Origin of the sequence: Comamonas antarctica (assembly GCF_013363755.1) — a bacterium.
In the GTDB taxonomy this organism is placed as follows: Bacteria; Pseudomonadota; Gammaproteobacteria; order Burkholderiales; family Burkholderiaceae_C; genus Comamonas; species Comamonas antarctica.
In genome coordinates this window covers 3859096-3912259 of the sequence record NZ_CP054840.1, presented here as the reverse complement: position 1 = coordinate 3912259, position 53164 = coordinate 3859096, and the positions used below count along the sequence as shown (strand labels likewise).

Below are 53164 nucleotides of genomic sequence, written 5' to 3'. Positions count from 1 at the left end.
AGCGATCGTCATGGCGGCGGGCTCGGTCACTGCGGACCCCAGCAAGGGCACGGCTGCCAATCCCAGCCAGACCATCGCCACGCAGGTCCTGACCGGTGCCAGCTGCGCCAGCTTGCGGGTGGCTGCCGTGACGGTCCAAAGCACGGGTCGGGAGGCGGCGATCACCATCACTACGAAGACGAACAGCGGTTCGGTGTAGTTGCGTGATTCCGCGTATTCCAGCGCTGCCAGCCCACCCATGAAGAAGGCCATGAAGATGACCAGGATGATGGCCCAGAAGCCAAAGACCACCTCGACCTCGCCCAGCAGATGAAAAAAGCCTGCATGGCGCGGAAAGCGGTGGGAGAGTCTTTCAAGCTGCTTGGCAGCGAAGGTGTGTGCAAGGGCCAGGGCGAACAAAGCCGCGGCTATCCATTGGATAGGATTGTCGGTCATCGATACAGAGTCGGTTGAGCCGCGAGGCGGCCCGACCTTCGCTGTACCTGGCATTCCCACATGGCATACCACCCACTGCCGAGTCTAGTGGAATAACGAAAGGCATATCGTTGCCGTTCGGTAATCTCCCTGAGCTGGCGTGCCGGGAGGCGGCGCCAGATGACCCGCCCTGGCGCCGCGCCCGCTGCGCCCAAGCCCCGGCAGCCTGCTGCGCAGGGGCGGTTCGAAACGCAAAGGGCGATCAGGCGCCCAGCTTCAGCGCGCCCTTCATGATGCCGGCGTGGCCGGGGAAGGAGCAGAAGAAGCTGTAGTCGGTGCCGGCCTTGATCTTGGCCACGGGGAATTCCACGGTGGTGCTTTCGCCGCCGCCGATGACCTTGGTGTGGGCGATCACGCGCGCGTCGTCCTTCTTCACGAAGTCGGCCGCAGCGCCGGCCTTCATGCCGTCGGCGTTGACGGCCTGCATGTCGGCGGCCGTGGTCACGACCAGGTTGTGGCCCATGGCGGTCTTGGGCATCTTGCCGGTGTGCTTCAGCGTGACCGTGAAGTTCTTGCATTCCTTGGGCACGGTGATGCTCTTGGTGTTGAACTGCATCATGTCGTTGGCTTCAACGGTGGTGGCGCAGTCGGCGGCAAAGGCGGGAGCAGCAGCGCAAGCGGACAGAGCCAGGGTAGCGAGAATTTTCTTCATGATCAGGTTCCAGAGTGAATGTCGAAGTCCTAATACCGCCGCCATTGCGGTTCGATAAAACCGAACATGCTGAACGCATTTTGCGCAATGGAATTAGGTAATAACCCTAGTTTAGACATAAGCTAATTCCCGCCACTTGAGCCACCGCAAAAGGCCCGCCCGGGATGGCGGTTTTGTGTCAGATACAAGACTCAATGGCGCGGTAGCCCTTGCCTCAAAGCGTGAATTCGTAATCCACCGTGATCGGCGCGTGGTCCGAGAACTTCACGTCCTTGTAGATGTGCTCGGCGCGCGCCAGCGCCGCCGTGGCGGGCGTGGCCAGGTGGTAGTCGAGGCGCCAGCCGACGTTCTTGGCATAGGCCTGGCCGCGGTTGCTCCACCAGGTGTAGCACGCGTCGGTGGTGTCGGGGCACAGGTGGCGGTAGACGTCGATCAGCCCGCCCGTGGGCTCGGTGGTGTGCAGCAGGGCCGTCATCCAGGCGCGTTCCTCGGGCGTGAAGCCGCTGTTCTTCTGGTTGCTGCGCCAGTTCTTCAGGTCGTTGTTCTGGTGCGCGATGTTGATGTCGCCGCAGAGCACGAATTCGCGTTCGCCCTTCATGCGCATCAGGTGGGTGTGCATCTCGGCCAGGAAGCGGAATTTCGCGCTCTGGCGCAACTCGCCCGACGAGCCGCTGGGGAAGTAGGAGCTGATGATCGACAGCTTGCGCGCGGGCGTGTCGAAGCGCGCCTCGACATAGCGGCCCTCGGCGTCGAACTCGTGCGAGCCGAAGCCGACGACCACATCGCTGGGTTCGTGCCGGCTGTAGATGCCGACGCCCGAGTAGCCCTTCTTCTCGGCGAAATGGAAGTGTCCGCGCAGTTCGGCGAGCACTTCGAAGCGCCCGGCAATATCAGCGGCCTGGGCCTTGACTTCCTGCACGCAAATACAATCCGGCGCAGTGGCCGCGATCCAGGACTCGACGCCCTTGGTGGTGGCGGAGCGGATGCCGTTGAGGTTGAGGCTGGTTAATTTGAACAAGGATGGTTCCCATGGTGATAGGTGACGCGCGTCAGGACGACAAGAATCTTCTGGCGCTGGAATTTGTGCGGTTTGCCGTCGACGCAGGCGTGCTGCGCTTTGGCGAATTCAAGACCAAGGCCGGGCGCATGAGCCCGTATTTCTTCAATGCGGGCCTGTTCGACGACGGCGCCAAGATGGGCCGGCTCGCAGAATTCTATGCAAAAGCGATCCTCGCCAGCGGCATGGAGTTCGACATGGTGTTCGGCCCGGCCTACAAGGGCATTCCGCTGGCCGCCACGGTCGCCGTGGAACTCGCGCGCCAGGGCCGCAATGTGCCGTTTGCCTACAACCGCAAGGAAGCCAAGGACCATGGCGAAGGCGGCAGCCTGGTCGGCGCACCGCTCCAGGGCCGGGTGCTGATCATCGACGACGTGATGTCGGCGGGCACGGCGGCGCGCGAGTCGATTGCGCTGATCAAGGCCGCGGGCGCGGTGCCGCATGCCGTGGCGATTGCCCTCGACCGCCAGGAAATGGCCACCGAGAACGGCCAGGACGTGCCGCACAGCGCAGTGCAGTATGTGCGCCACCAGCTGGGCATGCAGGTCTGCACGATTGCCAACCTGGCCGACCTGCTGTTTTATCTGGACCAAGGCACGCCGGATGCCGGACAATCCATGCAGGAACACCATGCCCGCGTGCTGGCCTATCGCCAGCGTTACGGAGTCAACGACAAGGGGTAATCCGGTACATGCAGTGGATGCCGATCATCGCCAGGGTTTCGGGGTCGGCAGCCGCTGCCATCGCATGCGCCGTGGCGCCGGCCATGGCCCAGCCTCGAACCGAGGCCGGCATCTACAGCTGTACTGATTCCCAGGGCCGGCGCATCACCGCCGACCGCCCGATTGCCGCCTGCCTCGACCGTGAACAGCGTGTGTACGGCCCCTCGGGCGTGGAACGCGCGCGCGTCGGCCCGACCCTGACCGAGGTGGAGCGCGAGGCGCTGGCGGCGCAGCGCCGCCAGCAGCAACTCGCCGAGCAGCGCGCGCGCGAGGAAGAGCGGCGCCTGCGCGCGCTGGTCTACCGTTACCCCGACAAGGCGGCGCATGATACCGAACGCGCCGCGGCCATTGCCCAGATCGACGACCTGGCGGCGCTGGCGCAGCGCCGCGTCGCCGACCTGCGCACCGAGCGCCGCAAGCTCGATGCCGAAATGGAGTTCTACGCCAAGGACCCGGCGCGCGCGCCCGCGGCGCTGCGCCGCCAGGTCGCCCAGAACGACGACGCAATGGCCGAGCAGGCGCGCTATCTTGCCGCCCAGGAGCAGGAGAAGCGGCGCATCCACCAGCGCTTCGATGCCGAACTGGCGCAGTTGCGCGCGTTGTGGACCACGCCGCCCTGAAGCGTCAGCCGCGCCTTTGCTGCTCGTTGCGCAGCAGGCGCAGCACCAGCTGCAGCATGAAGGCCCCGCCCCAGGCAATCGCGCCAATGAACAGCGCCAGCGACACCAGCGTATCGGTGCTCATCAGCTGCGCCAGTGCCGCATCGGTGAGAAAGCGCCCGTAGCCGGTATAGGCGGCATAGCCCCACCAGGCCAGCGCGCCCAAAGCAAAAGCCCAGGCAAGGCGGCGGGCGGTGCGCCCCTGGGAGGAATCCGCCGCCACGGCGCGGGCCGCGCGCCGCACGCGCCAGACCGCGGCCAGCGTGATGAACAGCGCCGCCAGCACCGACGTGTAAAGCCGGGCAAAAGGGTATTCGGACCAATCCATGTCAGTGCGCGGGGGCCGTGTCTTGCGGTGCCGCCAGCCAGCGTTCGAAGGCCTGGCGCATGTCGGCGCCCAGCAGGTGCTGGAAGCTGCGCTTGTCGCTGAGATACATGCAGTGCCGGATCACCTCGTACGGGCTCATGGTGTCGCCCGCATGCTGCTGCTCGAAATGCTTCTTGTAGTCCTTGACGGTGCTGACATGCGTGCGCATGCTCTGGTTGAAGCCGGTGCGCGTCAGGCCCGGGCGGAAGCTGTTGATCTCCTGCGTGAAGCTGTCGACCTTGTGCGGCGTGAACTCGAAGCCGTTGAAGAAATGGTTGGCAATGCGCAGGAAGCCAAAGGCATCGAGCTGGTGGCCGCGCGCGGCCGCGGCCGTGGCCGCCAGCGCCGAGTCGGCATGGGCCTTGTCGCTGGCCGCGGCACTCGCGTGCGGTGGCGGGCTGCCAGGCTGCTCCTCGGCTTCGAGTTCCTGATAGGCGTTCGGGCTTTCGGCCTCGGCCAGTTCCTGGGCCGTGGCATCGCGGATCTCGCGGAACTCGCGGTCCGCCAGCTCGAACAGCGCGGCCAGCGTGTTGATGCGGCGCTTGAGGCTGCCGGGAATCGATTTCTTGTACTTGATCTGGTGATCGAGCACGCTCCACGAATCCTGGATGATGGTGCGGATCTGCACCTCCACGCGCGCGTCGGCATAGGCCGCGTATTCGGGCAGGCCGCGCCGCGCCGCGCCCAGGCGCAGGTCCAGGTGCAGGCCCTTGTAGCCGAATTCGCCTTCGGTGCTTTCCAGCGACGCCGACTTGTCGGTGGTATCGATGACCTCGAAATGCTCGGACAGCACCTTCTTGATGCGGTGCACTTCGTCCTCGTAGAGGCACACGATGCGCAGGCCGATCAGGTCGGTCACATGCTCCTCGATGGAATACGGCTGCTGCGCGCTTTCGAGCTGCAGCAGGTATTTGCTCTGGAACTTGTGGATGCATTCCTCGCGGTCCTTGACGCGCGCCTCGATCTTCGAGAGCTGCAGCCCGGGCACCTGCTTGAGCAGCGAGCGCGCGAGCGCCGCAAAAGTCTCCTTGGCCTCCTCCAGCGCATCGAGGTGCTGGTCGTAGAACTGGCGGAAGTGCTTTTTTTCAAGCTTGAAATCCAGGGAGGGCATGGGCAGGAAGGAAACCGGAAGTGAAAGGTCAGGGGTTAGTTGAGCGGCAGGCGCAAAAGTTCAGCCGCGCGCCAGCGCAATGGAAAAGACCCGCGCGATGGCGGCGCGGGTGCGGCCGCCGGCCGTGTTCAGACCGTGCGCCAGACGGTGGCGGCGCCGCTGCCCTGGGCCGGCAGGGCCTGGATGCCCAGCACCGGCGCGTGGCGCTGGAGCTGTTCCTCTATCTGAGCCACCTCTTCATCGGAGGCCGTGCCCTGGCTGTATTCGCTGGCGATACCCGCAGCGGTGAACGACGAGGCATCGAACTTCTGCACGATGTGGCGGAGCTTGTCGAGATCGAGCTGGGCAATGGTGGTACTCATGGCTGTGTCCCTTTCTGTCGTCGCAATCGAACCCGTGGCGGCCTGGTGCGTGCGGCCGCTTCATGGGCATAGTGTAGGTGACTGCGGGCAGGCTGGGGCGCCGGCATGGCCTGGGCCGCGCCGGGGCTGAAGGCGCGCAAAGCCGCAAGCGCATAGAGGTTAATTCCCGGGCATGGCCGGGACGCGCCGCGCGCTCAGTCGTTGCGTGCCAGTTCGTCCAGCAGCGCTTCGCGCACCAGCGCCGCGATGCGGCTTGCCAGTTCGCCGCTGACATGCCACTCGCCATGGTTGAGTGACACCACGAAACCCCGCGCCATGCCGGGCACATGGCGGCTCAGTGCATAGGCAATGGCCTGCTCGCGCAATCCCGCCTGGCAGGCTTCGGGCACGAAGGCCGGGCCTTCATAGACATCCGAGCCCATGGCGGGCGGCCACAGGTCGGGTGGGGTGCGGCGGATGAAGTCGAAGTGGGCGGACATACAGATCGTGCTCCTGGTGTCTGAACCTGAACGGAGTGCGAAGCGCAAGCTCCGTGTTCCGGCATGCGTCCAGTTCCGCAACATCCATGCCATCCGATTTAGGTGCGTTTCCGTGCCGCAGCAGTTTGCCAAGTCATTGATTTCATTGATGTAGACCGTTTTCTCGAAGCAGGGCGGGCGGCCACGTTACGCTGCTTGTCACGTAACCCCGGGGGTAACGTCACGGCCCGACCTAGCGCAGCGCCAGCAGCGCGCGGATCACATCGGTGCGCGTGATCAGGCCCGCGAGCTGCGTGCCGCGCAGCACCGGAATGAAGGGCACGGTGTGCTGGGCCAGCGCGCCCAGCAGTTCGCCCAGCGGCGTGGCTTCCTGCACGCACAGCTCGGGCGCGCGCATCAGCCGCTCGACCGTGGTCACCGGCAGGCGCGGGCGCAGCAGCGCGCGCCAGCGGCTGCGGCGGTGGCCTTCCCAAAGCCAGTCGAACAGGTCCGAGCGCAGCAGCAGGCCGCGCAGCTCGCCCTGCGCGCCCAGCACGGGCAGGCTCTTGACCGGATGGCGGTGGAACAGGTCGGCAACGGTTTCCAGCGTGTCCGCGGGCGTGGCCGTGAGCAGCCTGGCCGACATGACCTCGCCGCAGGTCACCGCGGCAAAGCGCTTCTGGATGGCCTGTTCCTCGGCCGCCGCGAGCAGTTCGCCCAGGTCTTCGGGGCTGAGGTTGTAGGACTGGTCGAAGCGCGTGAGCAGGGCCGTCAGGTCCGCGTTGCTCAGCGCGAGCCGGCCGGCGCTGGGCTGGCGCGCCTGGGCCGGCGCGGCATGGCGCAGCGGGTAGCTGCGGCGCGTCGCGCGGTGGTAGAACACGCCCGCGAGCACCAGGGCCAGCGTCAACAGGAACACCGTGGCAATCAGGTGCCAGCCCAGCGGCACCAGCTTCGGCGCGGTCAGCGCCACCAGCAGCGCCATCGCGCCGCCCGGCGGATGCAGCGCGCGGCACAGCAGCATCACGGCAATCGCGCCGCCAACGGCAAACGCCTCGGGCCAGGGGCTGGGCAAATGGGGCAGGGCGCTCAGCAGCAGCAGCGCCCAGAGCGCCGACAGCGTATTGCCCATGATCGCCGGCCAGGGCTGGGCCAGCGGGCTGTTGGGCACCGCAAACACCAGCACCGCGCTCGCGCCCAGCGGGGCAAACAGGAACAGCAGGCCGTCGGCCGCGCCCAGCCAGACCAGCAGCCCGGACAGCGCCAGGCCCAGTGCCGCGCCGAGCGAGCTGTGCAGCAGTTCGCCGCCGGAAGGGCGCTGGGCCAGAGGGCCCCAGCTGCCGAGGAGTCGCGTGAGAGATTGCATGCAGTTTCAGCTTTGGCGTAGTTCGCGGCCTAGGAAACTGGCGTGGCTCAGCAAGGAGGCAGCGAGGAAGGGCCGCCCCTAGGCGGGCCCCCCGCACCGAGGCTGCCGTCCCTGAGCGGGCCTCCCCCTCCACCGAAGGATGAGAGGGGGAAGCGTCGAAGACGCTCAGGGGGCGAGTTTCAATTTCAGGAGCTCGTTGACCTGGCCGGGATTGGCCTTGCCCTTGGAGGCCTTCATCACCTGGCCGACCAGCGCGTTGAAGGCCTTGTCCTTGCCCGCGCGGTACTGCTCCACGTTGCCGGGGTTGGCGGCAATGACTTCATCGATGATGGCTTCGAGCGCGCCGCTGTCGTTCATCTGCTTGAGGCCCTTGGCCTCGATGAGCGCGTCGACGCTGGTCAGGTCATCGCCGGCCTCGCCGGCCCACAGCGCCTCGAACACCTGGCGCGCGGCGTTGTTGCTGATCGTGCCATCGGAGATGCGGCCTATCAGCTGCGCCAGCTGGGCGCTGCCGACCTTGGCCTGGTCGATGCCGATTTCCTCGGTGTTGAGGCGGCGCGAGATCTCGCCCATGATCCAGTTCGACGCCAGCTTGGGCTGGTTGCAGGCCTGGGCCACGGCTTCGAAGTAGCTGGCCATGTCCTGGCTCTGCGTCAGCGTCGTCGCGTCGTACTCGGGCAGGCCGTAGTCGGCCACGAAGCGCGCGGCGCGCTGGCGCGGCAGCTCGGGCATCGCGCCGCGCACCTGCTCGACCCAGCTCTCGGCCACCACCAGCGGCGGCAGGTCCGGGTCGGGGAAGTAGCGGTAGTCGGCCGCGTCTTCCTTGGTGCGCATGGCGCGCGTCTCGCCGGTGTCGGGATTGAACAGCACCGTCGCCTGCTGGATCTGGCGGCCGTCCTCGAGCTCCTCGATCTGCCAGCGGATCTCGTAGTCGATCGCCTGCTGCATGTTCTTGAAGCTGTTGAGGTTCTTGATCTCGCGGCGCGTGCCCAGCGGGCCGCCGGGCTTGCGCACCGAGACGTTGGCGTCGCAGCGAAAGCTCCCTTCCTGCATGTTGCCATCGCAGATGCCGATCCAGGTCACGATCTTGTGCAGCTCGCGCGCATAGGCCACGGCCTCCTCGGACGAACGCATGTCGGGTTCGGTGACGATCTCCAGCAGCGGCGTGCCGGCGCGGTTCAGGTCGATGCCCGACTGGCCGATGAAGTCCTCGTGCAGCGACTTGCCCGCGTCTTCTTCCAAATGGGCGCGCACCAGGCGCACGGTTTTCTTTTCCTCGCCCAGGAAGAACGACACTTCGCCGCCCTGCACGACGGGAATCTCGAACTGGCTGATCTGGTAGCCCTTGGGCAGGTCGGGATAGAAGTAGTTCTTGCGCGCGAAGATGCTGCGCGGCGCGATGTGCGAGCCCAGCGCCAGGCCGAGCTTGATGGCGCACTCGACGGCCTTGCGGTTCATGACCGGCAGCGTGCCGGGCAGCGCCATGTCGACGGCGCAGGCCTGGGTGTTGGGCTCGGCGCCGAAGGCCGTGGCCGCGCGGCTGAAGATCTTCGACTGGGTCGCGAGCTGGGTGTGGGTTTCGAAGCCGATGACGACTTCGTAGCCGTGGATGAGTTTGGCAGTCATGGGGTAACGGTGCTCCTGCGTGATCACAAGGCCAGGGGGCGGCGCAGGTGGAAGTCGGTGGCTTGCTGGAAGCGGTGCGCGGCGCCCAGCAGCTGGCTTTCGCGGAAGTAGTTGCCGATCAGCTGCAGGCCCACGGGCATGCCGCCGGCGCCGAAGCCCGCGGGCAGGCTCATGCCGGGCAGGCCGGCCAGCGATGCGGGCAGCGTGTAGATGTCGGCGAGGTAGTTCGCCAGCGGGTCGCTCTTGGCGCCCAGTTCCCAGGCCACCGTGGGCGCGGCCGGGCCGGCGATCACGTCGCAGTGCTGGAACGCGGCCTGGAAGTCGTCGGCAATCATGCGGCGGATCTTCTGCGCCTGCAGGTAGTAGGCATCGTAGTAGCCTTCGCTGAGCACATAGGCGCCGATCATGATGCGGCGCTTGACCTCGTCGCCAAAGCCTTCGGCGCGCGTCTTCTTGTACATGTCGACCAGGTCGGTGTAGTGCTTGGCGCGGTGGCCGAACTTCACGCCGTCGAAGCGCGACAGGTTGGACGACGCCTCGGCCGGCGCCAGGATGTAATAGACCGGAATCGACAGCTCGGTGCGCGGCAGGTGGATGGGCACCAGCTTGGCGCCCAGCTTCACGTATTCCTGCAGCGCGGCATCGACCGCGGCGCGCACGTCGGCCGACAGGCCGTCGCCGAAGAATTCCTCGGGCACGCCGATGCGCAGGCCGGCAATGTCGTTGCCCAGCGTCGCGCCGAAGTTTTCCACAGGACGGTCGAGCGAGGTCGAGTCGCGGTCGAGGTCGGGTCCGCACATGGCGCTCAGCAGCAGTGCGCAGTCCTCGGCGCTGCGCGCCATCGGGCCGGCCTGGTCCAGGCTCGATGCAAAAGCAATCATGCCGTAGCGCGAGGCGCGGCCATAGGTCGGCTTGATGCCCGTGACGCCGCAAAACGAGGCCGGCTGGCGGATCGAGCCGCCGGTGTCGGTGCCGGTCACGGCCGGCGCGAGGCGCGCGGCCACGGCCACGGCCGAGCCGCCCGACGAGCCGCCCGGCACGCGCGACAGGTCCCAGGGGTTGCGCACCGGCGCGGGCGCGTCGAAGCCCACGGGGGCGACGGCCGAGTTCTCGTTGGCCGAACCCATCGCGAACTCGTCGCAGTTGAGCTTGCCCAGCGTCACGGCGCCGGCTTCGGCCAGGCGCGTGACCACGGTCGCGTCAAACGGCGAGAGGTAGCCGTCCAGTATCTTCGAGCCGGCGGTGGTGGGGAAGTCGCGCGTGACGAAGATGTCCTTGTGCGCAATCGGCACGCCGGTCAGCGTGCCGGCGTTGCCGGTCGCCAGCAGCGCATCGGCGGCGCGCGCCTGGGCCAGCGTGGCTTCTTCATTGAGCGCCACATAGGCGCCCAGGTTCTGCTGCGCCTTGGCGCGGTCCAGGAAGTGCTGGGCGGTTTCAACGGCCGACACCTGGCGCGTGCGCAGTTGTTCGGCGAGCGCGGTCACGCTCAGATCGTGCAGATCGGTGGAATGCGAAGTCATGCGGGAAGCCTTACTCAATCACTTTGGGAACCAGGAACAGGCCGCGCTCGACGGCCGGCGCGTTGCGCTGGTTGGCTTCGCGGTTGTTGGGTTCGCTGGCAATGTCGTCACGCAGGCGCAATTGCACGTCCTCGATGGCCGCCACGGGATGGGACAGCGGCGCAATGCCCGAAGTATCCACGGCCTGCATCTTCTCGACGATGCCGAAGAAGCCGTTGAGCTGGGCAAGCATGCGCTCACTTTCGGCGGGGGATAGTTCAAGCCGCGCCAGATTGGCGATGCGCCCGATGTCGTGAGAGGTCAGTGCCATAGGGGGTTTTGGAAAGAGGAAACCAGAAGTAAAGCTGTGATCCGGGTCAAGCCGGCAGGGGTTGTTCACAGGGGATACGGTATTATCTCGGCTTTGCCGCTCTACCATCTTTTCCAGGCGGTATTTGCGGCATTGGACCTAATTGCACTCCCATCCCCCCCCTGACACCTGGTGATGACCGGCCGACGCGCCTGCCATGCCTGAGAGGACTGTTGAATGTTCGGAGCTTTTCGTCGGTATTTCTCCACCGACCTGGCCATTGACCTTGGCACAGCAAACACGCTTATTTTCGCCCGTGACAAAGGCATTGTCCTGGATGAACCCTCGGTTGTCGCGATCCGCCACGAAGGCGGCCCGCATGGCAAGAAGGTGATCCAGGCCGTCGGCAGCGAGGCCAAGGCCATGCTCGGCAAGGTGCCCGGCAACATCGAAGCCATCCGCCCGATGAAGGACGGCGTCATTGCCGACTTCGTCATCACCGAGCAGATGATCAAGCAGTTTATCAAGATGGTGCATCCCCGGACGCTGTTGTCGCCCAGCCCGCGCATCATCATCTGCGTGCCCTGCGGCTCGACCCAGGTCGAGCGCCGCGCCATCAAGGACGCGGCCGAGGCCGCGGGCGCGCGCACCGTGCACCTGATCGAGGAACCGATGGCCGCCGGCATCGGCGCCGGCTTGCCGGTGTCCGAAGCCTCGGGCTCGATGGTTGTCGACATCGGCGGCGGCACGACCGAAGTCGGCGTGATCTCGCTGGGCGGCATGGTCTACAAGGGCTCGGTGCGCGTCGGCGGCGACAAGTTCGACGAAAGCATCATCAGCTACATCCGCCGCAACTACGGCATGCTGATCGGCGAGCCCACCGCGGAACTGATCAAGAAGCAGATCGGCTCGGCCTTCCCCGGCTCCGAAGTGCGCGAGATCGAAGTCAAGGGCCGCAACCTGTCCGAAGGCGTGCCGCGCAGCTTCACGATCTCGAGCAACGAAGTGCTCGAAGCGCTGACCGAACCGCTGAACCAGATCGTCTCGGCCGTGAAGAACGCGCTCGAACAGACCCCGCCCGAACTCGGCGCCGACATCGCCGAACGCGGCATGATGCTGACCGGTGGCGGCGCGCTGCTGCGCGATCTCGACCGCCTGCTGGCCGAGGAAACCGGCCTGCCGGTGCTGGTCGCCGAAGAGCCGCTGACCTGCGTGGTGCGCGGCTGCGGCATGGCGCTGGAAACCCTCGACCGCCAGGGCAACATCTTCACCAGCGAGTGAGCGCCAGGCTGCACGGACTGCGGTAGGCGGCGAGATTTGACACACATGGCTGCGCAAGATTTTCGACTGCCGGCGGCAACGCCGTCAGCGCCGGGGCACGCCTGATGCCCGCGGGAACCCTCGACCGGCGCGTGCCCTCGCTGTTCCGCCAGGGGCCGTCGGCGCTGTCGCAGCTGGCCTGCTACAGCGCGCTGGCGCTGTTCCTGATGGTGGCCGACGCGCGCTTCAAGCTCACCGAACCCGTGCGCAAGGCCGTGGCCAGCGTGCTGTATCCAGTGCAATGGCTCATGGTGCAGCCCGTGGCCCTGGTCAACGAAGGCATGAACTACCTGCAGACGCTGGAGCAGGCCCAGGCCGAGGCGCGCGCCGCCGACCAGCGGCTGGTGCAGGTCGCGCAGAGCGCGCACCTCGCCGAGCAGCTGCTTGACGAGAACCTGCATCTGCGCGCCCTGCTGGCACTGCGCGAGCACCTCGCCAGCCCGGGCCAGGCCGCCGAAGTGGTCCATGACACGCCCGACCCGTATACGCGCCGCGTCGTCATCGACCGCGGCGAGACCTCGGGCATCGTGCTCGGCTCGCCGGTGCTCGACGCCAATGGCGTGCTGGGCCAGGTGACGCGCGTCTATCCGCGGCGCGCCGAAGTCACGCTGCTGATCGACCGCGACCAAGCCATTCCCGTCTTCAATCCGCGCACCGGCGCGCGCAGCGTGGCCTATGGCGACCCGGCGCCCGGCGGCGGCGGCAGCATCGAGCTGCGCTTCGTGCCCAGCAATGCCGATGTGGTCGAAGGCGACCTGCTGACCACCAGCGGCGTCGACGGTGTCTATCCTGCGGGCATTCCGGTGGCGCGCGTGCTGCGGGTCGAACACCGCGCCGATTCGGCGTTCTCGCGCATCTATTGCGAGCCCATGGCCCGCGTCCAGCAGGCGCGCCATGTGCTGGTGCTGCCGCCGCTGGCGCTGGTGGCCGCGGACGACGCGCCGCCGGCGCAAGCCCCCGCGGCCGCTGCTGCCAAGGCGCCCGCCCCGCCGGCCAAGGCAACTGCGGCGGCCGCACCCGCGGCTGCTGCTGCACCCGCGGCGCGCGCGCGCCAGGAGACTTCGCGATGATCATGCCGCGCGGCCAGCCGCTGCTGCTGCCGGTCAATCCGGTATTCATGGGCGCCAGCCTGATTGCGGCCCTGGCCATCAACATGCTGCCGCTGGGCCGCGTGGTCTGGCTGCCCGATCTGATGATGCTGCTGCTGGCCTTCTGGAGCGTGCACCAGCCGCAGCGCGTGGGCATGGGCCTGGCCTTCATCTTCGGGCTCTGCATGGATGTGCAGCACAGCGCGCTGCTGGGCCAGCATGCGCTGGTCTACTGCCTGCTGCTGTTCGGCACCAACCTGGTGCGCCGGCGCCTGCTGTGGTTCAGCCTGCCGGTGCAGGCGCTGCAGATGCTGCCGCTGTTCTTCCTGGCGCATGCCGTGGCGCTGGTCGTGCGCCTGATCGGCGGCGATGACTTCCCGGGCTGGACCATGGCCATCGCGCCTTTGGTCGAAGCGCTGCTGTGGCCCTTGATCAGCGGCTTGCTGCTCGCGCCGCAGCGGCGCGCGCCCGACGCCGACGAAAACCGGCCGCTGTGAGCAGGGGGAGGGTGGCCGCATGATGGAAGTCCTGGACTCCGAAGCCGAACAGTCGCGCTTTCGCCTGCGTGTCTGGGTGATCGCGGCCGTGGTGCTGCTGGCGTTCTGCGTGCTGGTCTGGCGCCTGCTGGTGCTGCAGGTGGTGCGCCACGAAGACCTGGCCGAGCGCGCCGAAAGCAACCGCACGGCGGTCGTGCCCATCGTGCCCAACCGCGGCCAGATCCTCGACCGCAATGGCGTGGTGCTGGCCACCAACTATGCGGCCTATACGCTGGAGATCACGCGCTCCAAGGTCAAGGACCTCGAAGCCACGATCGACGAACTCGCCACCCTGGTCGAGATCACGCCGCGCGACCGGCGCAAGTTCAAGCGCCTGGTCGAGGACTCGAAGAATTTCGAGTCGCTGCCGATCCGCACGCGCCTGAGCGACGAGGAAGTCGCGCATTTCGCCGCCCAGCGTTACCGCTTCCCCGGTGTCGACATCAAGGCCCGGCTGTTCCGCTCCTATCCGCTCGAGGACACCGCCAGCCATGTGATCGGCTACATCGGCCGCATCAACCAGCGCGAGAAGGAAGTGATCGAGGACTCGGAGGACGCAGCCAACTACCGCGGCACCGAGGTCATCGGCAAGCTGGGCATCGAGCAAAGCTACGAAAAGGACCTGCACGGCCTCACCGGCTGGGAGCAGCTCGAGACCTCGGCCGGCGGCTACGCCGTGCGCAAGCTCGGCAGCCGTGCCGCGACGCCCGGCGACAGCCTGGTGCTGTCGCTCGACATCCGGCTGCAGCGCATGGTCGAGCAGCTCTATGGCAACCGCCGCGGCGCGCTGGTGGCCATCGATCCGCGCAACGGCGAGGTGCTGGCCATGGTCAGCCGCCCGACCTTCGACCTGAACCTGTTCGTCGACGGCATCGACCAGGAAAGCTGGTCGCAGCTCAACGAATCCATCGACCGGCCCATGCTCAACCGTGCGCTGCGCGGCACCTATCCGCCGGGCTCGACCTACAAGCCGTTCATGGCGCTGGGCGCGCTCGAGCTGGGCGCGCGCCGCACCGACACCATCGTGCAGGACAACGGCAGCTGGACCTTCGGCGGCCACACCTTCCGCAGCGGCCATCCCAACGGCGCGATCGACATGCACCGCGCGATCGTCAAGTCGAGCAACGTGTACTTCTACCAGCTGGCCAATGACATGGGCGTCGACACCATGCACGACTTCATGAAGCCGCTGGGCTTCGGCCAGCTCACCGGGCTCGATGTGCGCGGCGAGGCCCGCGGCGTGCTGCCCAGCCAGGAGTGGAAGCGCAACACCTACAAGCGCCCCGAGCAGAAGAAATGGTATGCGGGCGAGACCATCTCGCTGGGCATTGGCCAGGGCTACAACAACTTCACGCTGCTGCAGCTCGCGCATGCGATGGCCACGCTGGCCAACAATGGCGTGAAGCACCAGCCGCACCTGGGCCTGGGCAAGGTCGACGCGCTGACGCGGCGCTACGAGCCGCTGCCCCAGCCCGCAGGCATCGACCTGGGCTACAAGCCGCAGAACGTCGCGGCGGTGCGGCGCGCGGTCGCGGCCGTCACGGTCGAGGGCACGGCGCGCGGCATTTTCATGGGCGCGCCCTATACCTCGGCCGGCAAGACCGGCACGGCCCAGGCCGTGAGCGTGGGCCAGAAGGAAAAATACAATGCCGCCCGGCTCAGCGAGTACCAGCGCGACCACTCGCTCTACATGGCGTACGCGCCTGCCGACAATCCGACGATCGCCCTGGCGCTGATCGTCGAGAACGCCGGCTTTGGCGCGGTGGCGGCCGGGCCGATCGCGCGCCGGGTATTCGACTACTGGCTGCTGGGCCAGTATCCCAGCGAAGAAGACATGGCCTCGGTGCGCTCGGGCCAGGCGCGCACGCCCATGGGCCAGCCGCGCCGCGCCAACGACATCACCCTGCCCGCCGACAGCGTCGCGCTCGAAGGCCTGCCGCGCAAGGTCCTGCCTGATCCCTACCCGCCGGCCGCACCCGCCGAGGCCGGCGCCAAGAACAGTGCGTCCGGAGCCAAGCCCGCCACGCCCGCGCTGCGGCCGCCGACCCAGGCGGCAATGGCTGCAGCGGCGGCCGCCAGCGCGGCCTGGGTGCCCGAGGACTGAAGGCCGGGGCGCGTCAGCCGCCCATGCGGCCGATGAAGGCGCGGATGCGCTCGCTCGCCGGCTGGCCGAAGAACTCGGCCGGCGGCGCCTCATGCGCGATGCGGCCCTGGTCGAAGAACAGCACGCGGTCGGCCACCTCGCGCGCAAAGCCCATCTCGTGGGTGACGATGACCATGGTCATGCCGGCGCGCGCGAGTTCGCGCATCACGTCCAGCACCTCCTGCACCATTTCCGGGTCAAGCGCCGAGGTCGGCTCGTCGAACAGCATCACCTGGGGGCGCATGGCCAGCGCGCGCGCGATGGCCACGCGCTGCTGCTGCCCGCCCGACAGCTGCCAGGGATACCGGGCGGCGTGTTCCTGCAGGCCGACGCGCCGCAGCAGCGCCATGGCCTGGACGTTGGCCTCGCCCCGCGGCGTCTTGTGGATGCGCCGCGGCGCGAGCGTGAGGTTGTCCAGCACCGTCATGTGGCCAAACAGGTTGAACTGCTGGAACACCATGCCGACGGCGATGCGCTGGCGTTGCAGCGTGGCCTCGTCGGATCCCACGGGTACGCCATCAATCGTGATGCTGCCGCTGTCATGCGGCTCGAGCCGGTTGATCGCGCGCAGCAGCGTGGACTTGCCCGAGCCCGACGCGCCGATGATCACGCTGACCTCGCCGGTGCGAAACTGCGTCGAGACCTCGCGCAGCACCGGCTGCGGCCCGAACGACTTGCAGACCCGGTCGACCACGATATAGGGCCTGCCTTTCATTGCGCCCGGCCTTCGATGTCGAAGCGGTATTCGATGGCCTGTGTAGCCTGGGTCACGAGCGTGGTCAGCAGCAGATAGGTCAGGGCCACGGTACTGAGCGTGGCAATCGGCTGGAAGGTCTGCGCCTGCAGGCGATTGCCGACATTGGTCAGCTCGACCACGCCGATGGCATAGGCCAGCGACGAATCCTTGAGCAGCGCGACGAAGTTGCTGACCAGCGGCGGCAGCGCCATCTTGAATGCCTGCGGCATGACCACATCGAGAAACACATGGCGCCGGCCCAGGCCCAGCGCGCGCGCGGCCTCGGTCTGGCCCTGCGGCACGGCCAGCAGCCCGGCGCGGATGGCTTCGCTGTTGTAGGCGCCGGCGTTGAGGCCCAGCGCCACCACGGCGGCCGTGAATTCCGGCAGCCGCAGGCTGGGCACCAGCACCGGCAGTGCGAAATACACGAACAGGATCTGCACCAGCAGCGGCGTGCCGCGGACCACCCACAGATAGAAGCGCGCGGCCCAGCGCAGCACGACCCAGCGCGAGGTGCGTGCCAGCGCCGTGGCCGTGCCCAGCGCCAGCCCGACCGCGCCGCTGACCAGCGTCAGCCACAGCGTGGTGCGCGTGCCTTGCGCAAAAGCCCGGGCACTCGAGCCTATGGGTTCGGGCAGCCAGGAAAACAGCCAGCCCAGCGCGGCCATGAACAGCACCAGCAGCAGCAGCGCCGCGACCAGCGTGGCGTTGCTGCGTTGCAGGCGCGTCCAGCGCGCGGGCCACGGGGCAAGGGACATGGTGCAAAGGCCTGGCGCGCCGATGGATCAGGGCCGGGCCGGGCAGCGCACGTCTTCCTGGAAGTACTTCTGCGACAGCTGCGCATAGCTGCCATCGGCCAGCGCTTCCCGCAGCGCCTGCGACCAGGCATCAGCCAGGCCCGTGTTGCCCCGGGCGACTGCCGCGGCAATGCGCTCGGTGGTGACGCGGTCGCCGACATGGAAGCCGGCCTGCGGCGACTTGCGCAGCAGTTCCTTGGCGACGAAGCGGTCGGTGACCATCGCATCGACGCGCCGCGAAGCCAGCGCGTTGCGCGCATCGGCGTCGCCGGGAAAGTTCTTGACCGCTTTGACGCCGGGCAGGCGCCCGACCTCGGCGGCATAGGTGGTGCCGGTCTGCACTGCGACGACCTTGCCCGCGAGATCCCTGGCGCTGCGCAGCGATGGGGACAGCGAGACGATGGTGCCGCCCGAGCAGTAATGCGGCGCGGCGAAGCTCACGGCCCGGGCGCGCTCGTCGGTGATCGCATGCGAGGCAATCACCACATCCCAGCGGTCTTGCTGCAAGCCCGTGAGCAGCGCATCGAAGCCCAGCGTCTTCCACTGCGGCTTGAGCCCCATCTTGCGCGCCACGAGTTCGGCCACTTCGACTTCGAAGCCCGTGAGTTGCTGGCCCTGGAAATAGTTGAACGGCGCATACTGGCCCTCGGTGGCGATCAGCAGCGTGCCGTCCTTGCGCACCGCCTCCAGCGTCCGCGCCTGCAGTGCGGCTGCGGGCAGGCACAGCGCCACCGCAAGAAGAAAGGTCTGCAGAATGTTCATGCGCATCTCCTGAGGGCAGGGCACAGGCCCTGCGGCCATCATGGGACGCGTGCAGCATGCGGCGCACCAGACCAACCCCCAGTTGCCTTGCCAGACAGGATCCGCCAGGTATGCAGGCGCTTACTTGCTTGCAGGGTGTCGCGGCGTCAGCGCAGGAAGGCGTCGTAGCCGGTCTTGAGGATCAGCGCGCTGACCACCAGGATGAAGATGCCGCGCACGAAGCCCGTGCCGTGGCGCAGGGCCATGTGCGTGCCCAGCAGGCTGCCGATCACGTTGGCTGCGGCCAGCGGCAGCGCGAAGTGCCACCAGACATGGCCCTTCATCGCAAACAGCATGATGGCCGCGAGGTTGGTGGCAATGTTCAGCAGCTTGGCCGACACCGAGGCGTTGAGGAAGTCATAGCCCAGCAGGCGCACGAACAGGAACACGAAGAAGCTGCCCGTGCCCGGGCCGAAGAAGCCGTCGTAGAAACCGATCACCAGGCCGATGGCGCAGGCCATCAGCGTCTGCGCGCGGCCCGCATAGCGCGGCGCATGGTGGCGGCCCATGTCCTTCTTGAGCAGCGTGTAGATCAGCACCAGCACCAGGATCACCGGCAGCAGCTTGCGCAGGAAATCCGAGGAAATGACCGTGACCGCCCAGGCGCCCGCAAACGAGCCGGCAAAGCTGATGGCGATGGCCGGGGTCAGTGCGGCCCAGGGAATGTCGACGCGGCGGCTGTACTTCCAGGCCGAGATGGCCGTGCCCCAGACGGATGCGCTCTTGTTGGTGCCCAGCAGCGTGGCTGGCGGTGCATGCGGAAACGCCGCGAAGATCGCCGGCACCAGGATCAGCCCGCCACCGCCCACGATTGCATCGATAAACCCGGCCAGCAGTGACGCCAGCGAAACAAAGAGCCATTCCATATGGACCGGGATTGTCGCACCGCCGCGGTGCCGGGCGGCGGGGGACGGCCAATAAAAAAGCGCCGGACTGGCCGGCGCTTTAGAAGGCATCTCACTGTATGCTTTTTGAAATTGGTCTATTTGTGTGTCGAGTCGTCTCCTCGGCCCCTCTTCGTCGCACCGAGGTGCACTTGAGTGGAGCGACTTTAACGCTTGCACCCCCATGGTGCATTGGGGGTTTCCCGAAGTACGTAGAAATTCGGCAGGGTTTCTTTGTGTCAGGCGTGTGACCGGCTGCCGTCCAGCGTTCAGGCCTCGGCAGGGACACGCGGCAATTCGGCGCTGGCCTGGCGCGCCCCCGAGGTCGCGACCGGGCCCTGGCCCTTGCGTATCCATTCGGCGACCTTCTCGGCCATCATCAGCGTCGGCGAGTTGGTGTTGCCGCTGGTGATGGTCGGCATCGCGCCCGCATCGACCACGCGCAGGCCGTCGATGCCGCGCACGCGCAACTGGCTGTCCAGCACTGCCAGCGGGTCGTCGGCGCGCCCCATTCGGGTCGTGCCCACGGGATGGAAGATGGTGGTGGCGATGTCGCCCGCCAGGCGCGCGAGCTCCTCGTCGGTCTGGAACTGCACGCCGGGCTTGAACTCCTCGGGCGCGTAGCGCGCCAGCGCCGGCTGGGCCACGATGCGCCGCGTGAGGCGCAGGCTGTCGGCGGCGACCTGGCGGTCCTCCTCGGTGCTGAGATAGTTGGGCGCGATGGCCGGGGCCTGGCGGAAATCCGCGCTGCGGATCTGCACCGTGCCGCGGCTTGTCGGGTTGAGGTTGCAGACGCTGGCGGTGAATGCCGGGAACGCATGCAGCGGCTCGCCGAACGCATCGAGCGACAGCGGCTGCACGTGGTATTCGAGGTTGGGGTGGGGCAGGTCGGGGCGGCTGCGCGTGAAGGCGCCGAGCTGCGAGGGCGCCATGCTCATCGGGCCCGTGCGCTTGAGCGCATATTCCATGCCGATGCGCGCCTTGCCCAGCAGGCTGGAGGCCAGCACGTTGAGCGTGGGCGCACCCTGCACCTTGAACACCGTGCGGATCTGCAGGTGGTCCTGCAGGTTGGCGCCCACGCCGGGCAGGTCCTGCACCACCGGGATGCCATGCCTTTGCAGCAGCGCCGCCGGGCCGATGCCCGACAGCTGCAGCAGCTGCGGCGAGTTGATCGCGCCCGCGCAGACCAGCACTTCGGCCGTGGCATGCACGGTCTCGATGCCGTCGCCGGTCGCCACCTCGACGCCGGTGCAGCGCCGGCGGCCGTCGGGCTGGGTCTCCACGATCAGTTTCGTGGCCTGGGCCATGGTCCACATCTCGAAGTTGGCACGGCCGTAGCAGGCCGGGCGCAGAAAGGCCTTGGCCGTGTTCCAGCGCCAGCCGGCCTTCTGGTTGACTTCGAAGTAGCCCACGCCCTCGTTGTCGCCGCCGTTGAAGTCGTCGCTGGCGGGAATGCCGGCTTGCTGCGCGGCCTGGGAAAACGCATCGAGGATGTCCCAGCGCAGGCGCTGCTTCTCGACGCGCCATTCGCCGGTGCTGCCCGTGGCCTTGTTGCCATGCAGGCCCTTGAAGCGCGCGTCGGCATTGCCGCCCGCGTCGAGCCGCCAGTGGTCCTCGTGGCGCATGAAGTTCGGCAGGCAGTTGTCCCAGCGCCAGGCCGTGTCGCCGGTGATGTCGGCCCACTGGTCGTAGTCGCGCGCCTGGCCGCGCATGTAGATCATGCCGTTGATGCTGCTGCACCCGCCCAGCGTCTTGCCGCGCGGATAGCGCAGGCTGCGGCCGTTGAGGCCGGCTTCGGCTTCGGTCTGGTAGAGCCAGTCGGTGCGCGGATTGCCAATGCAGTAGAGATAGCCGACAGGGATGTGGATCCAGTGGTAGTCGTCCTTGCGCCCGGCCTCGATCAGCAGCACGCGCTTGCTGCGGTCGGCGCTCAGCCGGTTGCACAGCAGCGCTCCGGCCGTGCCGCCGCCAATGATGATGTAGTCGAAAGTGGTGTCGCTCATGGTGCGGATCGCTGCGCGGCGGCGCGCGGGGTGATGGGTCTGGACCCATTGTGCGGACCGCTCGCTCGGCGGTCGATAGGGAAAGCGCGCGGGCGTGCGCCTGCGGGTTGGCATTTTTTGCGTGGCATCGCGGTCGCTTGCGCTAGAGTGCAGGACGAGGTCGCGTCCTGCGCGCAGCGGCCGGTCAACTATGCAAAACTGGATGCCGGCCCGAGCTTCGGGACCGGGTCGTTTCACGCCGCCACTGCCTTCATGCCGCCTTCCTCAAACCCTTCTGTCGTGCTGGATTCCGATGCCTCGGCCGGGGGCGCCTCAGTCGGCCACGCCTCGGCCGGACGCGCCCTCGCCCAGGGCGACTGGACGGCTGCGGGCTTTGGCGAACGCGCGCAGTGGCGCCGCCTGCAGCGCGAGCTGAACGCGGTCGGCAGCGGCGCCGCCTGGGACCTCACCGGTATCGGCCGCCTCGACTACGTCGGTGCGCAGGTGCTCTGGAACCACTGGGGCGGCCAGTGGCCGCAGCGCTGCGAGGTGGGCGCGGCGCAGCGCGAAATCCTCGATCGCGTCGCCGAGCTGAGCCAGGTGGAAAAGCCGCAGCCCACGCGCTGGCACCCGTTCGACCAGATCGACAGGTTCGGCGTGCTGGTGCTGGCCGGCTGCAGCCATCTCAAGGAACTGGTCGAGCTGATCGGCCAGCTGCTGCTGGATTTCGGGCGCCTGCTGCGCAAGCCGCAGCGCGGGCCCTGGCGCGATATCTCGGGCCATCTCTACAGCATGGGCGCGACGGCGCTGCCGATCACGGCACTGGTTGGATTCCTGATCGGCGTGGTGCTGGCCTTCCTGATGGCACTGCAGCTGCGCCAGTTCGGCGCCGAGTCGTTCATCGTCAACATCCTGGGCATTTCGCTGATCCGCGAACTCGGGCCGTTGCTCGCCGCGATCCTGGTGGCAGGCCGCACGGGCTCGGCCATCACGGCGCAGATCGGCGTGATGCGCGTCAACGAGGAACTCGATGCCATGCAGGTCATGGGCATCGCCCATGGCTTCCGGCTGGTGCTGCCGCGCGCGCTGGCGCTGGCGGTGGCCATGCCGCTGGTCGCGCTCTGGACCACGCTGGCCGCGCTGGCCGGCGGCATGCTGGCGGCCGACCTGACGATGGGCGTCACGCCCGCCTATTTCGCCCAGGCGCTGCCTTCGGCGGTCGAAGCGGCCAACCTCTGGATGGCGATGGGCAAGTCCATGGTGTTCGGCGTGCTGATCGCGCTGATCGGCTGCCACTGGGGGCTGCGCGTCGAACCCAATACCCAGAGCCTGGGGCAGGGCACCACGGCCTCGGTGGTGTCGGCCATCACCATGGTGATCATCGTGGATGCGATATTCGCCATTGTTTTCAAGGACGTAGGGATCTGACACGATGACAGCGGTTGATCTCTCGACTCCCCCCAAGGCGCCCGCGCCCGCGCCGCAGGAAGCGCCCGTGGTGCGCATCGAAGGCCTGTGGAGCGTATTTGGCGAAGGCGCTAAGGCCTTTGCCGTGCACCAGGACCTGGACCTGACGGTCGAACGCGGCGAGATGCTGTCCATCGTCGGCGGCTCGGGCACGGGCAAGACGGTGCTGCTGCGCCAGATGCTCGGGCTGCTCAAGCCGACCAAGGGCACGGTCGAAGTGCTGGGCCGGCCCGCTGCGCAGATGGGGCGCGAGGGCGCGGCCAGCCGCGTCGGCATGCTGTTCCAGCATGGCGCGCTGTTTTCGGCGTTCAACGTGCTGGACAACGTCGCGTTTGCGCTGCGCGAGCAGGGCACGCTGCCGCTCGACCTGGTGCACGACGCCGCCATGGTCAAGCTGCAGATGGTGGGCCTCAAGCCCGAGCATGCGACGCGCATGCCCGCCGATCTCTCGGGCGGCATGATCAAGCGCGCGGCGCTGGCGCGCGCGCTGATCATGGATCCGCCGCTGCTGCTGCTCGACGAGCCCACGGCCGGGCTCGATCCCACGAGTTCCGACGAATTCTGCGCGCTGCTGCGCGAACTGCACGCGGCGCTGGGACTGACGCTGGTCATGGTGACCCATGACCTCGACACGCTGTTTGCGCTGTCCTCGCGCGTGGCCGTGCTAGCCGAGAAGAAGGTGCTGGTCACCGGCACGCCGCGCGAGGTCGCGGCCTATGACCATCCCTTTATTGAAACCTTTTTCCGGGGAGAGCGCGGCCGCCGTGCCATGGCGCCCCTGAACAACGGCCCCGAGGCCGCGGGAGAAACCTGATGGAAAACAAGTCGCATGCAATGGCCGCGGGACTGTTCGTGGTGCTGGTGGCGGCCCTGCTGGCCGGCCTCGCGCTGTGGCTGACGCGCGACCACAACCAGTACCACCAGTACGAGATGACCACCAAGGACGGCATCGGCGGCCTGCAGCCCCAGGCCGCGGTGCGCTACAAGGGCGTGCCGGTGGGCAAGGTGGTCTACATCGGCTTCGATCCGCAGGCCAGCGGCAACGTGCTGATCCGCATTGCCGTGGACACCGGCGCGCCGATCTCCGCCACCACGTTTGCGGTGCTGGGCTACCAGGGCGTGACCGGCCTGGCCCATGTGCAGCTCGATGATGCGGTCGAACCCCCGCCGCCGCAGCCGCCGGGCGCGAGCGGCTTGCCGCGGCTGTGGCTCAAGTCCTCGCCGCTGAGCATGCTGGCCGACCAGGGCCCGGCGCTGCTGGGCCGTGTGGATGAGGTCACGCGCCGCCTCAACGACATGCTGGGCGACGAGAACCAGAAGCGCTTCAGCGAGATGCTGGAGAACATCTCGGGCGCAGCGGCGGGCGTGCGCGACCTGAGCACGGGCGTGCAGCACACGCTCACGCAGCGCATCGAGCCGGCATTGGCCGACTTCCCCGCGCTGACCGCCGATGCGCGCAAGGCGCTGCAGTCGCTGGACCAGGCTGGCAAGAACACCGCCGCAGTGGCGGCCGACCTGGGCCAGACGGTGCAGCGCATCAACGCCCCCGAGGGGCCGCTGGAGCAGATTGCGCAGGGCACCCAGTCGCTGGTGCGTGCGGCCGACGGCCTGGGCCGCACCACCTTGCCGCATGTGAGCCGCGCTGCCGACGACGTATCGCGCGCCGCGCGCCAGCTCGGCGCCGCCGCCGGCGGCTTCAGCGACAACCCGCAATCGGTGATCTACGGCAGCGGCCGTGCCGTGCCCGGCCCGGGCGAGCCCGGTTTTGCCGCTCCCACCACCCAGCCCTAGGAATTCGCCATGTCCACTTCTTCCACCCCGAACGCGCGCCGCCCGGCACTGTGGATGGCCGGCGCCGCCGCCTGCCTGTGGCTTGCCGGCTGTTCGGTGCTGCCGCGTCCTCCCGCGCAGCCCGTGCGCTACGACTTCGGCCCGGCGCCGGAGGTGGCGGCTGCAGCCGAGGCGCCACGGCCTGCCATTGCATTGGCCGAGATCGAGGCCCCGGGCCTGCGCGACTCGGAAACCGCGGTGCTCTACCGCCTGGCCTATGCCGAATCCCAGGTGGTGCGGCCCTACCAGCTGGCCCGCTGGACGCTGCCGCCGGCGCAACTGGTGCAGCAGCGCCTGAGCAGCGGTCTGGGCCGTACGCGCCCGGTGTTGCTGGGCGGCGATGGCACGGCCCAACCCAAGGTGCAGGGCCGCACGCCGGCCGTGCTCAAGATCGAGCTCGAGGAGTTCAGCCACATGTTCCGCTCCGCGCAGGACAGCGTCGGCTGGGTGCGCATGCGGGCCACGCTGATCGATCGCCAGGCGCAGGGCGATGTGCTGCTGGGCCAGACCACGCTGGTGGCGCAGCAGCCGGCCGCCACGGCGGATGCGGCCGGCGGCGTGCGGGCGCTGACCCAGGCCACCGACCAGACCATCGCGGCGCTCGAAGCCTGGCTGCGCCAGCTCGGCTATTGAGCCGGCATCTGCCTCTTTTCGCGTAGGATTTTTCCTGCGCGGTGTTGTCTCTTTTCCCCACGCCTGAAGCAAAGTGCTTCTCCTAAAGTGCACCCCAGTGTTTTAATACTATCGAAATTATAAATTCGATTGTAAAAACTAATGATGTGCCAATCGGGGGCGCTGCGGCGCATGCCTGCCCAGGCGCATGGTGTGAAAAAAGGGAATCAACGATGCAAACCTTGCGCAAAATGCAGGCACTCCTGGGTGCCTGCACCATCCTCTCTGCATTCGTCTTGGGCAGCCTGGCGCTGGGCTCGGCAGCCTCCGAGCAAATGGCCGCCAAACGGCACATCTCGATGCAGTTCCGGGAAAACATGCTCAAGTGCGAGCATCTGCGCGGCGCTGCCGAGCAAGCCTGCGAACGCCAGGCCCATGGCTGGGCAGAAGTCGCCAAGGCCGAACTCGAGTCGCAGCGCAGGGGCGCGCGGCAGGCGCGGCAGGCCCAGGAAGACCGCATGCCGGCGCAACTGAAGGTGGCGCAGGCGCGTTGCAATGCGCTCCCCGGCCGGGTCAGGGGCCGCTGCGCGGATGGCGCGGCGCGCAGGGGTTAGGCCGGTCCCGCCAGTACCGGAAAGATCTTGATCAACCCGCCGGCCATGACCTCGATGGCAAGCGCCGCCAGGATCAGTCCCATCAGCCGGGTCATCACGTTGATGCCGGTCCTGCCCAGTGCCCTGCCGATCGGCTGCGCCAGCGAAAAGCACAGCGCCGTCGCCAGGGCCACCACCACGCCGTAGCCGACGAGTGCCAGATGCTGCCAGATGTCGCGTGCCTGGTCGGCATAGATCACCACCGTGGACATGGCCGCCGGGCCGGTCAGCAGCGGGATGGTCAGCGGCACGACGGCGATGCTGTGTCCCGTGGCGGCCTTCTCCGCGCCGGCGGCCAGCGTGGCTTCGTTCGGGCGATCCTCGGCGGGGCGGGCGTTGAGCATGTTCATCGCGCTGATGAGCAGCAGCAGGCCGCCGCCGACCTGGAAGCTCTGCAGCGAGATGTTGAAGAAGTCCAGCACCTGCAGGCCCAGCAGCGCGCAGGCCGAGATCACACAGAAGGCGCTGAAGGCCGCGGTACGTATCGTGCTGCGCCGCTGGGCCGGGCTGAAGCCCTCGGTGTAATGGATGAAGAACGGGATGATGGCCAGCGGATTGACGATCGCCACCAGCGTGATCAGGGGCTTGAGGTCCATCAGCGCTCACCTGCGCGCCGCTGGCAGGGGCCGAGCCGAAGAAGCGCTTGGTATGTCATGCGGTCTCCTGTAAGAATGCACGTGGGATCGCGCATCGCTGCGCCATTACAGCACTTGCGGCGCTTCGGCGCAGCCTGCGTCGACGTCAACCAACAGCAAAGGGAAGACAGCATGGGAAGTTTCGTGAATTTGACCTCGGCCGATGGTTTCAGCGCGCCCGCGTGGGTGGCGGTGCCCGAGGGTCCGGTGCGCGGCGCCATCGTGGTGCTGCAGGAGATCTTCGGCGTCAATGCGCACATTCAGGCCGTGGCCGAGCGCTTTGCGGCGCGCGGCTACATCTCGGTCGCGCCTTCGCTGTTCGCGCGCGTCCAGCCCAATGTGGACCTGGGATACGCGCAGGCAGACATGGAGCGCGGCATGGCGCTCAAGTCCGCGACCGAAGCCCTGCCCGCGCCGGGTGCGATGGCCGAAGTGCAGGCGGCCATTGCGCATGCCGCGGCCATCAGCGGCGGCAAGGTCGGCATCGTCGGCTTCTGCTGGGGCGGCCTGATGACCTGGCGCGCAGCCTGCACCCAGCCCGGCCTGTCCGCGGCCGTGTGCTACTACGGTGGCGGAATGACGACCCCGGCCGAGTCCGCGCGCGTGCCGCAATGCCCGGTGCTCGCGCACTTCGCGCGCCAGGACCACTGGATTCCGGTCGATGCGGTCCAGGCCTTTGGCCGCGCCCATCCCGAAGTCGAAATCCATCTCTACGATGCCGACCACGGTTTCAATTGCGACCACCGCGGCGCGTATGACGAAGCCAGCGCACTGCAGGCCCGCGACCGCACGCTGGCGTTCTTCGACAAGCACCTGGCTTAGGACGCGCGCTCCAGCCGGTCGATGTAGCGCTTGCGCCAGAAATAGGAGATCAGCACCACGCTCACCACGCCCATGCCCGCCATGGCCCACCAGAAGCCATCCTGTTTGTGGACCAGCGGAATGAACTCGAAGTTCATGCCGAACACCGCGGCAATCAGGTTCAGCGGCAGGAACACGGCGGTGATCGTGGTCAGCGTGCGCATGATGTCGTTGGCGCGGTTGCTCTGCAGCGAGAAATGCATCTGCACCGCGGTCTCGGCGCTTTGCTCGAGGCGGCGCACATGGTGGACGACGCGCTCGATGTGCTCGAGCACGTCGCGCGAGCGCACCTTGAGCAGCTCGCGTTCGCGCTGCGCCTGGGGCTGCGCCTCCAGCGGCCAGGCATCGAGCGCCTCGATCCACTCCTGGATCGCAGCGCGCTGGTCTTCGCAGATCTCATCGAGCTGGTGCAGCGCCAGCCGGGCGTCCAGGATGGCGCTCCAGTTGGAAATGCGCGCCTTGGGTTCGAGCAGCGCCGACTGCCAGTGGTCGAGCTGGCGCGTGAGCTCGCGGCGCAGTTCCAGATAGCCGTCGACCATATGGTTGACCATCCGCAGCATCAGGTCGGCCGGGCTGTTCGTGCGTTTGGCCGGGCCGCCGCGCGCGTCGATGGGCTGCTCCGCCAGCAGCCGCTGCACGAAGTAGTCGCGCACCGGGCAGTTCTCGGGGTGCACGGTCAGCAGCAGCCGGTCGAAGACCACCATGCCCACGGGCCGCGTGACGATGCGCGTGAGCACCGGTGCGCCATGCTGCGGCGGCGGTGGCGGTGCATCGCCACTGTCCGCGGATGCCAGGCGCTGGAACACCAGCAGGTCGTACTGCGACGTCGCGTCGTAGTTGGACGGCAACTGGGCGTTGAGCAGGTCGGACACGTGCAGGTCGACCAGCGCCCCGCCGCATTGCCGGTGCAGCAGGGCCTGCAGCGCCGGCAGCTCGGCCGCGAACTCGGCCCGCGTGCACGAAACCCAATAGAAGCCGGTCGCCGCGGGCGGCGCCAGCGGCAGTTCCTCGCCCAGGTCCTGGGCCGGGCCGGTGGCGGCAATGTGGAGGGAGCGCATGAGGTCTCAATCTATTTGGGCCAGGCGTAGCCACGCCCGGGCGTCGGTGATCGATAACACCAGCGCCGTTCACAATCTGCGAAACCGGCGTGGCCCAGGCGCGGGACACCGAGCAAGGGCCGCCCCGCAGCGATGGTGTCGTCCCTAGCCGGGCGCCCCCCTCCACCGAAGGTTGAGAGGGGGAAGCCGCGAAGCGGCTCAGGGGGTGCATTTCAATTTTCGTGCGGCGTCGATGGCGAAATAGGTCAAGACGCCATCGGCACCGGCGCGCTTGAAAGCCAGCAGGCTTTCCATCATGACCGCATCGTGGTCCAGCCAGCCGTTGGCGGCCGCGGCCTTGATCATCGCGTATTCGCCCGAGACCTGGTAGGCAAAGGTCGGCACCTTGAACTCGTCCTTGACGCGGCGCACGATGTCCAGATACGGCATGCCGGGCTTGACCATGACCATGTCGGCGCCTTCGGCCAGGTCGAGCGCGACTTCGCGCAGTGCCTCGTCGCTGTTGCCCGGGTCCATCTGGTAGACGTTCTTGTCGGCCTTGCCCAGCGCGCCGCGCGTGCCCACGGCATCGCGGAACGGGCCGTAGAACGCGCTCGCGTACTTGGCGCTGTAGGCCATGATGCGGGTGTAGATCTGGCCGTGGCTTTCGAGCGCCTCGCGGACGGCGCCGATGCGCCCGTCCATCATGTCGCTGGGGGCGACGATGTCCACGCCGGCTTCGGCGTGGGTCAGCGCCTGCCCGACGAGGATCTCGACGGTCTCGTCGTTGAGGATGTAGCCGGAGGCATCGAGCACGCCGTCCTGGCCGTGGCTGGTATAGGGGTCGAGCGCGACATCGGTCATGACGCCCAGCTCAGGGAATTCCTGCTTCAGGGCGCGCACCACGCGCGGGATCAGGCCGTCAGGGTTGAGCGCTTCCTTGCCGTCGGGCGTCTTGAGCCCGGCGTCGATGGCTGGAAACAGCGCCAGCACCGGGATCTCGAGCTTCACGCATTCCTCGGCCACGGGCAGCAGCAGGTCCAGGCTCAGGCGGTCGACGCCGGGCATCGACGCCACGCTCTCGCGCCGCTGCATCCCCTCGTGCACAAACACCGGATAGATCAGGTCATGGGCCGTGACCGCGTTCTCGCGCACCAGGTTGCGGGTGAACGGATCGCGGCGCAGTCGGCGCGGGCGGTTGTGGGGAAAGGGGGTGGGGCTGGAAAGATGCATGGAGAAATTTTGCCCCATTCGACATGCCGCAGGGAGCGGGTGCAGCAAAACCTGCGGCGCCGGGCTGGAGAAGGCCGCCGCGCCCTGGTTTTGCCCCCCTGCGCCACTGCGGCACGGGTCGCACCCGTACACTGGCAGCATGCTATGGGTCAAAGCTTTTCATATCGTGTTCGTGGCGAGCTGGTTCGCCGGACTTTTCTATCTGCCGCGCATCTTCGTCAACCTGGCCATGGTCACGCCCGGCTCGGTCGCCGAGCGCGAGCGCCTGATCCTGATGGCGCGCAAGCTGCTGCGCTTCACCACGCTGCTGGCCGTGCCGGCGCTGCTGCTGGGCCTGTGGCTGTGGCAGGGCTATGGCATCGGCCGTGGTCCGGGCAATGGCTGGATGCATGCCAAGCTGCTGGTCGTGCTGCTGGCCGTGGGCTACCACCATGCGTGCGCGCGCCTGCTGCGCAAGTTCATCGATGACGTGAACCAGCGCAGCCACCGCTGGTACCGCTGGTTCAACGAAGTGCCCGTGCTGCTGCTGGCGGCTGCCGTGGTGCTGGTGGTCGTCAAGCCCTTCTGAGGCAGGCAGGGAGCTGCGGCGCAGTGCACAAGACTTCCGCCTGGCCACTCGCGCTGGTCTATTCGGCGCTGATCGTCTTTGCGAGCCTGTTTCCCTTTGCCGGCTGGCGCGCGCAGGGCATCAACCCCTGGGTATTCCTGTCGGCCAGGATTCCTCCGCCGTACTGGACCTGGTTCGACGTCAACATCAACATCGTTGGCTATGGGCCGCTGGGTTTCCTGTTGGCGCTGGCATTGCTGCGCTCCGATGCGCCGCGCGCCGCGGTGCCGGTGGCGGCGCTGGCCGGCACGCTGCTGTCGGCGGCCATGGAGTTCCTGCAGATCTACCTGCCGCGGCGCGTGCCGTCGAACATGGACCTGGCGCTCAACGCCGCCGGCACGCTGCTCGGCGCCCTGCTGGCGCTGCTGCTCGAGCGCCTGGGCGCGATCGACCGCTGGAGCCTGTTTCGCGCGCGCTGGTTCACCGGGCAGGCCCGCGGCGCGATCGTGCTGCTGGTGCTGTGGCCGGTGGCGCTGCTGGTGCCTGCGGCCGTGCCATTCAGCCTGGGCCAGGTGTTCGAGCGGCTGGAGTTGGCGTTGATCGACATGCTCGAAGACACGCCGTTCCTCGAATGGCTGCCGATGCGCGATGCGCCGCTGGTGCCGCTGTCGCCGGGCGGCGAAATGCTGTGCGAGGTGCTGGGCCTGCTCGCGCCCTGCCTGCTGGCCTATTGCGTGGTGCCGAACATGGGGCGCCGCGCCGTGCTGGCGGCGCTCGGGGTCGGCCTGGGCATTGCCGCCACCGCACTGTCGGCAGCCCTGAGCTATGGCCCGGTGCATGCCTGGGAATGGCTGGGCCTGCCCGCGCACCTGGCCATCTGGGTCGCGATGGCGCTGGCCGCGGCTTTCATCGCGCTGCCGGGCCGGGCCTGCGCAGCAGTGCTGATGCTGGTGCTGATGCTGCAACTGAGCCTGCTCAACCAGGCGCCGACCAGCGCCTACTTCGCGCAGACGCTGCAGACCTGGGAGCAAGGGCGTTTCATCCGCTTCTACGGCCTGGGCCAGTGGCTGGGCTGGCTCTGGCCCTATGCCACGCTGCTCTATGTGCTGCTGCGGGTTTCGCGCCGCGGTTCCCACTCCTAGGCGGCCCCCCTAGAATGATCCCCATGAGCGACAACACTTCCCCCACCAAAGGCTACTACGAGCGCCACATCTTTTTCTGCCTGAACGAGCGTCCAGGAGGAGAGGACTGCTGCGCTTTGCATGGCGCCAAGGCCGGTTTCGACCGCTGCAAGTCGCAGGTCAAGGCCGCGGGCCTGGCAGGCCCGGGCAAGGTGCGCGTCAACAAGGCTGGCTGCCTGGACCGCTGCGCGGCCGGTCCGGTGGCCGTGGTCTATCCCGAGGGCACCTGGTACACCTTCATCGACAACGAAGACATCGATGAAATCGTCGAATCGCACCTGAAGAACGGGCAGATCGTCGAGCGCCTGCTCACGCCGCCGGAACTCGGCCGCTGAAAAGCACTCCATCCCACGAGCAATGTCTCCCAGGCGCAGCACCGGCACCGGTGCGCGCCGCTTTCCTGGAATCCGAACGTGAATGCACAGACTGAACGCCTGACCCTGACCGGCGCCGCCGGCGCCATCGAGGCGTTGCGCGACGCGGCCCATCTGTCCGAAGGCCAGGCGCCGCGCGGCGTGGCGGTCATCGCCCATCCCCATCCGCTGTTTGGCGGCAGCATGGACAACAAGGTCGTGCAGACCCTGGCGCGTGCCTTTGTGCAAAGCGGCTTCACCGCCGTGCGCTTCAACTTCCGCGGCGTGGGCGCCAGCGCCGGCACGCATGACGCGGGGCAGGGCGAGCTGCAGGATCTGCTTGAAGTGGTGCGCCAGGTCGCTCCCGAGGGCCCGATTGCGCTGGCCGGCTTTTCCTTTGGCGCCTTCGTCACCAGCCACGCGCTGGCCCAGCTCTGGCCCGAGGGCCGCGTCGAGCGCGCCGTGCTGGTCGGCACGGCCACCAGCCGCTTCAGCGTCGCGCCGGTTCCGGCCGATGCCCAGCAGCGCACGCTGGTGATCCATGGCGAGGCCGACGACACCGTCGAGCTGGCCTCGGTCATGGATTGGGCGCGGCCGCAGATACTCCCTGTCACAGTTGTTCCGGGAGGCGGCCATTTCTTTCACGGACAATTGCCGCTGCTCAAGAGCCTGGTGGTGCGCCACCTGTTGCCCGGGCTGTGACGCCCGAGGCAGGCGGCCGCAGCCGCCCGCCGTGTTTCGCCGCCCGCCGCTGCGCGGGCGTTTTTTCAGACCATTCCCGAGCTTCAAATGACCCCGATTTCCTACACCCTGCGTGTTCTTGCCGTCACCGCGGCGGTGGCCCCCGTGTTGGCGCTGGCCCAGGTGAGCCTGCCCCAGCCACCCGAAATCGCCGCGCGCAACTACCTGCTGGTGGACGTGACGGCCAACCAGGTGCTCGGCGCCAAGGACATCGATGCGCCCATCGAGCAGGCCTCGCTGACCAAGCTGATGACCGGCTACCTGGTGTTCGACGCGCTGCGTGCCAAGAAGATCACGCTCGAGCAGCGATTCCCGGTCAGCGAACGCGCCTGGAAGATGCCCGGCTCGCGCATGTTCATCGACCCCAAGATGCAGGTGCCCGTCGACGACCTGATCAAGGGCATGATCGTCCAGTCCGGCAATGACGCGACCGTCGCGCTCGCCGAAGGCGTGGGCGGTTCGGTCGAGAATTTCGTGCGCCTGATGAACGAACAGGCCAAGGCCCTGGGCATGAAGGGCACGAGCTACAAGAATCCTGAAGGCCTGACCGAACCCGGCCACCTGACCACGGCACGCGACCTGTCCATCCTGGCCCAGCGCCTGATGCAGGAATTCCCCGAGTACATGCACTACTACTCGACCAAGCAGTACCACTACGAAGGCACGCCGGCGTCGAACGGAACGAACCGCAACACCCTGCTGTTCCGCGATCCCACCGTCGACGGCCTGAAGACCGGCCACACGGCGGCTGCCGGCTACTGCCTGGTCTCGACCTCCAAACGCACCATGCCCCAGGTCGGCGAACGCCGCCTGCTGTCCATCGTGCTGGGAGCATCGAGCGCCAACTCGCGCGCCACCGAAAGCCAGAAGCTGCTGAACTGGGGCTACACGGCATTCGACTCGGTCAAGCTGTTCGACGCGGGCCAGCCCGTGGCCACGCCCGAGGTCTGGAAGGGCCAGGCCAGCACCATCCAGATCGGCCAGGCCAAGCCCATCGTCGTCACCGTGCCCGCCGGCTCGGGCGGCAAGCTCAAGACCGAAGTCGTGCGCCAGGACCCGCTGATAGCCCCGTTCACCAAGGGCCAGCCCATGGGCACGCTCAAGGTCACGCTGGACGACAAGACCGTGGCTGAAGTGCCACTGGTCGCGCTCGAAGCAGTGGAACAAGCAGGCTTCTTCGGCCGCCTGTGGGACTCGATCCGCCTCTGGATAAAGTAACGGGCCCCCAGGCTCCCCCACTGATAAGCCGCTCGCCCTGAGGCTGTCGAAGGGTGCCCCTCCATTGGGGGCAAAGCCCCCACCGCGTTTTGCCTTGGGCGGGGCCGGCCATCCGGCGGCCCGGCGGCAAAACCTGGCCCCCACGCTTCCTCGTCAGACATCCGCTCACCCTGAGCCTGTCGAAGGGTGCCCCCCAAGGCCCGAAGGGCACGCTTGCATTGAAGCCTCTTGGCTGCTACAGTTGAGGGCTTTTCGGAAATTCCGAAGGGATTCACGTTTTCGTTTTTTACGTTTAGGGACGTATACATGCCAACCATTAACCAGCTCGTTCGTCAGGGGCGCTCGGTCGAAACGATCAAGTCCAAGAGCCCTGCGATGGAAAACTCTCCCCAGCGCCGCGGCGTGTGCACCCGTGTGTACACCACGACGCCCAAGAAGCCTAACTCCGCTCTGCGTAAGGTCGCCAAGGTGCGCCTGACCAACGGTTTCGAGGTCATCTCCTACATCGGCGGTGAAGGCCACAACCTGCAGGAACACAGCGTCGTGCTGGTTCGCGGCGGTCGTGTCAAGGACTTGCCCGGTGTGCGTTACCACATCGTCCGCGGTTCGCTGGATCTGCAAGGCGTCAAGGATCGCAAGCAGTCGCGCTCCAAGTACGGTGCCAAGCGTCCCAAGAAGGCCTAAGCCTTTCTGTAGACAGATTTTCGGTGTTTGAGCTGCCAGGCAGGCAGTGCAAACGTAGTGACCCCAAGCGCAAATGTCTTGCGTGGGTCGAGTAAGTGGGAGTCCTGTTGGGCCCCGCGGTGTCTGGAAAGACGCCAACTGAAGCAAAGATAGAGGTAAAAAATGCCACGTCGTCGCGAAGTCCCCAAACGTGAAATTCTGCCGGATCCCAAGTTCGGCAACGTCGAGCTGTCCAAATTCATGAACGTGATCATGGAAGGCGGCAAGAAGGCAGTTGCAGAGCGCATCATTTACGGCGCCCTGGAACTGATCCAGAAGAAGCACCCCGACAAAGACGCTCTGGAAGCGTTCGTGGTTGCCATCAACAATGTGAAGCCCATGGTGGAAGTCAAGTCCCGCCGCGTGGGTGGTGCAAACTACCAGGTGCCTGTTGAAGTGCGTCCTGTCCGTCGCCTGGCCCTGTCCATGCGCTGGATCAAGGAAGCTGCTCGCAAGCGCGGTGAAAAGTCCATGGCCCAGCGCCTGGCCAACGAGCTGCTCGAAGCGACCGAAGGTCGTGGCGGCGCGATGAAGAAGCGTGACGAAGTGCACCGCATGGCAGAAGCCAACAAGGCGTTCAGCCACTTCCGCTTCTAAATCGGCGTCAGCCTTTTTCGACCAAGGCCGCTCGCAAGTTTTTGCCTGCGGCCTTGTCTCGATTCAGAGTGGCCCCATCTATATCTGCTGCCCACAGTCTCCGGTCGGCAGACCCTCTCCAGACGATCAATTAAGGATCCACCATGGCTCGCAAGACCCCCATTGAGCGCTACCGCAATATCGGTATTTCCGCTCACATCGACGCCGGTAAAACCACCACCACCGAGCGTATCCTGTTCTATACCGGCGTGAACCACAAGCTGGGCGAAGTGCACGATGGCGCTGCCACCATGGACTGGATGGAGCAGGAACAAGAGCGCGGCATCACGATCACCTCCGCTGCCACGACCTGCTTCTGGTCGGGCATGGACCGTTCGTTCCCCGAGCACCGTTTCAACATCATCGACACCCCCGGCCACGTCGACTTCACGATTGAAGTCGAGCGTTCGATGCGCGTGCTCGACGGCGCCTGCATGGTCTACTGCGCCGTGGGTGGCGTGCAGCCCCAGTCGGAAACCGTGTGGCGCCAAGCCAACAAGTACCGCGTGCCCCGTCTGGCGTTCGTGAACAAGATGGACCGTACCGGTGCCAACTTCTTCAAGGTCGTGGACCAGATGAAGCTGCGCCTGAAGGCCAACCCCGTGCCAATCGTCGTGCCCATCGGTGCCGAAGACGGCTTCGAAGGCGTGGTCGACCTGGTCAAGATGAAGGCCATCTTCTGGGACGAAAAGTCGCAGGGCATGAAGTTCGAATACCGCGACATCCCCGCCGACCTGGTCGACGTGGCCAACGAGTGGCGCGAGAAGATGGTCGAAGCCGCGGCTGAAGCCAGCGAAGAGCTGATGAACAAGTACCTCGAAGAGGGTTCGCTCTCGGAAGAGGAAATCATGGACGGCCTGCGTACGCGTACGCTGGCTGTGGAAATCCAGCCCATGCTGTGCGGCTCGGCCTTCAAGAACAAGGGCGTGCAGCGCATGCTGGACGCCGTGATCCAGTTCCTGCCGGCTCCCGTGGAAGTGCCTGCGATCGAAGGTACCGACCCCGAAGACGAAGAGAAGAAGCTGACGCGCAAGGCCGACGACAACGAGAAGTTCTCGGCGCTGGCATTCAAGCTGATGACCGACCCCTTCGTTGGTCAGCTGACCTTCGTGCGTGTGTACTCGGGCGTGCTGTCCAAGGGCGACACCGTGCTGAACGCGGTCAAGGGCAAGAAGGAACGTATCGGCCGTATCGTGCAGATGCACGCCAACGAACGCCTGGAAGTCGAAGAAATTCGCGCCGGTGACATCGCTGCCTGCGTGGGCCTGAAGGACGTGACGACCGGCGAAACGCTGGCCGACGTCAACGACCCGATCATCCTGGAACGCATGGTCTTCCCCGAGCCCGTGATTGCCCAGGCCGTCGAGCCCAAGAGCAAGGCCGACCAGGAAAAGATGGGTATCGCCCTGTCGCGCCTGGCTGCCGAGGATCCGTCGTTCCGCGTGCGTTCCGACGAAGAATCGGGCCAGACCATCATCGCCGGTATGGGCGAGCTGCACCTGGAAATCATCGTCGACCGCATGAAGCGTGAATTCGGCGTGGAAGCCAACGTCGGCAAGCCCCAGGTGGCCTACCGCGAAACCATCCGCAAGACCGTCGAAGAAGCCGAAGGCAAGTTCGTGCGTCAGTCGGGCGGTAAGGGTCAGTACGGCCACGTGGTGCTGAAGATCGAACCCAACGAAGCCGGCAAGGGCATCGAGTTCGTCGACGCGATCAAGGGCGGTGTGGTTCCTCGCGAATTCATCCCCGCGGTCGAAAAGGGTATCAACGAAGCCGTCACGCAAGGCGTGCTGGCCGGCTACCCCGTGGTTGACGTCAAGGTCACGCTGCACTTCGGTTCGTACCACGATGTGGACTCGAACGAACTGGCGTTCAAGATGGCTGCCATCTTCGGTTTCAAGGAAGGTTGCCGCAAGGCCAACCCCGTGATCCTGGAGCCCATGATGTCCGTGGAAGTGGAAACTCCCGAAGACTACGCCGGTACCGTGATGGGCGATCTGTCCTCGCGTCGCGGCATGGTCCAGGGCATGGACGACATGGTCGGTGGCGGCAAGGCCATCCGTGCCGAAGTTCCGCTGTCGGAAATGTTCGGTTACGCCACGTCGCTGCGTTCGGCAACGCAAGGCCGCGCCACGTACACGATGGAATTCAAGCACTACGCTGAAGCCCCTCGTAACGTGTCGGAAGCCATCATGGCCGCCCGCGCGAAGTAAAATATCGGTCTTTGCCAGACGGCTGCCTTTCGGGGCAGCCGTTTTGGCGTGCCAGGTCTGCGATGGAGTGCCCCCCTGTTTCCTGTGCGGGGGGATTCAGCAACTCGATGCAGACGTTAAACCATCACACAGGTTTTGCTCTTTTGGAGAAATCTCATGGCAAAAGGTAAGTTTGAACGCACCAAGCCCCACGTCAACGTGGGCACCATCGGTCACGTCGACCACGGCAAGACGACCCTGACGGCTGCCATCGCTACCGTCCTGTCGGCCAAGTTCGGCGGCGAAGCCAAGAAGTACGACGAAATCGACAAGGCGCCTGAAGAAAAGGCCCGCGGTATCACCATCAATACCTCGCACGTCGAATACGAAACCGAATCGCGCCACTACGCGCACGTCGACTGCCCCGGCCACGCTGACTATGTGAAGAACATGATCACCGGCGCCGCCCAGATGGACGGTGCGATCCTGGTTTGCTCGGCCGCCGACGGCCCGATGCCCCAGACCCGCGAGCACATCCTGCTGGCTCGCCAAGTGGGCGTTCCCTACATCATCGTGTTCCTGAACAAGTGCGACATGGTGGACGACGAAGAGCTGCTGGAACTGGTGGAAATGGAAGTCCGCGAACTGCTGGACAAGTACAGCTTCCCCGGCGACGACACCCCCATCATCCGTGGTTCGGCCAAGCTGGCTCTGGAAGGCGACAAGGGTCCCCTGGGCGAGCAAGCCATCATGGGTCTGGCTGAAGCCCTGGACACCTACATCCCCACGCCCGAGCGCGCTGTGGACGGTGCCTTCCTGATGCCTGTGGAAGACGTGTTCTCGATCTCCGGTCGTGGCACCGTGGTGACGGGCCGTATCGAGCGCGGCATCATCAAGGTCGGCGAAGAAATCGAAGTCGTCGGTATCCGCGACACGCAAAAGACCACCTGCACCGGCGTGGAAATGTTCCGCAAGCTGCTGGACCAGGGCCAAGCTGGCGACAACGTCGGCCTGCTGCTGCGCGGCACCAAGCGTGAAGACGTGGAACGCGGCCAAGTGCTGTGCAAGCCCGGTTCGATCAAGCCCCACACCCACTTCACCGCTGAAGTGTATGTGCTGAGCAAGGACGAAGGCGGCCGCCACACTCCTTTCTTCAACAACTACCGTCCCCAGTTCTACTTCCGTACCACGGACGTGACCGGTGCGATCGAGCTGCCTGAAGACAAGGAAATGGTCATGCCTGGCGACAACGTGTCGATCACCGTCAAGCTGATCGCTCCCATCGCCATGGAAGAAGGTCTGCGTTTCGCCATCCGTGAAGGCGGCCGTACCGTCGGCGCCGGCGTGGTTGCAAAGATCCTGGCTTAATTCTTGGCCCTACTAGGAATTAACCATGTCCAAGCAAAAAATCCGCATCCGCCTGAAGGCGTTTGACTACAAGCTGATCGACCAGTCGGCCGCTGAGATCGTTGACACCGCCAAGCGCACCGGCGCGATCGTCAAGGGCCCCGTGCCCCTGCCGACCCGCATGAAGCGTTTCGACATCCTGCGTTCGCCGCACGTCAACAAGACCAGCCGCGACCAGCTCGAAATCCGTACCCACCAGCGTCTGATGGACATCGTGGACCCGACGGACAAGACCGTTGACGCGCTGATGAAGCTGGATCTGCCAGCTGGCGTGGACGTCGAAATCAAGCTGCAATAAGTTCCTGACAAGGCTCTTCCCGGAGCCTTTCAAGGTCTTGATCTAACGCGAACTTGCTTGAAAAAGCGGTTCGCGTTAGAATTTGGGGCTCCGCCTTTTTTGGGCGGAGTTTTATTAACCTTCTTTCGTGCGCATTTCCGTGAGGAAGCAGGCGCAACGCTGGGCCAATTGCAGTTACAGCGGCGAAAGTTTTGGAGCAAACAAATGAGTCTGAGCAACTCCCTGGGGTTGCTGGGTCGCAAGGTGGGCATGATGCGTCTGTTCACCGATGACGGGGACGCAGTGCCCGTCACGGTGGTGGATGTGTCCAACAACCGTGTGACTCAGGTCAAAACCCAAGAGAACGATGGCTACGTGGCCCTGCAGGTCACGTTCGGTTCGCGCCGCGCTTCGCGCGTGACCAAGCCCCAAGCCGGCCACCTTGCCAAGGCAGGTGTCGAAGCCGGTGAAGTGACCCGTGAATTCCAAGTGACGGCCGAAGTTGCCGGCAAGTACGCCGCTGGCGCTACGCTGCCTGTCGCCGAGCTGTTCGCTGTGGGCCAGAAGGTGGACGTGCAGGGCACTTCCATCGGTAAGGGCTTCGCGGGCACGATCAAGCGTCACAACTTCAGCTCGCAACGCGCGTCGCACGGTAACAGCCGTTCGCACAATGTTCCTGGTTCCATCTCGATGGCACAGGATCCAGGCCGCGTGTTCCCCGGCAAGAAGATGACTGGCCACATGGGCGACGTCACCGTGACCACCCAAAACCTCGACGTGATTCGTATCGACGAAGCACGCCAACTGCTCTTGATCAAGGGCGCTGTTCCGGGCTCCAAGGGTGGCTTCGTGACGGTGCGTCCCGCAGTCAAGGCTAAATCTTCCCAAGGAGCGAACTAATGCAGCTCGAACTCCTGAATGAACAAGGCCAGGCCGCATCGAAGATCGATGCCCCCGAAACCGTGTTCGGTCGTGAATTCAACGAAGACCTGATCCACCAACTGGTCGTCGCCTACCGTGCCAACGCACGTCAAGGCACGCGCGCCCAGAAGGATCGCGAGCAAGTCCGTCACACGACGGCCAAGCCGTTCAAGCAAAAGGGTACGGGCCGCGCTCGTGCCGGTATGTCCTCCTCGCCTCTGTGGCGTGGCGGCGGCCGCATCTTCCCGAATCTGCCTGAAGAAAACTTCACGCAGAAGATCAACAAGAAGATGTACCGCGCTGGCATGGCTTCCATCCTGTCGCAACTCGCCCGCGAAGGCCGCCTGGCCGTGGTCGACTCGCTGACGCTGGATACTCCCAAGACCAAGGTGCTGGCCGACAAGTTCAAGGCCATGAACCTGGCCGAGTCGGTGATGGTGATCGCTGACGAAGTGGACGAAAACCTGTACCTGGCTTCCCGCAACCTGAAGAACGTGTTCGTTGTCGAACCACGTTATGCCGACCCCGTGTCGCTGGTGCATTACAAGAAAGTGCTCGTCACCAAGGGCGCGATCGACAAACTCAAGGAGATGTTCGCATGAGCACGCTCAAGTTTGACGAAGGTCGTCTGATGCAAGTGCTGGTCGCTCCCATCGTGTCCGAAAAGGCCACCATGGTTGCCGAGAAGGCCAACGTCGTGACGTTCAAGGTGTTGCAGAACGCTACCAAGCCCGAAATCAAGGCCGCTGTGGAATTGATGTTCAAGGTTGAAGTGTCGAAGATCTCTGTGCTGAACACCAAGGGCAAGGCCAAGCGCTTTGGCAAGACCATGGGCCGCCGCGACAACGTTCGCAAGGCTTATGTCATGCTCAAGCCCGGTCAAGAGCTGAATCTGTCTGGGGAGGCCGCGTAATGGCAGTCATCAAACTCAAGCCGACGACGCCTGGTCAACGCGGTGCGGTCAAGGTCACGCGCGATCACCTGTACAAGGGTGACGCTTACGCGCCTTTGCTCGAGCCTCAGTTCCAGAAGGCTGGTCGTAACAACAACGGCCACATCACCACCCGTCACAAGGGCGGTGGTCACAAGCATCACTACCGCGTGGTGGACTTCCGTCGCAACAAGGACGGCATCCCCGCAAAGGTCGAGCGCATCGAATACGATCCCAACCGTACGGCCCACATCGCCCTGGTGTGCTATGCCGACGGCGAACGTCGCTACATCATTGCTCCTCGCAACCTGGAAGTCGGCGCGACCATCGTCAGCGGTTCGGAAGCCCCGATCCGCGTCGGTAACACCCTGCCTATCCGCAACATCCCCGTGGGCTCGACCATTCACTGCATCGAACTGCAAGTGGGCGGCGGTGCACAGATCGCGCGTTCCGCAGGTACCTCCGCCACGTTGCTGGCCCGTGAAGGCGTCTACGCTCAAGTGCGTATGCGTTCGGGCGAAGTGCGCAAGATTCACATCGAGTGCCGCGCAACCCTGGGCGAAGTCGCCAACGAAGAGCATAGCCTGCGCCGTCTGGGCAAGGCCGGTGTGAAGCGCTGGATGGGTATCCGCCCGACCGTTCGCGGTGTGGTGATGAACCCTGTGGATCACCCGCACGGTGGTGGTGAAGGCAAGACCGGTGAAGGCCGTCACGCAGTTGACCCATGGGGCAACCTGACGAAGGGCTACCGTACCCGTAACAACAAGCGCACGCAATCCATGATTGTGTCGCGTCGCAAGAAGTAAGGGGTAGCAAATGACTCGTTCTCTCAAAAAGGGTCCGTTTGTTGACCATCACTTGGTTGCCAAGGTCGAAAAGGCCGTCGCTACCAAGGACAAGAAGCCAGTCAAGACCTGGTCGCGTCGCTCCATGGTTCTGCCCGAGTTCATCGGTCTGACCATTGCCGTGCACAACGGCAAGCAACACGTGCCGGTCTACGTTACCGACCAGATGGTGGGCCACAAGCTGGGCGAATTCGCCCTGACGCGCACCTTCAAGGGTCACCCCGCGGACAAAAAAGTCCAGAAGAAGTAAGGAACGACCATGTCTGAAACACGTGCAGTCCTCCGGGGCGTCCGTCTGTCGGTGGACAAGGGTCGCCTGGTCGCGGATCTGATCCGCGGCAAGAAGGTTGATCAAGCTCTGAACATCCTGACGTTCACGCAGAAAAAAGCTGCTGTGATCATCAAGAAGGTTGTGGAGTCCGCCATTGCCAACGCTGAGCACAACGACGGCGCCGATATCGACGAACTGAAGATCAAGACGATCTACGTCGAACAAGGCACGACGCTCAAGCGCTTCACCGCGCGCGCCAAAGGCCGCGGCAATCGTATCAGCAAGCCCACGTGCCATGTGTACGTGACGGTTGGCAACTGAAAGGCCTGGAAGAATATGGGACAGAAAATCCATCCTACCGGCTTCCGTCTGGCTGTTAGCCGGAACTGGGCCAGCCGTTGGTACGCAAGCAACCGTGACTTCGCCGGCATGCTGGCCGAAGACATCAAGGTTCGCGAGTACCTGAAGGCCAAGCTGAAGAACGCCGCTGTGTCGCGCATCCTGATCGAGCGTCCCGCAAAGAACGCCCGTATCACGATTTACTCGGCACGCCCCGGCGTGGTGATCGGCAAGAAGGGTGAAGACATCGAGAACCTGAAGAAGGAACTCGCGTCGCGCCTGGGCGTGCCGGTCGCAGTGAACATCGAAGAAGTGCGCAAGCCCGAAATCGATGCCAAGCTGATCGCCGACTCGATCACCCAGCAGCTCGAAAAGCGCATCATGTTCCGCCGTGCCATGAAGCGCGCCATGCAGAACGCAATGCGTCTGGGCGCCCTGGGCATCAAGATCATGTCGTCGGGTCGTCTGAACGGCATCGAAATCGCGCGTACCGAGTGGTACCGTGAAGGTCGCGTGCCGCTTCACACCCTGCGTGCCGACATCGACTACGGCTTCTCCGAAGCCCGTACCACCTATGGCGTCATCGGCGTCAAGGTGTGGGTCTACAAGGGTGACACGCTGGGCCGCAACGACCTGCCGCTGGCCGAAACGCCGCGTCCGGAAGAAGAGCGTCGCCCCCGTGGCCCGCGTCGCGATGGCCGTAATGGCGACCGCAACGCCGGCCCCGGCCGCGGTGCCCCTCGCCGCCCCGTCGGTGGCAACGTGGCTCCGGCCGACGGCAGCGACAAGCCTGCCGGCGCCGGTGCTGATACCAACGCCGTTAAGCGCGTTCGCAAGGCAGACGCGCCCGCTACAGCAGCGGACGGTAAAGGAGAATAAACATGCTGCAACCTGCTCGCCGCAAGTATCGCAAGGAGCAAAAGGGTCGCAACACCGGTGTTGCAACGCGGGGTAACTCCGTTGCATTCGGTGACTTCGGCCTGAAGTCCACGGATCGCGGCCGTCTGACGGCCCGCCAGATCGAAGCTGCACGTCGTGCAATTTCCCGTCACGTGAAGCGTGGCGGCCGTATCTGGATCCGCGTGTTCCCTGACAAGCCAATCTCGACCAAGCCCGCAGAAGTGCGTATGGGTAACGGTAAGGGCAATCCTGAGTATTACGTCGCTGAAATCCAGCCCGGCAAGATGCTCTATGAAATCGTGGGCGTGCCGGAAGAACTGGCCCGCGAAGCGTTCCGCCTGGCTGCCGCCAAGCTGCCGCTGCGCACGACTTTCGTTGCTCGCCACGTTGGCGCTTAATCAGGAGAATTCACAATGACGAAAACTACTGAACTGCGCCAAAAAGACGTTGCCGGCCTCGAAGCTGAAATCAAGTCCTTGCAAAAGGCGCATTTCGGCCTGCGCATGCAGAAGGCTACGCAACAACTGGCCAACACGAACACGCTGCGCACCACGCGCCGTGATATCGCTCGCGCCAAGACCATCCTTGCTGAAAAGCAAGCCGCCAAGTAATAGGAGCCGACATGACGGAAGCTAAAAAATCCCTCAAGCGCACCTTGATTGGCAAGGTGGTCAGCGACAAGCGTCAAAAGACTGTGACCGTGCTGGTCGAACGCCGTGTGAAGCACGAGCTGTACGGCAAGATCGTGGCCAAGTCGAGCAAGTACCACGCCCATGACGAAAATGGCGAGTACAAGCTGGGCGACACCATTGAAATCACGGAAAGCCGTCCGCTGTCCAAGACCAAGAACTGGGTTGCTACCCGCTTGGTGCAAAAGGCTGGCCTGCTCTAAAGCCTCTCTGGCCTTAGTGCTGCAAAGCTGAATAAAACGACCCACAATGTGGGTCGTTTTTTCGTTTGCGGCATGCGATTTGTGCGTGCCGCTTTTTTGTAGAGAAGAACCGGAGCTTTTATGATCAAAGTTGGAGATACCCTGCCCGCCGTCACGCTGACCGAGTACGTTGCCGTCGAAGGCAATGGCTGCAGCATCGGCCCGAGCCCCGTGCAGGTGCAGGAAGCCGCAGCGGGCAAGACCGTGGCCATCGTCGCCGTGCCTGGCGCGTTCACGCCCACCTGCTCGCAAAAGCACCTGCCCGGTTATGTCGAACAGGCCGATGCGCTCAAGGCTGCAGGCGTCGACGAGATCTGGTGCCTGTCGGTGAATGACGCCTTCGTGATGGGCGCCTGGGGCCGCGACCAGAACGTCGGCAGCAAGGTGCGCATGATCGGCGACGGCGACGCGGCATTCGCCAAGGCCACGGGCCTGACGCTGGACCTGAACGGCAAGGGCCTGGGCCTGCGCAGCAACCGCTACTCGATGCTGGTCAAGGACGGCAAGGTCGTGCAGCTGAACGTCGAAGGCCCGGGCAAGTTCGAGGTCAGCGACGCCGCCACCCTGCTGGCCCAGGCCAAGGCCGCCTGAGCGACCGCAATGGTCATGAAAGAGCGCCTGGCGCTCTTTTTTTTGGCCTGCTGCAGCGGCCTAGAACAACTCGGCCTTGAGGTAGTGGGCTCCGGCCATGGGGTTGTAGTAGTAAGGCGGGATGTCCTCGAAACCCAGCTCGGTGTAGAGGGCGCGCGCGGCTTCCATGTCGTCGAGCGTATCGAGCAGCACGCGGTCATAGCCATTCTGGCGTGCCAGGTCGAGCATGGCGGAGGTGAGTTCGCGGCCCAGGCCGAAGCCGCGGAACGGGCGGCGCACGTAGAGGCGCTTCATTTCGGCCGCGTTCGGATAGTCGCTGGCATCGAGCGGGCGCAAGGCACAGCATCCCGCCAGCGCGCCGTCGACCCAGGCCAGCAGCAATTGCCCGCGCGGCGGCGCATAGTCGCCGGGCAGCTCGGCCAGTTCGGCCGCGAAATTCTGAAATTCCAGGTCAATGCCCGTACTCTCGGCGTACTCTTCGAAGATCTGGCGCACTGCGTCCAGATCTTGCGGAAAGTTCGCTGTCAGCAGGGCCACAGAAGGCTTGTCCACAGGCGGAGCGCAAAAACAACGGAACCGCAAGTGTAGCGGCATGTGCTCTTCAGGGTGAAGGCACGCCGCGTCGCGCAGACGACCGCGGGGCCTCAGGCCTCGGCCAGCAGCTTTTCAATCAATTGGTGCAGCTCGGCAAAGTCCGGTGCGCCGACATAGCGTTTGACGATCTCGCCGCGCTTGTTGACGATGAAGGTCGAGGGGGTGAGCTGCACGTCGCCCCACTGCTTGGCCACCATGCCGGTGTTGTCGATGGCCACCTTGAACGGCAGTTGGCGGCTCTGCGCGAAGTTGACCACATAGCTGGGCGGATCGTAGCTCATGGCCACGGCCACGGTCTCGAAGCCCTGCGGCTGGTACTTCTTGTAGGTGGCAATGATCTCGGGCATTTCCGCCACGCAGGTGGTGCAGCTGGTTGCCCAGAAATTGACCAGCGTGACCTTGCCGCGCAGGTCGGCCGTGGTCTTCTGGCTGCCATCGAGCAGCACGAAGGTCGAGGACGGCGCCGGGCTGGTGCCCGCATTGAGGTAAATGAAGCCGCCGATGCCGGCGACCGCGGCAAGCGCCACGCCTGCTATCCATTTTTTGATTGCCATCTGTCGATTGTGCCCAAAGCTGCCGGAGATCCGGTGGTCAGGGGGTATGAGTGCGGCGGGTGGCAAAAGTTCGCACCGGCGTCACCGCGGGCGGTCTGCCGCATTGGACCTCGCGCGATAATGGCTGGCATGACTACGCGCATTCTTCTCATCACCCACGCCCCGCTCGCGCAGGCGCTGCGGGCATGTGCGTTGCATGTGTTTGCCGACAGCGCCGCCGACGTCATGGCGCTCGATGTCGAAGCCGATGAAAGCCCGGAGGCCACGCTGGCGCGTGCCCAGGCACTGCTGGGCGAGAGCGACATGCCGGTACTGTTGCTGACCGACCTGTTTGGCGCCACGCCCTGCAATGTGGCGCAGCGCCTGGTGCCTGGCCGCGCGGCCCAGCTGGTGGCGGGCGTGAACCTGCCGATGCTGCTGCGCGCGGTGAGCTACCGGCATGAATCGCTTGAAGCCGTCGCGGCACGCGCCGTGGTTGGCGGTACCCAGGGAGTGATGGCCGTGGGCGCCGCTCCATTGCAGAACCAGAACTTCCGTCCCATTCATGATCAAGACCACCATCACCATCAGCAATAAGCTCGGCCTGCATGCGCGGGCGTCGGCCAAGCTCACCAAGCTCGCGGGCAGCTATCCCTGCGAAGTGTGGATGACCAAGGGGGAGCGGCGCGTCAATGCCAAGAGCATCATGGGCGTGATGATGCTGGCGGCCGGCATTGGCTCGCAGGTGGAACTGGAGACTTCGGGCGAGCGCGAGCAGGAAGCCATGGATGCGCTGCTGGCCTTGATCCAGGACAAATTTGGCGAAGGACAATGAGCGGTTTGTGCCGCTGAAGCGGTACAAACTGTCTTGTATGGCCGGCATCAGGCGCAGCGTGCGTGCGGTGGCCGGCCGTGACTGACTGAAGGACAGTCCGGATGACGTTTGCAATTCACGGTCTGGCGGTTTCCCGCGGCATTGCCATCGGGAGGGCGGTGCTGGTGGGCTCTAGCCGCATCGAGGTGCAGCACTATTTCATTGCGGCGGCCGAAGTGGACGCCGAGGTTGCGCGCGCGCGCACGGCGCGCCATGCGGTCATCGACGAGTTGCAGCGCCTGCAGACCGAGATGCCGCATGACGCGCCGGCGGAACTCGATGCCTTGCTCGACGTGCATTTGATGCTGCTGCAGGACGAGTCGCTGGTGCATGGCGTGGAACAGTGGATACGCGAGCGCCTCTACAACGCGGAGTGGGCGCTGACCACCCAGCTCGAGGCCATCTCGCGCCAGTTCGACGAGATGGAGGACGAGTACCTGCGCGAGCGCAAGGCCGATCTCGAGCAGGTGGTCGACCGCATCCTGCGCCACCTCAAGGGCGTGGCCAGCCCCGTTCCGGCATCGCGTCCCGTGCTGCCCGGCGCGGCGCCCGAACTGCCCTTGATCCTGGTGGCCCAGGACCTGGCGCCCGCCGACATGCTGCATTTCAAGACCAGCGTGTTTGCGGGATTCGTCACGGCGGTCGGCGGCAAGACCTCGCATACGGCCATCGTTGCGCGCAGCATGGACATTCCCGCCGTGGTGGGCGCGCGGGCCGCGGCCCAGCTGGTGCGTCCCGACGACTGGCTGATCATCGACGGCAACGCCGGCGTGGTGATCGTCGATCCCTCGTCAGCGATCCTGGCCGAGTATGCACAGCGGCAGCGCGAGAGCGCGCTCGAGCGCGAGAGCCTGGCGCTGCTGCGGCATACGCCCGCGGTGACGCTGGACGGCCAGCACATCGAGCTGCTGGCCAATATCGAACAGCCCGGCGACGGCCCGGCCGCGCTGGTCGCGGGAGCGCAGGGCGTGGGCCTGTTCCGCAGCGAGTTCCTGTTCATGGGGCGCAGTGGCCCGATGCCGGCCGAGGAGGAGCAGTACCAGGCGTACCGCCAGGCGGTCGAAGGCATGCAGGGCCGGCCCGTGACGATACGCACCATCGATGTCGGCGCCGACAAGCCGCTGGACCGGGCGCAGGCGCGCGAGTATTCGCTCAACCCCGCGCTGGGCCTGCGGGCCATCCGCTGGAGCCTGGCCGATCCCGGCATGTTCCGCACCCAGTTGCGTGCCGTGCTGCGCGCGGCCGTGCACGGGCCGGTGAACCTGCTTTTTCCGATGCTGGCGCACCAGCGCGAAATCGAGCAGACGCTGGCGCAGGTGGAACTGGCGCGCGCGGAACTCGAAGCGCGCGGCATGGCGCATGGCGCGGTGCAACTCGGCGCGATGATAGAGATTCCCGCGGCCGCGCTGATGGTGCGCATGTTCCTGCGTTATTTCGATTTCCTGTCGATCGGCACCAACGATCTGATCCAGTACACGCTGGCCATCGACCGCGCCGACGAAGCCGTGGCCCATCTGTACGATCCGCTGCATCCGGCCGTGCTGCGGCTGGTGGCAGAAGTGATTGCCGAAGGCCGGCGCCAGGGCAAGAGCATCTGCGTGTGCGGCGAGGTGGCGGGCGATGTCGGCATGACGCGGCTGCTGCTGGGCTTGGGGCTGCGCAGCTTTTCCATGCACCCGGCGCAGATCCTTGCCGTCAAGCAGGAGATCCTGCGTGCGAATGCCGCCCAGCTCGGCACCTGGGCGCGGCAGGTCGTCCAGGCCGACGATCCTGCAGCCTTGCTTTCCACCAGCGCATGAGGCCATAACGCAAATTCTTTAGGGATATGGTTGCGATTGGTTCTCATTCACTGTTATGATTCAAGCACTGACGCAGCACATATCCTGGTGGGAGCAGTGTTCCGCCGGTTTCAGTTTCATCGTGGGGCGACTCGTTGGCCTGTTAAGCCTTCAGTCGTTTTTTGCCAGCCAGCGGTACGCCGGTTAGCCAGGCATTTTTTGATGGAGCAGAACGAAGAAAGCCTTCCGAGTGGAAGGCTTTTTTGTTTCTGGAACGGATGGTCGTGAGCGGCGCAAGCCGCTCCCGAGGAGGTCAGACGCCTGCGGCGTGCGCCTGCTGGTCGGCGTGATAGCTCGAACGCACCATGGCGCCGACAGCTGCGTGGCTGAAGCCCATCTTGTAGGCTTCTTCCTCGAACATCTTGAAGGTGTCGGGGTGTACGTAGCGCTTGACCGGCAGATGGCTGTTGGATGGCGCCAGGTACTGGCCGATGGTCAGCATGTCGATGTCGTGCGCTCGCATGTCGCGCATGACCTGCAGGATTTCCTCGTCGGTCTCGCCCAGGCCGACCATGATGCCGCTCTTGGTGGGGACGTTGGGGTGCAGCGCCTTGAATTTCTTCAGCAGGTTCAAGCTGAACTGGTAGTCTGAGCCGGGGCGCGCTTCCTTGTACAGCCGCGGCGCGGTCTCGAGGTTGTGGTTCATCACGTCGGGCGGCGCGGCCTTGAGGATTTCAAGCGCGCGATCGTCGCGGCCACGGAAGTCGGGCACCAGGATCTCGATCTGCGTGAGCGGCGACAGCTCGCGGATGTTCTTGATGCACTCGACGAAGTGGCCACTGCCGCCGTCGCGCAGGTCGTCGCGGTCGACGCTGGTGATCACCACGTACTTGAGGCGCAGCTGCGCAATGGTCTTGGCCAGGTTCAGCGGCTCATCGACATCGAGCGGATCGGGGCGGCCATGGCCGACGTCGCAGAACGGGCAACGGCGCGTGCACTTGTCGCCCATGATCATGAACGTCGCCGTGCCCTTGCCGAAGCATTCACCGATGTTCGGGCAGCTGGCCTCCTCGCACACGGTGTGCAGCTTGTTCTCGCGCAGGATCTCCTTGATCTCGTAGAAGCGCGTGGTCGGCGAGCCGGCCTTGACGCGGATCCACTCGGGCTTCTTCAGCGCTTCGCCGTGTTCGACCTTGATGGGAATGCGCGACAGCTTGGCCGCAGCCTTCTGCTTGGCCAGCGGGTTGTAGTTGGCTGCGGACTGGGCTTCGCGTACGACGTCAATGGTGCTCATGGCTCTAGGGGGTCAGGGGGCGAGCCGGATTTCCAGCTGTCGGCCAAGCACATGCGCAGCCTCGTCCCAGGTTGTCTGGACTCCGATTGTAGAAAGATCCACGCTCGGCAGGCCGGCATAGCCACAAGGGTTGATCCGCGTATAGGGTTCGAGATCCATTGCCACGTTCAGCGCCAGTCCGTGGTAGGTGCAGTGGCGGCTGACCTTGATGCCCAGCGCGGCAATCTTGCCGAGGCCGTTGAAGTCGGGCACGGGTGCGTCGCTGCCGGGCAGGCGCAGCTGCGGGCGCTGGGGCAGCATGGCATGGCTGGCGGGATCGTCGAGCCGCACATAGATGCCGGGCGCGCCCGAAACGCGGTGTCCTGTGACGCCGAAATGCGCCAGTGTCCGGATCACTGCTTCTTCCAGGCGATAGACATATTCCTTGACGAAATAGCCGCGCCGCTGCAGGTCGAGCAGCGGATAGGCGACGATCTGGCCCGGGCCGTGGTAGGTCACCTGGCCGCCGCGGTTGGTGGCGATGACCGGAATATCGCCCGGCAGCAGCACATGGTCGGCCTTGCCAGCGAGGCCTTGCGTGAAATGCGGCGCATGCTCGCAGATCCACAGTGCGTCGGGCGTATCCCCGGTGCGCTGCCGCGTGAGCTCCTGCATCGCCTGCACGGTGGCCCGGTAGTCCGTGCGTCCCAGCAGGCGCGTGTCCAGCGCGATCGCGGACACGGTCAGAGCACCACTTTGACCTGGGGGGCGGACGTCAGCGCGCGGTACAGATCATCGAGCTGCTCGCGGCTGGTGGCCGTGACGGTGATGGTGACACCCAGGTATTTGCCGGTGCTGCTGGGGCGCAACTCGACCGTGCTGGCGTCGAACGTGGGGTCGAAGCGGCGGGCAATGGCGGTGATCGACGACACCAGGTGCTCATGCTGCACGCCCATCACCTTGATGGGAAACAGCGACGGGTACTCGATCAGCGAGTCCTTGCGTGCCACGGCGTCGTCTTCGCCGATGACATTGACCGAAACGGGAGTGGAGGGAGGGGGGGTTGACGAGCTCATGACAGAGACTTTCAAAGGTTAATACCTTGTCGGGACCGACGGTTATGGGGTAATGTTCCGCCGGCACCGGGGTGGTGCAGACCGGGCAAAAAACCTATACGCGGCAAAGGCTTGCCCGCATTGTTGGATAGCATTCGCAGGGCCTGCGGAACAACATAAATTTGTCCATACCCGTAACAACCCCTATCTTAAGGCAGGGGTTTTTACTTATAATCAGAGGCTTTGTGAAAGTTTCAGTCTGCATCAGGGCGCCAGATGAACAAAAAATACGCACCCGAGACTGAAGCTGAGGCCGAAGATTCCGATTTCAACCCCCTGACTGCCGAAGAGGCTCAGCAGTGGCGCCAGCGCAATCCGCCGGTGTCGCCGTGGCGGGTGGTGGCCGGGCAGGTGCTGGCAGGGACCCTGGTTGCATTGCTGGCATGGCTCGTGAGCGGCAGGTCCGCGGTGGGCTGGTCGGCTGCCTACGGTGCGCTGGCGGTGGTGCTTCCCGCAGCCCTGTTTGCGCGTGGCCTGGCCCGCCAGCAGGCGGCGCCCAATGCCGGAGCTGCGATGGTCGGGTTCTTTGGCTGGGAATTGGCCAAGCTGATGCTGTGCATTGCCATGTTGGCGATGGCGCCGAAGCTGGTGACAGGTTTGAGCTGGTTGGCTTTGCTGGCCGGCATGGTGGTAACGATGAAAACGTACTGGATTGCGCTGCTGCTGCGACGCTCCGGTGTCCGAAAAACCGATTGATATTGAGAGAAGAGTTGTCCGATGGCCGCAGACGCGCACGCACCAACTGCAAGTGAATACATCGTTCACCACTTGCAGCATCTCCAGAACATCAAGCAGACGAGCATCGTCGACTTCTCGGTGGTCAACTATGACTCCGTGATCGTCGGCCTGATCGTCGGTGGTCTGGCCCTTTTTGCCCTCTGGCTTGCCGCCCGCAAGGCGACCGCTGGCGTTCCCGGCCGCTTCCAGGCGGCCGTCGAGCTGTTGGTCGAGATGGTGGACAACCAGGCCAAGGCCAACATCCACAATGCCGAAAGCCGCAAGTTCATCGCGCCGCTGGCATTGACGGTGTTCGTCTGGATCTTCGCGATGAACGCGATGGACATGCTGCCCGTCGACCTGCTGCCCGTGCTGTGGCAAGGTGCGACCGGCGACAGCCACGCCTATCTGCGCGTCGTGCCCACCGCCGACCTCTCGACCACTCTGGGCCTGTCGTCCGCCGTGCTGATCCTGTGCTTCTGGTACAGCGTCAAGATCAAGGGCGCGGGCGGCTGGGCCCATGAACTGGTGACCGCACCGTTCGGCACCAGCAAGAACCCTGTCTTCGCCCTGATCCTGGGCGTCGTGAATCTGCTGATGCAGATCATCGAATACGTTGCCAAGACCGTCTCGCATGGCATGCGACTGTTTGGCAACATGTACGCTGGTGAGTTGGTATTCATGCTGATTGCCCTGATGGGTGGTGCAGCTGCCATGTCTCTCTCTGGTGTGTTGCTCCCCGTGGGGCACATCATTGCAGGTTCTATCTGGGCGATCTTCCATATCTTGATCATCACCCTGCAGGCCTTCATTTTCATGATGCTGACGCTGATTTACCTCGGCCAGGCACATGAAGCCCACTGACCCTTTCTTTCTTTCCTTTCACTTTTTTAATCCTCTGGAGTCATCATGGAAAACATTCTCGGTCTCGTCGCTCTGGCTTGTGGTCTGATTGTTGGTCTGGGCGCTATCGGCGCTTCGATCGGTATCGCTTTGATGGGCGGCAAGTTCCTGGAAGCTTCGGCTCGCCAACCCGAGCTGATCAACGAACTGCAAACCAAGATGTTCATCTTGGCCGGTCTGATCGACGCTGCTTTCCTGATCGGCGTGGCTATCGCTCTGCTGTTCGCTTTCGCCAACCCGTTCGCCCTGGTCTAAGCTCCCCCTCAACGCCCACATAGAAAGGTGTTGCCGTGAGTATCAACGCGACCCTGTTCGTACAGGCCATCGTCTTCCTGATCCTGGTGCTGTTCACGATGAAATTCGTGTGGCCGCCGATCGCGAAGGCGTTGGACGAGCGAGCCCAGAAAATCGCCGATGGCCTCTCTGCTGCCGACAAGGCCAAATCCGAACTGACCGCCGTCAACAAGCGCGTCGAGCAGGAACTGGCCCAGACGCGCAATGAAACGACATCGCGGCTTGCGGACGCCGACCGCCGCGCCCAGTCCATCATTGAAGAAGCCAAGGCCCGTGCGACTGAAGAAGGCAACAAGCTGATTGCTGCTGCCCGCGCAGAAGCCGAGCAGCAGGCAATCCAGGCCCGTGAAGCCCTGCGTGAGCAGGTTGCCGCACTGGCCGTCAAGGGCGCCGAGCAGATTCTCCGCAAGGAAGTCAATGCCAGCGTCCACGCTGATCTGCTGAACCGCCTCAAGACTGAGCTGTAAGGAACGCAAACATGGCAGAACTCGCCACCATTGCCCGCCCTTACGCTGAAGCCCTGTTCAAAGCCAGCACCGAGACCGGTGCGGATTTGAACAGCACAGTCGCCTGGGTGGAGGAATTGGCGGCGATTGCCGCCGATTCGCAATTGCGCCAACTGGCAGACAACCCCAAAGTGAGCGAAGAACAGCTGTTCGACGTGTTCACGGGTGTCGCCGGTGCGGCTATCCCCGATGCCGCTCGAAATTTCCTGCGCGTCATCATCGAGAACGGCCGCGTGAACGCGCTGCCCGAGGTGGCAGGCCAGTTTCGTGGTCTCGTCAACCAGCTCGCGGGCTCTTC

General features: G+C 65.3%; 65 protein-coding genes (2 of these 65 running past the window's edge). 41 read left to right on the top strand and 24 right to left on the bottom strand.

Annotated features, from left to right (window positions below):
• The 3 genes from HUK68_RS18220 to HUK68_RS18210 all read right to left on the bottom strand — a co-directional run.
• Nucleotides 1-435, bottom strand: the 5' end (the start) of a protein-coding gene (locus HUK68_RS18220; RefSeq protein WP_175505468.1) for a putative Na+/H+ antiporter. 825 nt of this gene lie to the left of the window's left edge; only the first 435 of its 1260 coding nucleotides appear in the window; its start codon is at nt 433-435; its stop codon lies beyond the left edge, outside the window.
• 241 nt (nt 436-676) lie between these two features.
• Nucleotides 677-1126 (bottom strand): azurin, encoded by a 450-nt coding sequence (gene azu, locus HUK68_RS18215; RefSeq protein WP_175505467.1) that lies wholly within the window; start codon nt 1124-1126, stop codon nt 677-679.
• Nucleotides 1127-1340: 214 nt separating this feature from the next.
• Entirely contained in the window at nt 1341-2144 is an 804-nt protein-coding gene (locus tag HUK68_RS18210) for an exodeoxyribonuclease III (RefSeq protein WP_175505466.1), read from the bottom strand.
• An 11-nt stretch (nt 2145-2155) separates the two neighbouring features.
• Between HUK68_RS18210 and pyrE the strand changes: the two genes are divergently transcribed.
• On the top strand, nt 2156-2866 hold the full coding sequence (gene pyrE, locus HUK68_RS18205) for an orotate phosphoribosyltransferase (RefSeq protein ID WP_175505465.1): 711 nt from the start codon (nt 2156-2158) through the stop codon (nt 2864-2866).
• Between the two features lie 8 nt (nt 2867-2874).
• Nucleotides 2875-3525, top strand: coding sequence for a DUF4124 domain-containing protein (locus HUK68_RS18200; RefSeq protein ID WP_434082448.1), 651 nt, complete (start codon nt 2875-2877; stop codon nt 3523-3525).
• A gap of 4 nt (nt 3526-3529) precedes the next feature.
• On the opposite strand, the gene HUK68_RS18195 is transcribed toward HUK68_RS18200, so the two are convergent.
• From HUK68_RS18195 to gatC, 8 genes are all read right to left on the bottom strand, one after another.
• A complete protein-coding gene (locus HUK68_RS18195; protein ID WP_175505463.1) occupies nt 3530-3892 on the bottom strand; it encodes a hypothetical protein in 363 nt (120 codons plus the stop codon).
• Between the two features lies 1 nt (nt 3893).
• Nucleotides 3894-5042, bottom strand: coding sequence for a GTP pyrophosphokinase (locus tag HUK68_RS18190; RefSeq protein ID WP_175505462.1), 1149 nt, complete (start codon nt 5040-5042; stop codon nt 3894-3896).
• A 128-nt stretch (nt 5043-5170) separates the two neighbouring features.
• The gene (locus HUK68_RS18185; protein ID WP_175505461.1) at nt 5171-5404 is read right to left on the bottom strand and encodes a hypothetical protein; all 234 of its coding nucleotides are present in this window, start codon (nt 5402-5404) and stop codon (nt 5171-5173) included.
• A gap of 194 nt (nt 5405-5598) precedes the next feature.
• Nucleotides 5599-5883 (bottom strand): hypothetical protein, encoded by a 285-nt coding sequence (locus HUK68_RS18180; RefSeq protein WP_175505460.1) that lies wholly within the window; start codon nt 5881-5883, stop codon nt 5599-5601.
• 232 nt (nt 5884-6115) lie between these two features.
• On the bottom strand, nt 6116-7225 hold the full coding sequence (locus HUK68_RS18175) for an HPP family protein (RefSeq protein ID WP_175505459.1): 1110 nt from the start codon (nt 7223-7225) through the stop codon (nt 6116-6118).
• Nucleotides 7226-7390: 165 nt separating this feature from the next.
• Nucleotides 7391-8851 carry an Asp-tRNA(Asn)/Glu-tRNA(Gln) amidotransferase subunit GatB gene (gene gatB / locus HUK68_RS18170; RefSeq protein WP_175505458.1) on the bottom strand — a complete coding sequence of 487 codons (1461 nt, stop codon included), beginning with the start codon at nt 8849-8851 and terminating at the stop codon, nt 7391-7393.
• Between the two features lie 23 nt (nt 8852-8874).
• Entirely contained in the window at nt 8875-10371 is a 1497-nt protein-coding gene (gene gatA, locus HUK68_RS18165; RefSeq protein WP_175505457.1) for an Asp-tRNA(Asn)/Glu-tRNA(Gln) amidotransferase subunit GatA, read from the bottom strand.
• A 10-nt stretch (nt 10372-10381) separates the two neighbouring features.
• On the bottom strand, nt 10382-10681 hold the full coding sequence (gatC, locus tag HUK68_RS18160; protein ID WP_175505456.1) for an Asp-tRNA(Asn)/Glu-tRNA(Gln) amidotransferase subunit GatC: 300 nt from the start codon (nt 10679-10681) through the stop codon (nt 10382-10384).
• A 216-nt stretch (nt 10682-10897) separates the two neighbouring features.
• Between gatC and HUK68_RS18155 the strand changes: the two genes are divergently transcribed.
• From HUK68_RS18155 to mrdA, 4 genes are all read left to right on the top strand, one after another.
• Nucleotides 10898-11941, top strand: a complete 1044-nt coding sequence (locus HUK68_RS18155) for a rod shape-determining protein (protein WP_175505455.1) — start codon at nt 10898-10900, stop codon at nt 11939-11941.
• A gap of 104 nt (nt 11942-12045) precedes the next feature.
• On the top strand, nt 12046-13050 hold the full coding sequence (gene mreC, locus HUK68_RS18150; protein ID WP_175505454.1) for a rod shape-determining protein MreC: 1005 nt from the start codon (nt 12046-12048) through the stop codon (nt 13048-13050).
• The gene (gene mreD, locus HUK68_RS18145) at nt 13047-13565 is read left to right on the top strand and encodes a rod shape-determining protein MreD (RefSeq protein ID WP_175505453.1); all 519 of its coding nucleotides are present in this window, start codon (nt 13047-13049) and stop codon (nt 13563-13565) included. Before mreC ends, mreD begins: the two co-directional genes overlap by 4 nt.
• Before the next feature lie 19 nt (nt 13566-13584).
• Nucleotides 13585-15708, top strand: a complete 2124-nt coding sequence (gene mrdA / locus HUK68_RS18140) for a penicillin-binding protein 2 (protein ID WP_175505452.1) — start codon at nt 13585-13587, stop codon at nt 15706-15708.
• A 13-nt stretch (nt 15709-15721) separates the two neighbouring features.
• On the opposite strand, the gene HUK68_RS18135 is transcribed toward mrdA, so the two are convergent.
• From HUK68_RS18135 to HUK68_RS18115, 5 genes are all read right to left on the bottom strand, one after another.
• Nucleotides 15722-16462, bottom strand: coding sequence for an amino acid ABC transporter ATP-binding protein (locus HUK68_RS18135; RefSeq protein ID WP_175505451.1), 741 nt, complete (start codon nt 16460-16462; stop codon nt 15722-15724).
• Complete coding sequence (locus HUK68_RS18130; RefSeq protein ID WP_175505450.1) at nt 16459-17241, bottom strand: amino acid ABC transporter permease; 783 nt, start codon at nt 17239-17241, stop codon at nt 16459-16461. The genes HUK68_RS18135 and HUK68_RS18130 overlap by 4 nt, the downstream gene beginning before the upstream one ends.
• Nucleotides 17242-17268: 27 nt before the next feature.
• On the bottom strand, nt 17269-18042 hold the full coding sequence (locus tag HUK68_RS18125) for an ABC transporter substrate-binding protein (RefSeq protein ID WP_175505449.1): 774 nt from the start codon (nt 18040-18042) through the stop codon (nt 17269-17271).
• Between the two features lie 146 nt (nt 18043-18188).
• Entirely contained in the window at nt 18189-18947 is a 759-nt protein-coding gene (locus HUK68_RS18120; RefSeq protein ID WP_175505448.1) for a TSUP family transporter, read from the bottom strand.
• A 287-nt stretch (nt 18948-19234) separates the two neighbouring features.
• Entirely contained in the window at nt 19235-20968 is a 1734-nt protein-coding gene (locus tag HUK68_RS18115; RefSeq protein ID WP_175505447.1) for a GMC family oxidoreductase, read from the bottom strand.
• Between the two features lie 252 nt (nt 20969-21220).
• Here HUK68_RS18115 and HUK68_RS18110 point away from each other — a divergent pair, with 252 nt between their 5' ends.
• From HUK68_RS18110 to HUK68_RS18090, 5 genes are all read left to right on the top strand, one after another.
• Nucleotides 21221-22375, top strand: a complete 1155-nt coding sequence (locus tag HUK68_RS18110) for an MlaE family ABC transporter permease (RefSeq protein WP_175505446.1) — start codon at nt 21221-21223, stop codon at nt 22373-22375.
• A gap of 4 nt (nt 22376-22379) precedes the next feature.
• A complete protein-coding gene (locus HUK68_RS18105) occupies nt 22380-23228 on the top strand; it encodes an ABC transporter ATP-binding protein (RefSeq protein WP_175505445.1) in 849 nt (282 codons plus the stop codon).
• Nucleotides 23228-24205: an MlaD family protein gene (locus tag HUK68_RS18100; protein WP_175505444.1), complete on the top strand. Its 978-nt coding sequence runs from the start codon at nt 23228-23230 to the stop codon at nt 24203-24205. The genes HUK68_RS18105 and HUK68_RS18100 overlap by 1 nt, the downstream gene beginning before the upstream one ends.
• Nucleotides 24206-24214: 9 nt before the next feature.
• The gene (locus tag HUK68_RS18095) at nt 24215-24877 is read left to right on the top strand and encodes an ABC-type transport auxiliary lipoprotein family protein (protein WP_175505443.1); all 663 of its coding nucleotides are present in this window, start codon (nt 24215-24217) and stop codon (nt 24875-24877) included.
• Between the two features lie 212 nt (nt 24878-25089).
• Complete coding sequence (locus HUK68_RS18090) at nt 25090-25470, top strand: hypothetical protein (RefSeq protein ID WP_175505442.1); 381 nt, start codon at nt 25090-25092, stop codon at nt 25468-25470.
• On the opposite strand, the gene HUK68_RS18085 is transcribed toward HUK68_RS18090, so the two are convergent.
• A complete protein-coding gene (locus tag HUK68_RS18085; protein ID WP_175505441.1) occupies nt 25467-26105 on the bottom strand; it encodes a MarC family protein in 639 nt (212 codons plus the stop codon). The two genes, HUK68_RS18090 and HUK68_RS18085, sit on opposite strands and share 4 nt — an antisense overlap.
• A 171-nt stretch (nt 26106-26276) precedes the next feature.
• Here HUK68_RS18085 and HUK68_RS18080 point away from each other — a divergent pair, with 171 nt between their 5' ends.
• The gene (locus HUK68_RS18080) at nt 26277-26966 is read left to right on the top strand and encodes a dienelactone hydrolase family protein (RefSeq protein WP_175505440.1); all 690 of its coding nucleotides are present in this window, start codon (nt 26277-26279) and stop codon (nt 26964-26966) included.
• On the opposite strand, the gene HUK68_RS18075 is transcribed toward HUK68_RS18080, so the two are convergent.
• Both HUK68_RS18075 and hemB read right to left on the bottom strand, forming a co-directional pair.
• Nucleotides 26963-28063 (bottom strand): magnesium transporter CorA family protein, encoded by a 1101-nt coding sequence (locus tag HUK68_RS18075; protein ID WP_175505439.1) that lies wholly within the window; start codon nt 28061-28063, stop codon nt 26963-26965. The two genes, HUK68_RS18080 and HUK68_RS18075, sit on opposite strands and share 4 nt — an antisense overlap.
• Nucleotides 28064-28261: 198 nt before the next feature.
• Nucleotides 28262-29275: a porphobilinogen synthase gene (gene hemB, locus HUK68_RS18070; protein WP_175505438.1), complete on the bottom strand. Its 1014-nt coding sequence runs from the start codon at nt 29273-29275 to the stop codon at nt 28262-28264.
• 139 nt (nt 29276-29414) lie between these two features.
• Here hemB and HUK68_RS18065 point away from each other — a divergent pair, with 139 nt between their 5' ends.
• The 21 genes from HUK68_RS18065 to HUK68_RS17965 all read left to right on the top strand — a co-directional run bounded on the left by HUK68_RS18065 (nt 29415) and on the right by HUK68_RS17965 (nt 44279).
• Nucleotides 29415-29843: a CopD family protein gene (locus HUK68_RS18065; RefSeq protein WP_175505437.1), complete on the top strand. Its 429-nt coding sequence runs from the start codon at nt 29415-29417 to the stop codon at nt 29841-29843.
• A gap of 23 nt (nt 29844-29866) precedes the next feature.
• Nucleotides 29867-30964: a VanZ family protein gene (locus HUK68_RS18060; protein ID WP_175505436.1), complete on the top strand. Its 1098-nt coding sequence runs from the start codon at nt 29867-29869 to the stop codon at nt 30962-30964.
• Between the two features lie 23 nt (nt 30965-30987).
• Complete coding sequence (locus HUK68_RS18055) at nt 30988-31338, top strand: (2Fe-2S) ferredoxin domain-containing protein (protein WP_175505435.1); 351 nt, start codon at nt 30988-30990, stop codon at nt 31336-31338.
• Nucleotides 31339-31416: 78 nt separating this feature from the next.
• Entirely contained in the window at nt 31417-32058 is a 642-nt protein-coding gene (locus HUK68_RS18050) for an alpha/beta hydrolase (protein WP_175505434.1), read from the top strand.
• A gap of 87 nt (nt 32059-32145) precedes the next feature.
• Nucleotides 32146-33315, top strand: a complete 1170-nt coding sequence (locus HUK68_RS18045; RefSeq protein ID WP_175505433.1) for a D-alanyl-D-alanine carboxypeptidase family protein — start codon at nt 32146-32148, stop codon at nt 33313-33315.
• 306 nt (nt 33316-33621) lie between these two features.
• A complete protein-coding gene (rpsL, locus tag HUK68_RS18040) occupies nt 33622-33999 on the top strand; it encodes a 30S ribosomal protein S12 (protein ID WP_159911512.1) in 378 nt (125 codons plus the stop codon).
• A gap of 162 nt (nt 34000-34161) precedes the next feature.
• A complete protein-coding gene (rpsG, locus tag HUK68_RS18035) occupies nt 34162-34635 on the top strand; it encodes a 30S ribosomal protein S7 (RefSeq protein WP_175505432.1) in 474 nt (157 codons plus the stop codon).
• Between the two features lie 143 nt (nt 34636-34778).
• Entirely contained in the window at nt 34779-36887 is a 2109-nt protein-coding gene (gene fusA, locus HUK68_RS18030) for an elongation factor G (RefSeq protein ID WP_175505431.1), read from the top strand.
• Nucleotides 36888-37043: 156 nt separating this feature from the next.
• Nucleotides 37044-38234, top strand: a complete 1191-nt coding sequence (gene tuf / locus HUK68_RS18025) for an elongation factor Tu (protein ID WP_175505395.1) — start codon at nt 37044-37046, stop codon at nt 38232-38234.
• Nucleotides 38235-38259: 25 nt separating this feature from the next.
• Entirely contained in the window at nt 38260-38571 is a 312-nt protein-coding gene (gene rpsJ, locus HUK68_RS18020; protein ID WP_005796953.1) for a 30S ribosomal protein S10, read from the top strand.
• A gap of 204 nt (nt 38572-38775) precedes the next feature.
• Nucleotides 38776-39450 carry a 50S ribosomal protein L3 gene (gene rplC, locus HUK68_RS18015; RefSeq protein WP_175505430.1) on the top strand — a complete coding sequence of 225 codons (675 nt, stop codon included), beginning with the start codon at nt 38776-38778 and terminating at the stop codon, nt 39448-39450.
• Nucleotides 39450-40073: a 50S ribosomal protein L4 gene (gene rplD / locus HUK68_RS18010; RefSeq protein WP_175505429.1), complete on the top strand. Its 624-nt coding sequence runs from the start codon at nt 39450-39452 to the stop codon at nt 40071-40073. Before rplC ends, rplD begins: the two co-directional genes overlap by 1 nt.
• A complete protein-coding gene (rplW, locus tag HUK68_RS18005; RefSeq protein ID WP_175505428.1) occupies nt 40070-40384 on the top strand; it encodes a 50S ribosomal protein L23 in 315 nt (104 codons plus the stop codon). The genes rplD and rplW overlap by 4 nt, the downstream gene beginning before the upstream one ends.
• Nucleotides 40384-41208 carry a 50S ribosomal protein L2 gene (gene rplB / locus HUK68_RS18000; protein ID WP_175505427.1) on the top strand — a complete coding sequence of 275 codons (825 nt, stop codon included), beginning with the start codon at nt 40384-40386 and terminating at the stop codon, nt 41206-41208. The genes rplW and rplB overlap by 1 nt, the downstream gene beginning before the upstream one ends.
• A gap of 10 nt (nt 41209-41218) precedes the next feature.
• The gene (gene rpsS / locus HUK68_RS17995) at nt 41219-41497 is read left to right on the top strand and encodes a 30S ribosomal protein S19 (RefSeq protein ID WP_175505426.1); all 279 of its coding nucleotides are present in this window, start codon (nt 41219-41221) and stop codon (nt 41495-41497) included.
• Between the two features lie 9 nt (nt 41498-41506).
• Entirely contained in the window at nt 41507-41839 is a 333-nt protein-coding gene (gene rplV / locus HUK68_RS17990; protein ID WP_175505425.1) for a 50S ribosomal protein L22, read from the top strand.
• 15 nt (nt 41840-41854) lie between these two features.
• A complete protein-coding gene (rpsC, locus tag HUK68_RS17985) occupies nt 41855-42736 on the top strand; it encodes a 30S ribosomal protein S3 (protein WP_175505424.1) in 882 nt (293 codons plus the stop codon).
• Nucleotides 42737-42738: 2 nt separating this feature from the next.
• Nucleotides 42739-43155 (top strand): 50S ribosomal protein L16, encoded by a 417-nt coding sequence (gene rplP, locus HUK68_RS17980; RefSeq protein WP_175505423.1) that lies wholly within the window; start codon nt 42739-42741, stop codon nt 43153-43155.
• Between the two features lie 15 nt (nt 43156-43170).
• A complete protein-coding gene (rpmC, locus tag HUK68_RS17975) occupies nt 43171-43368 on the top strand; it encodes a 50S ribosomal protein L29 (RefSeq protein ID WP_175505422.1) in 198 nt (65 codons plus the stop codon).
• Nucleotides 43369-43379: 11 nt separating this feature from the next.
• Nucleotides 43380-43649, top strand: coding sequence for a 30S ribosomal protein S17 (gene rpsQ, locus HUK68_RS17970; protein ID WP_092940977.1), 270 nt, complete (start codon nt 43380-43382; stop codon nt 43647-43649).
• A 120-nt stretch (nt 43650-43769) separates the two neighbouring features.
• Entirely contained in the window at nt 43770-44279 is a 510-nt protein-coding gene (locus HUK68_RS17965) for a peroxiredoxin (protein ID WP_175505421.1), read from the top strand.
• Between the two features lie 60 nt (nt 44280-44339).
• Here the strand turns inward: HUK68_RS17965 and HUK68_RS17960 are convergent, their stop codons facing one another.
• Nucleotides 44340-44831, bottom strand: a complete 492-nt coding sequence (locus HUK68_RS17960) for a GNAT family N-acetyltransferase (protein ID WP_175505420.1) — start codon at nt 44829-44831, stop codon at nt 44340-44342.
• Nucleotides 44832-44923: 92 nt separating this feature from the next.
• Complete coding sequence (locus HUK68_RS17955) at nt 44924-45427, bottom strand: TlpA disulfide reductase family protein (protein ID WP_175505419.1); 504 nt, start codon at nt 45425-45427, stop codon at nt 44924-44926.
• Nucleotides 45428-45556: 129 nt separating this feature from the next.
• On the opposite strand from HUK68_RS17955, the gene HUK68_RS17950 reads away from it, so the two are divergent.
• The 3 genes from HUK68_RS17950 (at nt 45557) to ptsP (ending at nt 48079) form a co-directional block, all read left to right on the top strand.
• On the top strand, nt 45557-46003 hold the full coding sequence (locus HUK68_RS17950) for a PTS sugar transporter subunit IIA (RefSeq protein ID WP_175505418.1): 447 nt from the start codon (nt 45557-45559) through the stop codon (nt 46001-46003).
• On the top strand, nt 45972-46241 hold the full coding sequence (locus HUK68_RS17945; RefSeq protein WP_175505417.1) for an HPr family phosphocarrier protein: 270 nt from the start codon (nt 45972-45974) through the stop codon (nt 46239-46241). The genes HUK68_RS17950 and HUK68_RS17945 overlap by 32 nt, the downstream gene beginning before the upstream one ends.
• 101 nt (nt 46242-46342) lie before the next feature.
• On the top strand, nt 46343-48079 hold the full coding sequence (gene ptsP, locus HUK68_RS17940; RefSeq protein WP_175505416.1) for a phosphoenolpyruvate--protein phosphotransferase: 1737 nt from the start codon (nt 46343-46345) through the stop codon (nt 48077-48079).
• 292 nt (nt 48080-48371) lie between these two features.
• Here the strand turns inward: ptsP and lipA are convergent, their stop codons facing one another.
• The 3 genes from lipA to HUK68_RS17925 are packed head-to-tail and all read right to left on the bottom strand — an operon-like array spanning nt 48372 to nt 50407.
• Nucleotides 48372-49352 (bottom strand): lipoyl synthase, encoded by a 981-nt coding sequence (lipA, locus tag HUK68_RS17935; protein ID WP_175505415.1) that lies wholly within the window; start codon nt 49350-49352, stop codon nt 48372-48374.
• Nucleotides 49353-49364: 12 nt separating this feature from the next.
• Nucleotides 49365-50057, bottom strand: coding sequence for a lipoyl(octanoyl) transferase LipB (gene lipB / locus HUK68_RS17930; protein ID WP_175505891.1), 693 nt, complete (start codon nt 50055-50057; stop codon nt 49365-49367).
• A 17-nt stretch (nt 50058-50074) separates the two neighbouring features.
• Nucleotides 50075-50407: a YbeD family protein gene (locus tag HUK68_RS17925; RefSeq protein ID WP_175505414.1), complete on the bottom strand. Its 333-nt coding sequence runs from the start codon at nt 50405-50407 to the stop codon at nt 50075-50077.
• Nucleotides 50408-50662: 255 nt separating this feature from the next.
• Here HUK68_RS17925 and HUK68_RS17920 point away from each other — a divergent pair, with 255 nt between their 5' ends.
• The 5 genes in view from HUK68_RS17920 to HUK68_RS17900 are tightly spaced (at most 45 nt apart) and all read left to right on the top strand, a layout consistent with a single transcriptional unit that may run on beyond the window.
• A complete protein-coding gene (locus HUK68_RS17920) occupies nt 50663-51142 on the top strand; it encodes an ATP synthase subunit I (protein WP_175505413.1) in 480 nt (159 codons plus the stop codon).
• Nucleotides 51143-51163: 21 nt separating this feature from the next.
• Complete coding sequence (atpB, locus tag HUK68_RS17915) at nt 51164-52027, top strand: F0F1 ATP synthase subunit A (RefSeq protein ID WP_175505412.1); 864 nt, start codon at nt 51164-51166, stop codon at nt 52025-52027.
• Between the two features lie 45 nt (nt 52028-52072).
• Nucleotides 52073-52321, top strand: a complete 249-nt coding sequence (gene atpE / locus HUK68_RS17910; RefSeq protein ID WP_159917983.1) for a F0F1 ATP synthase subunit C — start codon at nt 52073-52075, stop codon at nt 52319-52321.
• 35 nt (nt 52322-52356) lie between these two features.
• Complete coding sequence (locus HUK68_RS17905; RefSeq protein WP_175505411.1) at nt 52357-52827, top strand: F0F1 ATP synthase subunit B; 471 nt, start codon at nt 52357-52359, stop codon at nt 52825-52827.
• A gap of 11 nt (nt 52828-52838) precedes the next feature.
• Nucleotides 52839-53164, top strand: partial view of a F0F1 ATP synthase subunit delta gene (locus tag HUK68_RS17900; protein WP_175505410.1) — the 5' portion only. The gene runs 214 nt beyond the window's last position; only the first 326 of its 540 coding nucleotides appear in the window; its start codon is at nt 52839-52841; its stop codon lies off the right edge, out of view.

What these genes read in the sequence shown, in the direction of transcription:
- azu (WP_175505467.1), bottom strand. Translation starts at nt 1,126, where the DNA reads ATGAAGAAAATTCTCGCTACCCTGGCTCTGTCCGCTTGCGCTGCTGCT.
- pyrE (WP_175505465.1), top strand. Translation starts at nt 2,156, where the DNA reads ATGGTGATAGGTGACGCGCGTCAGGACGACAAGAATCTTCTGGCGCTG.
- HUK68_RS18200 (WP_434082448.1), top strand. Translation starts at nt 2,875, where the DNA reads ATGCAGTGGATGCCGATCATCGCCAGGGTTTCGGGGTCGGCAGCCGCT.
- HUK68_RS18195 (WP_175505463.1), bottom strand. Translation starts at nt 3,892, where the DNA reads ATGGATTGGTCCGAATACCCTTTTGCCCGGCTTTACACGTCGGTGCTG.
- HUK68_RS18190 (WP_175505462.1), bottom strand. Translation starts at nt 5,042, where the DNA reads ATGCCCTCCCTGGATTTCAAGCTTGAAAAAAAGCACTTCCGCCAGTTC.
- HUK68_RS18185 (WP_175505461.1), bottom strand. Translation starts at nt 5,404, where the DNA reads ATGAGTACCACCATTGCCCAGCTCGATCTCGACAAGCTCCGCCACATC.
- HUK68_RS18180 (WP_175505460.1), bottom strand. Translation starts at nt 5,883, where the DNA reads ATGTCCGCCCACTTCGACTTCATCCGCCGCACCCCACCCGACCTGTGG.
- HUK68_RS18175 (WP_175505459.1), bottom strand. Translation starts at nt 7,225, where the DNA reads ATGCAATCTCTCACGCGACTCCTCGGCAGCTGGGGCCCTCTGGCCCAG.
- gatB (WP_175505458.1), bottom strand. Translation starts at nt 8,851, where the DNA reads ATGACTGCCAAACTCATCCACGGCTACGAAGTCGTCATCGGCTTCGAA.
- gatA (WP_175505457.1), bottom strand. Translation starts at nt 10,371, where the DNA reads ATGACTTCGCATTCCACCGATCTGCACGATCTGAGCGTGACCGCGCTC.
- gatC (WP_175505456.1), bottom strand. Translation starts at nt 10,681, where the DNA reads ATGGCACTGACCTCTCACGACATCGGGCGCATCGCCAATCTGGCGCGG.
- HUK68_RS18155 (WP_175505455.1), top strand. Translation starts at nt 10,898, where the DNA reads ATGTTCGGAGCTTTTCGTCGGTATTTCTCCACCGACCTGGCCATTGAC.
- mreC (WP_175505454.1), top strand. Translation starts at nt 12,046, where the DNA reads ATGCCCGCGGGAACCCTCGACCGGCGCGTGCCCTCGCTGTTCCGCCAG.
- mreD (WP_175505453.1), top strand. Translation starts at nt 13,047, where the DNA reads ATGATCATGCCGCGCGGCCAGCCGCTGCTGCTGCCGGTCAATCCGGTA.
- mrdA (WP_175505452.1), top strand. Translation starts at nt 13,585, where the DNA reads ATGATGGAAGTCCTGGACTCCGAAGCCGAACAGTCGCGCTTTCGCCTG.
- HUK68_RS18135 (WP_175505451.1), bottom strand. Translation starts at nt 16,462, where the DNA reads ATGAAAGGCAGGCCCTATATCGTGGTCGACCGGGTCTGCAAGTCGTTC.
- HUK68_RS18130 (WP_175505450.1), bottom strand. Translation starts at nt 17,241, where the DNA reads ATGTCCCTTGCCCCGTGGCCCGCGCGCTGGACGCGCCTGCAACGCAGC.
- HUK68_RS18125 (WP_175505449.1), bottom strand. Translation starts at nt 18,042, where the DNA reads ATGAACATTCTGCAGACCTTTCTTCTTGCGGTGGCGCTGTGCCTGCCC.
- HUK68_RS18120 (WP_175505448.1), bottom strand. Translation starts at nt 18,947, where the DNA reads ATGGAATGGCTCTTTGTTTCGCTGGCGTCACTGCTGGCCGGGTTTATC.
- HUK68_RS18115 (WP_175505447.1), bottom strand. Translation starts at nt 20,968, where the DNA reads ATGAGCGACACCACTTTCGACTACATCATCATTGGCGGCGGCACGGCC.
- HUK68_RS18110 (WP_175505446.1), top strand. Translation starts at nt 21,221, where the DNA reads ATGCCGCCTTCCTCAAACCCTTCTGTCGTGCTGGATTCCGATGCCTCG.
- HUK68_RS18105 (WP_175505445.1), top strand. Translation starts at nt 22,380, where the DNA reads ATGACAGCGGTTGATCTCTCGACTCCCCCCAAGGCGCCCGCGCCCGCG.
- HUK68_RS18100 (WP_175505444.1), top strand. Translation starts at nt 23,228, where the DNA reads ATGGAAAACAAGTCGCATGCAATGGCCGCGGGACTGTTCGTGGTGCTG.
- HUK68_RS18095 (WP_175505443.1), top strand. Translation starts at nt 24,215, where the DNA reads ATGTCCACTTCTTCCACCCCGAACGCGCGCCGCCCGGCACTGTGGATG.
- HUK68_RS18090 (WP_175505442.1), top strand. Translation starts at nt 25,090, where the DNA reads ATGCAAACCTTGCGCAAAATGCAGGCACTCCTGGGTGCCTGCACCATC.
- HUK68_RS18085 (WP_175505441.1), bottom strand. Translation starts at nt 26,105, where the DNA reads ATGGACCTCAAGCCCCTGATCACGCTGGTGGCGATCGTCAATCCGCTG.
- HUK68_RS18080 (WP_175505440.1), top strand. Translation starts at nt 26,277, where the DNA reads ATGGGAAGTTTCGTGAATTTGACCTCGGCCGATGGTTTCAGCGCGCCC.
- HUK68_RS18075 (WP_175505439.1), bottom strand. Translation starts at nt 28,063, where the DNA reads ATGCGCTCCCTCCACATTGCCGCCACCGGCCCGGCCCAGGACCTGGGC.
- hemB (WP_175505438.1), bottom strand. Translation starts at nt 29,275, where the DNA reads ATGCATCTTTCCAGCCCCACCCCCTTTCCCCACAACCGCCCGCGCCGA.
- HUK68_RS18065 (WP_175505437.1), top strand. Translation starts at nt 29,415, where the DNA reads ATGCTATGGGTCAAAGCTTTTCATATCGTGTTCGTGGCGAGCTGGTTC.
- HUK68_RS18055 (WP_175505435.1), top strand. Translation starts at nt 30,988, where the DNA reads ATGAGCGACAACACTTCCCCCACCAAAGGCTACTACGAGCGCCACATC.
- HUK68_RS18045 (WP_175505433.1), top strand. Translation starts at nt 32,146, where the DNA reads ATGACCCCGATTTCCTACACCCTGCGTGTTCTTGCCGTCACCGCGGCG.
- rpsL (WP_159911512.1), top strand. Translation starts at nt 33,622, where the DNA reads ATGCCAACCATTAACCAGCTCGTTCGTCAGGGGCGCTCGGTCGAAACG.
- rpsG (WP_175505432.1), top strand. Translation starts at nt 34,162, where the DNA reads ATGCCACGTCGTCGCGAAGTCCCCAAACGTGAAATTCTGCCGGATCCC.
- fusA (WP_175505431.1), top strand. Translation starts at nt 34,779, where the DNA reads ATGGCTCGCAAGACCCCCATTGAGCGCTACCGCAATATCGGTATTTCC.
- tuf (WP_175505395.1), top strand. Translation starts at nt 37,044, where the DNA reads ATGGCAAAAGGTAAGTTTGAACGCACCAAGCCCCACGTCAACGTGGGC.
- rpsJ (WP_005796953.1), top strand. Translation starts at nt 38,260, where the DNA reads ATGTCCAAGCAAAAAATCCGCATCCGCCTGAAGGCGTTTGACTACAAG.
- rplC (WP_175505430.1), top strand. Translation starts at nt 38,776, where the DNA reads ATGAGTCTGAGCAACTCCCTGGGGTTGCTGGGTCGCAAGGTGGGCATG.
- rplD (WP_175505429.1), top strand. Translation starts at nt 39,450, where the DNA reads ATGCAGCTCGAACTCCTGAATGAACAAGGCCAGGCCGCATCGAAGATC.
- rplW (WP_175505428.1), top strand. Translation starts at nt 40,070, where the DNA reads ATGAGCACGCTCAAGTTTGACGAAGGTCGTCTGATGCAAGTGCTGGTC.
- rplB (WP_175505427.1), top strand. Translation starts at nt 40,384, where the DNA reads ATGGCAGTCATCAAACTCAAGCCGACGACGCCTGGTCAACGCGGTGCG.
- rpsS (WP_175505426.1), top strand. Translation starts at nt 41,219, where the DNA reads ATGACTCGTTCTCTCAAAAAGGGTCCGTTTGTTGACCATCACTTGGTT.
- rplV (WP_175505425.1), top strand. Translation starts at nt 41,507, where the DNA reads ATGTCTGAAACACGTGCAGTCCTCCGGGGCGTCCGTCTGTCGGTGGAC.
- rpsC (WP_175505424.1), top strand. Translation starts at nt 41,855, where the DNA reads ATGGGACAGAAAATCCATCCTACCGGCTTCCGTCTGGCTGTTAGCCGG.
- rplP (WP_175505423.1), top strand. Translation starts at nt 42,739, where the DNA reads ATGCTGCAACCTGCTCGCCGCAAGTATCGCAAGGAGCAAAAGGGTCGC.
- rpmC (WP_175505422.1), top strand. Translation starts at nt 43,171, where the DNA reads ATGACGAAAACTACTGAACTGCGCCAAAAAGACGTTGCCGGCCTCGAA.
- rpsQ (WP_092940977.1), top strand. Translation starts at nt 43,380, where the DNA reads ATGACGGAAGCTAAAAAATCCCTCAAGCGCACCTTGATTGGCAAGGTG.
- HUK68_RS17965 (WP_175505421.1), top strand. Translation starts at nt 43,770, where the DNA reads ATGATCAAAGTTGGAGATACCCTGCCCGCCGTCACGCTGACCGAGTAC.
- HUK68_RS17955 (WP_175505419.1), bottom strand. Translation starts at nt 45,427, where the DNA reads ATGGCAATCAAAAAATGGATAGCAGGCGTGGCGCTTGCCGCGGTCGCC.
- HUK68_RS17950 (WP_175505418.1), top strand. Translation starts at nt 45,557, where the DNA reads ATGACTACGCGCATTCTTCTCATCACCCACGCCCCGCTCGCGCAGGCG.
- HUK68_RS17945 (WP_175505417.1), top strand. Translation starts at nt 45,972, where the DNA reads ATGATCAAGACCACCATCACCATCAGCAATAAGCTCGGCCTGCATGCG.
- ptsP (WP_175505416.1), top strand. Translation starts at nt 46,343, where the DNA reads ATGACGTTTGCAATTCACGGTCTGGCGGTTTCCCGCGGCATTGCCATC.
- lipA (WP_175505415.1), bottom strand. Translation starts at nt 49,352, where the DNA reads ATGAGCACCATTGACGTCGTACGCGAAGCCCAGTCCGCAGCCAACTAC.
- HUK68_RS17925 (WP_175505414.1), bottom strand. Translation starts at nt 50,407, where the DNA reads ATGAGCTCGTCAACCCCCCCTCCCTCCACTCCCGTTTCGGTCAATGTC.
- HUK68_RS17920 (WP_175505413.1), top strand. Translation starts at nt 50,663, where the DNA reads ATGAACAAAAAATACGCACCCGAGACTGAAGCTGAGGCCGAAGATTCC.
- atpB (WP_175505412.1), top strand. Translation starts at nt 51,164, where the DNA reads ATGGCCGCAGACGCGCACGCACCAACTGCAAGTGAATACATCGTTCAC.
- atpE (WP_159917983.1), top strand. Translation starts at nt 52,073, where the DNA reads ATGGAAAACATTCTCGGTCTCGTCGCTCTGGCTTGTGGTCTGATTGTT.